General features: G+C 68.3%; 52 protein-coding genes and 1 pseudogene (1 of these 53 running past the window's edge). 18 read left to right on the forward strand and 35 right to left on the reverse strand.

The window, feature by feature from the left end; translation table 11 throughout:
- The 4 genes and pseudogenes from QZM35_RS31190 to QZM35_RS31205 all read left to right on the forward strand — a co-directional run.
- Nucleotides 1-127 (forward strand): annotated as a pseudogene (locus QZM35_RS31190) (putrescine ABC transporter permease PotI); the annotation flags it as partial.
- 116 nt (nt 128-243) lie between these two features.
- Nucleotides 244-1,839, forward strand: a complete 1,596-nt coding sequence (locus QZM35_RS31195) for a DUF3138 family protein (protein ID WP_089426500.1) — start codon at nt 244-246, stop codon at nt 1,837-1,839.
- A gap of 111 nt (nt 1,840-1,950) precedes the next feature.
- On the forward strand, nt 1,951-3,255 hold the full coding sequence (locus QZM35_RS31200; RefSeq protein ID WP_174975938.1) for an FAD-binding oxidoreductase: 1,305 nt from the start codon (nt 1,951-1,953) through the stop codon (nt 3,253-3,255).
- 25 nt (nt 3,256-3,280) lie between these two features.
- Entirely contained in the window at nt 3,281-4,582 is a 1,302-nt protein-coding gene (locus QZM35_RS31205; protein ID WP_301777434.1) for an FAD-binding oxidoreductase, read from the forward strand.
- Nucleotides 4,583-4,657: 75 nt separating this feature from the next.
- On the opposite strand, the gene gor is transcribed toward QZM35_RS31205, so the two are convergent.
- The 6 genes from gor to QZM35_RS31235 form a co-directional block, all read right to left on the reverse strand.
- Nucleotides 4,658-6,016 carry a glutathione-disulfide reductase gene (gene gor, locus QZM35_RS31210; RefSeq protein ID WP_089426503.1) on the reverse strand — a complete coding sequence of 453 codons (1,359 nt, stop codon included), beginning with the start codon at nt 6,014-6,016 and terminating at the stop codon, nt 4,658-4,660.
- A 244-nt stretch (nt 6,017-6,260) separates the two neighbouring features.
- Nucleotides 6,261-6,485, reverse strand: a complete 225-nt coding sequence (locus tag QZM35_RS31215) for a hypothetical protein (RefSeq protein WP_043185162.1) — start codon at nt 6,483-6,485, stop codon at nt 6,261-6,263.
- 375 nt (nt 6,486-6,860) lie between these two features.
- A complete protein-coding gene (locus QZM35_RS31220) occupies nt 6,861-7,982 on the reverse strand; it encodes a porin (protein ID WP_039369128.1) in 1,122 nt (373 codons plus the stop codon).
- Between the two features lie 352 nt (nt 7,983-8,334).
- Nucleotides 8,335-9,033: a YoaK family protein gene (locus QZM35_RS31225; protein WP_301777435.1), complete on the reverse strand. Its 699-nt coding sequence runs from the start codon at nt 9,031-9,033 to the stop codon at nt 8,335-8,337.
- A 57-nt stretch (nt 9,034-9,090) separates the two neighbouring features.
- The gene (locus QZM35_RS31230) at nt 9,091-9,618 is read right to left on the reverse strand and encodes a chromate transporter (RefSeq protein ID WP_043184629.1); all 528 of its coding nucleotides are present in this window, start codon (nt 9,616-9,618) and stop codon (nt 9,091-9,093) included.
- The gene (locus QZM35_RS31235; RefSeq protein ID WP_301777436.1) at nt 9,615-10,253 is read right to left on the reverse strand and encodes a chromate transporter; all 639 of its coding nucleotides are present in this window, start codon (nt 10,251-10,253) and stop codon (nt 9,615-9,617) included. The genes QZM35_RS31230 and QZM35_RS31235 overlap by 4 nt, the downstream gene beginning before the upstream one ends.
- Before the next feature lie 96 nt (nt 10,254-10,349).
- On the opposite strand from QZM35_RS31235, the gene QZM35_RS31240 reads away from it, so the two are divergent.
- Complete coding sequence (locus tag QZM35_RS31240) at nt 10,350-11,234, forward strand: transcriptional regulator GcvA (RefSeq protein WP_069249062.1); 885 nt, start codon at nt 10,350-10,352, stop codon at nt 11,232-11,234.
- 58 nt (nt 11,235-11,292) lie between these two features.
- On the opposite strand, the gene QZM35_RS31245 is transcribed toward QZM35_RS31240, so the two are convergent.
- On the reverse strand, nt 11,293-12,600 hold the full coding sequence (locus QZM35_RS31245) for a solute carrier family 23 protein (RefSeq protein ID WP_301777437.1): 1,308 nt from the start codon (nt 12,598-12,600) through the stop codon (nt 11,293-11,295).
- Between the two features lie 406 nt (nt 12,601-13,006).
- On the opposite strand from QZM35_RS31245, the gene QZM35_RS31250 reads away from it, so the two are divergent.
- Both QZM35_RS31250 and QZM35_RS31255 read left to right on the forward strand, forming a co-directional pair.
- The gene (locus QZM35_RS31250) at nt 13,007-14,233 is read left to right on the forward strand and encodes an ATP-grasp domain-containing protein (protein ID WP_089426508.1); all 1,227 of its coding nucleotides are present in this window, start codon (nt 13,007-13,009) and stop codon (nt 14,231-14,233) included.
- Nucleotides 14,230-15,399, forward strand: a complete 1,170-nt coding sequence (locus tag QZM35_RS31255) for an MFS transporter (protein ID WP_301777438.1) — start codon at nt 14,230-14,232, stop codon at nt 15,397-15,399. The genes QZM35_RS31250 and QZM35_RS31255 overlap by 4 nt, the downstream gene beginning before the upstream one ends.
- Before the next feature lie 94 nt (nt 15,400-15,493).
- Here the strand turns inward: QZM35_RS31255 and flgL are convergent, their stop codons facing one another.
- The 12 genes from flgL to flgB all read right to left on the reverse strand — a co-directional run bounded on the left by flgL (nt 15,494) and on the right by flgB (nt 27,437).
- Complete coding sequence (flgL, locus tag QZM35_RS31260) at nt 15,494-16,735, reverse strand: flagellar hook-associated protein FlgL (RefSeq protein WP_089426510.1); 1,242 nt, start codon at nt 16,733-16,735, stop codon at nt 15,494-15,496.
- A gap of 22 nt (nt 16,736-16,757) precedes the next feature.
- Complete coding sequence (gene flgK / locus QZM35_RS31265) at nt 16,758-18,740, reverse strand: flagellar hook-associated protein FlgK (RefSeq protein ID WP_089426511.1); 1,983 nt, start codon at nt 18,738-18,740, stop codon at nt 16,758-16,760.
- Nucleotides 18,741-18,937: 197 nt separating this feature from the next.
- The gene (locus tag QZM35_RS31270; protein ID WP_089431814.1) at nt 18,938-19,693 is read right to left on the reverse strand and encodes a flagellar brake protein; all 756 of its coding nucleotides are present in this window, start codon (nt 19,691-19,693) and stop codon (nt 18,938-18,940) included.
- Nucleotides 19,694-19,913: 220 nt separating this feature from the next.
- The gene (gene flgJ / locus QZM35_RS31275) at nt 19,914-20,897 is read right to left on the reverse strand and encodes a flagellar assembly peptidoglycan hydrolase FlgJ (protein WP_089431815.1); all 984 of its coding nucleotides are present in this window, start codon (nt 20,895-20,897) and stop codon (nt 19,914-19,916) included.
- A complete protein-coding gene (locus tag QZM35_RS31280) occupies nt 20,898-22,076 on the reverse strand; it encodes a flagellar basal body P-ring protein FlgI (RefSeq protein WP_089426671.1) in 1,179 nt (392 codons plus the stop codon).
- Nucleotides 22,077-22,081: 5 nt separating this feature from the next.
- A complete protein-coding gene (flgH, locus tag QZM35_RS31285) occupies nt 22,082-22,774 on the reverse strand; it encodes a flagellar basal body L-ring protein FlgH (protein WP_069249068.1) in 693 nt (230 codons plus the stop codon).
- A gap of 20 nt (nt 22,775-22,794) precedes the next feature.
- The gene (flgG, locus tag QZM35_RS31290; protein WP_089426514.1) at nt 22,795-23,583 is read right to left on the reverse strand and encodes a flagellar basal-body rod protein FlgG; all 789 of its coding nucleotides are present in this window, start codon (nt 23,581-23,583) and stop codon (nt 22,795-22,797) included.
- 34 nt (nt 23,584-23,617) lie between these two features.
- Nucleotides 23,618-24,376, reverse strand: coding sequence for a flagellar basal-body rod protein FlgF (flgF, locus tag QZM35_RS31295; RefSeq protein WP_089426515.1), 759 nt, complete (start codon nt 24,374-24,376; stop codon nt 23,618-23,620).
- 19 nt (nt 24,377-24,395) lie between these two features.
- Nucleotides 24,396-25,637, reverse strand: a complete 1,242-nt coding sequence (flgE, locus tag QZM35_RS31300) for a flagellar hook protein FlgE (RefSeq protein ID WP_089426516.1) — start codon at nt 25,635-25,637, stop codon at nt 24,396-24,398.
- A gap of 33 nt (nt 25,638-25,670) precedes the next feature.
- Entirely contained in the window at nt 25,671-26,420 is a 750-nt protein-coding gene (locus QZM35_RS31305) for a flagellar hook assembly protein FlgD (RefSeq protein WP_089431817.1), read from the reverse strand.
- Nucleotides 26,421-26,482: 62 nt separating this feature from the next.
- On the reverse strand, nt 26,483-26,908 hold the full coding sequence (flgC, locus tag QZM35_RS31310; protein WP_011353470.1) for a flagellar basal body rod protein FlgC: 426 nt from the start codon (nt 26,906-26,908) through the stop codon (nt 26,483-26,485).
- Nucleotides 26,909-26,948: 40 nt separating this feature from the next.
- On the reverse strand, nt 26,949-27,437 hold the full coding sequence (flgB, locus tag QZM35_RS31315; RefSeq protein WP_301777439.1) for a flagellar basal body rod protein FlgB: 489 nt from the start codon (nt 27,435-27,437) through the stop codon (nt 26,949-26,951).
- 204 nt (nt 27,438-27,641) lie between these two features.
- Between flgB and flgA the strand changes: the two genes are divergently transcribed.
- From flgA to QZM35_RS31335, 4 genes are all read left to right on the forward strand, one after another.
- The gene (gene flgA / locus QZM35_RS31320) at nt 27,642-28,943 is read left to right on the forward strand and encodes a flagellar basal body P-ring formation chaperone FlgA (RefSeq protein ID WP_301777440.1); all 1,302 of its coding nucleotides are present in this window, start codon (nt 27,642-27,644) and stop codon (nt 28,941-28,943) included.
- Nucleotides 28,944-29,061: 118 nt separating this feature from the next.
- Complete coding sequence (gene flgM, locus QZM35_RS31325; protein ID WP_089426519.1) at nt 29,062-29,391, forward strand: flagellar biosynthesis anti-sigma factor FlgM; 330 nt, start codon at nt 29,062-29,064, stop codon at nt 29,389-29,391.
- 69 nt (nt 29,392-29,460) lie between these two features.
- Complete coding sequence (locus tag QZM35_RS31330; RefSeq protein WP_089426520.1) at nt 29,461-29,901, forward strand: flagella synthesis protein FlgN; 441 nt, start codon at nt 29,461-29,463, stop codon at nt 29,899-29,901.
- Between the two features lie 165 nt (nt 29,902-30,066).
- On the forward strand, nt 30,067-31,422 hold the full coding sequence (locus tag QZM35_RS31335) for an SGNH/GDSL hydrolase family protein (protein WP_301777441.1): 1,356 nt from the start codon (nt 30,067-30,069) through the stop codon (nt 31,420-31,422).
- A gap of 19 nt (nt 31,423-31,441) precedes the next feature.
- On the opposite strand, the gene QZM35_RS31340 is transcribed toward QZM35_RS31335, so the two are convergent.
- Complete coding sequence (locus tag QZM35_RS31340) at nt 31,442-33,292, reverse strand: M24 family metallopeptidase (protein ID WP_301777442.1); 1,851 nt, start codon at nt 33,290-33,292, stop codon at nt 31,442-31,444.
- 435 nt (nt 33,293-33,727) lie between these two features.
- On the opposite strand from QZM35_RS31340, the gene QZM35_RS31345 reads away from it, so the two are divergent.
- On the forward strand, nt 33,728-34,513 hold the full coding sequence (locus QZM35_RS31345; protein WP_089431822.1) for a helix-turn-helix domain-containing protein: 786 nt from the start codon (nt 33,728-33,730) through the stop codon (nt 34,511-34,513).
- A gap of 203 nt (nt 34,514-34,716) precedes the next feature.
- On the opposite strand, the gene QZM35_RS31350 is transcribed toward QZM35_RS31345, so the two are convergent.
- The 4 genes from QZM35_RS31350 to QZM35_RS31365 are packed head-to-tail and all read right to left on the reverse strand — an operon-like array spanning nt 34,717 to nt 39,619.
- Entirely contained in the window at nt 34,717-35,958 is a 1,242-nt protein-coding gene (locus QZM35_RS31350; protein WP_089426524.1) for a multifunctional CCA addition/repair protein, read from the reverse strand.
- Nucleotides 35,955-36,602 (reverse strand): glutathione S-transferase family protein, encoded by a 648-nt coding sequence (locus QZM35_RS31355; RefSeq protein ID WP_089441217.1) that lies wholly within the window; start codon nt 36,600-36,602, stop codon nt 35,955-35,957. The genes QZM35_RS31350 and QZM35_RS31355 overlap by 4 nt, the downstream gene beginning before the upstream one ends.
- 47 nt (nt 36,603-36,649) lie before the next feature.
- Nucleotides 36,650-37,609 (reverse strand): complex I NDUFA9 subunit family protein, encoded by a 960-nt coding sequence (locus QZM35_RS31360; RefSeq protein WP_089431823.1) that lies wholly within the window; start codon nt 37,607-37,609, stop codon nt 36,650-36,652.
- A gap of 57 nt (nt 37,610-37,666) precedes the next feature.
- A complete protein-coding gene (locus QZM35_RS31365) occupies nt 37,667-39,619 on the reverse strand; it encodes a lytic transglycosylase domain-containing protein (RefSeq protein ID WP_301777443.1) in 1,953 nt (650 codons plus the stop codon).
- 8 nt (nt 39,620-39,627) lie between these two features.
- Here QZM35_RS31365 and QZM35_RS31370 point away from each other — a divergent pair, with 8 nt between their 5' ends.
- Nucleotides 39,628-40,236 (forward strand): 5-formyltetrahydrofolate cyclo-ligase, encoded by a 609-nt coding sequence (locus QZM35_RS31370; protein WP_301777444.1) that lies wholly within the window; start codon nt 39,628-39,630, stop codon nt 40,234-40,236.
- Between the two features lie 74 nt (nt 40,237-40,310).
- On the opposite strand, the gene QZM35_RS31375 is transcribed toward QZM35_RS31370, so the two are convergent.
- Nucleotides 40,311-40,823: a winged helix DNA-binding protein gene (locus QZM35_RS31375; protein ID WP_027788908.1), complete on the reverse strand. Its 513-nt coding sequence runs from the start codon at nt 40,821-40,823 to the stop codon at nt 40,311-40,313.
- Nucleotides 40,824-40,971: 148 nt separating this feature from the next.
- Here QZM35_RS31375 and pxpB point away from each other — a divergent pair, with 148 nt between their 5' ends.
- The 3 genes from pxpB to pxpA all read left to right on the forward strand — a co-directional run bounded on the left by pxpB (nt 40,972) and on the right by pxpA (nt 43,530).
- A complete protein-coding gene (gene pxpB, locus QZM35_RS31380) occupies nt 40,972-41,628 on the forward strand; it encodes a 5-oxoprolinase subunit PxpB (protein ID WP_089426529.1) in 657 nt (218 codons plus the stop codon).
- On the forward strand, nt 41,625-42,692 hold the full coding sequence (locus QZM35_RS31385; protein ID WP_301777445.1) for a biotin-dependent carboxyltransferase family protein: 1,068 nt from the start codon (nt 41,625-41,627) through the stop codon (nt 42,690-42,692). Before pxpB ends, QZM35_RS31385 begins: the two co-directional genes overlap by 4 nt.
- Nucleotides 42,693-42,765: 73 nt before the next feature.
- Entirely contained in the window at nt 42,766-43,530 is a 765-nt protein-coding gene (pxpA, locus tag QZM35_RS31390) for a 5-oxoprolinase subunit PxpA (RefSeq protein ID WP_089426531.1), read from the forward strand.
- Between the two features lie 560 nt (nt 43,531-44,090).
- On the opposite strand, the gene QZM35_RS31395 is transcribed toward pxpA, so the two are convergent.
- The 10 genes from QZM35_RS31395 to QZM35_RS31440 all read right to left on the reverse strand — a co-directional run bounded on the left by QZM35_RS31395 (nt 44,091) and on the right by QZM35_RS31440 (nt 55,503).
- Nucleotides 44,091-45,236, reverse strand: coding sequence for a TraB/GumN family protein (locus QZM35_RS31395; RefSeq protein WP_089431827.1), 1,146 nt, complete (start codon nt 45,234-45,236; stop codon nt 44,091-44,093).
- Nucleotides 45,229-46,245, reverse strand: a complete 1,017-nt coding sequence (locus QZM35_RS31400) for a peptide ABC transporter ATP-binding protein (protein WP_089431828.1) — start codon at nt 46,243-46,245, stop codon at nt 45,229-45,231. The genes QZM35_RS31395 and QZM35_RS31400 overlap by 8 nt, the downstream gene beginning before the upstream one ends.
- Nucleotides 46,242-47,240, reverse strand: a complete 999-nt coding sequence (locus tag QZM35_RS31405) for an ABC transporter ATP-binding protein (protein WP_089426533.1) — start codon at nt 47,238-47,240, stop codon at nt 46,242-46,244. The genes QZM35_RS31400 and QZM35_RS31405 overlap by 4 nt, the downstream gene beginning before the upstream one ends.
- Before the next feature lie 2 nt (nt 47,241-47,242).
- Nucleotides 47,243-48,160, reverse strand: a complete 918-nt coding sequence (locus QZM35_RS31410) for an ABC transporter permease subunit (RefSeq protein WP_089426534.1) — start codon at nt 48,158-48,160, stop codon at nt 47,243-47,245.
- A gap of 4 nt (nt 48,161-48,164) precedes the next feature.
- Complete coding sequence (locus QZM35_RS31415; RefSeq protein WP_089426535.1) at nt 48,165-49,175, reverse strand: ABC transporter permease subunit; 1,011 nt, start codon at nt 49,173-49,175, stop codon at nt 48,165-48,167.
- Between the two features lie 117 nt (nt 49,176-49,292).
- Nucleotides 49,293-50,921, reverse strand: a complete 1,629-nt coding sequence (locus QZM35_RS31420) for an ABC transporter substrate-binding protein (RefSeq protein ID WP_089426536.1) — start codon at nt 50,919-50,921, stop codon at nt 49,293-49,295.
- Between the two features lie 335 nt (nt 50,922-51,256).
- Nucleotides 51,257-52,564 carry an MFS transporter gene (locus QZM35_RS31425; protein WP_089495809.1) on the reverse strand — a complete coding sequence of 436 codons (1,308 nt, stop codon included), beginning with the start codon at nt 52,562-52,564 and terminating at the stop codon, nt 51,257-51,259.
- A 191-nt stretch (nt 52,565-52,755) separates the two neighbouring features.
- Nucleotides 52,756-53,067, reverse strand: coding sequence for a high-potential iron-sulfur protein (locus QZM35_RS31430; protein WP_039354792.1), 312 nt, complete (start codon nt 53,065-53,067; stop codon nt 52,756-52,758).
- Nucleotides 53,068-53,228: 161 nt separating this feature from the next.
- The gene (locus QZM35_RS31435) at nt 53,229-54,338 is read right to left on the reverse strand and encodes an NAD(P)/FAD-dependent oxidoreductase (RefSeq protein WP_089426538.1); all 1,110 of its coding nucleotides are present in this window, start codon (nt 54,336-54,338) and stop codon (nt 53,229-53,231) included.
- Nucleotides 54,339-54,522: 184 nt separating this feature from the next.
- The gene (locus QZM35_RS31440) at nt 54,523-55,503 is read right to left on the reverse strand and encodes an AAA family ATPase (protein WP_089426539.1); all 981 of its coding nucleotides are present in this window, start codon (nt 55,501-55,503) and stop codon (nt 54,523-54,525) included.
- 229 nt (nt 55,504-55,732) lie between these two features.
- Between QZM35_RS31440 and QZM35_RS31445 the strand changes: the two genes are divergently transcribed.
- The gene (locus QZM35_RS31445; protein WP_089426672.1) at nt 55,733-56,452 is read left to right on the forward strand and encodes a nitroreductase; all 720 of its coding nucleotides are present in this window, start codon (nt 55,733-55,735) and stop codon (nt 56,450-56,452) included.
- Between the two features lie 146 nt (nt 56,453-56,598).
- A protein-coding gene (locus QZM35_RS31450) for a hypothetical protein (protein WP_089426540.1) crosses the window boundary here: on the forward strand, nt 56,599-56,819 show its start. It continues 268 nt past the right edge of the window; 221 of the gene's 489 nt are visible here — the first part of the coding sequence; the start codon lies at nt 56,599-56,601; its stop codon lies beyond the right edge, outside the window.

A 56,819-nucleotide genomic window follows, 5' to 3' on the forward strand; every position in this document is an offset into this window, starting at 1 on the left:
GATGAACGCGCTGGCGACGCTGTTCATCACGGCGGTGACGATCGGCGTGATCGTCGTGAACCGGATGATGATCGCGCGTGAGCGGCGCCGCATCGCCGACATGAAGGCGGCGTTCGCGGTGGCGTGACGTATCGCCTCCTGTTCCAAAGATAACAAGCACTGCAGACAAGCAAGATGCGCCGCCCCAGGGGGGGCGCGCGATTCGATTCCGATTTGACAGGCACACGACAAGGAGAATCCGCAATGAAGAAGAAACTGATCTGCCTGCTGGTGGCCGGCGCGTTACCGGGCATCGCGCTGGCCGACTCGACATCCGCCGAGATCAAGGCGCTGCAGGCGCAGGTCGCGGCGCTGCAGAAACAGATGAAGGCGATGCAGGCGCAACTGTCGGCGAAGGGCGGCCCCGCGACCGCCCAGGCCGGCACGAAGGCAGGGGTGGGCGTCGCGCCGGCCGCGGTGGCCGTCGACCCGGGCTCGCCGGACTACGGCAAGGCGCAGGCCACGCTGACCAACGATGAGGTCGGCGAAATGAAGCAGCAGATCGCGAACCAGCAGCTGAAGGTCGACTCGCTGACGGACGCGGCCAACACGGGCCCGCTCGCCGGCCTGTCGGTGACGGGCTACATCGACCCGACCTACATGTACAACCGCGCGGCCGGCACGTCGTCGTTCCTGTTCGCGAACCACGAGAACGCGTACAACTACTTCAACAGCACGTTCGGCGATCTCTACCTCGACATCAAGAAGACGTTCGGCGTCGGCCCGATGGCGCCGTCGGCGGAAATCACGCTGATGCCGAACCGCGGCAACGGCATCACGCTGCTGCAGAACTCGCGCGGCTCGATCACCGACAACCTGCTGAACACCGCGGTCATCAACGTGCCGATCACCGCCGAAACGACGCTGGTCGCCGGCCTGATCCCGAGCTTCGGCGGCTACGAGGTGCAGCAGTCGAACCAGATGCTCACGCTCACGCACAACCTGCTGTACGATTTCTCGGATCCGGGCAGCTACGTCGGGATCGGCGCGAACTACACGAAGGGCAACTGGGCGTGGAAGTTCTTCCTCGGCAACGAGCAGTACCGCACGTACGGTTCGGTCACGCAGAAAGGCGTGAATGCGCTCGGCGACCCGATCACCACCAGCAACAAGGTGCCGACCTTCACCGCACGCGCGGACTACACGTGGTCGAGTGCGCTCGACATCGGCGGTTCGTTCAATATCGGTCGCCAGACGCTGTCGTCGGCAGCTGTGACAGATCCGGTTACCGGCCAACAAATCGGCGTCAACTACGGCCCGGGTGGTGCAGCACCGAGCGCGTACGGCTCGTTCTTCTTCGGTGAACTCGACGCGACCTACACGCTCGCCGACATTCAGTACAACGCGGAAGTCGACTACGGCCGTCAGCAGCATGCGGCGTTCAATGGCGGGCTCGCGCAGTGGTACGGCCTGTCGCTGCTCGCGCACCGCAAGTTCAACGCGCCGGTGGTCGGCCGCATGGGCGTGACGCTGCGCTACGACCTGCTCGCCAACTCGAAGAACGGCGGCGGCGGCGGCGGCATCGCGCTGAACGGCAACGGGATGGACCCGAGCAACGGCTTCGGCGTCGACGCGGACTGCCTCGCGCAGTCGAAGGCCGGCGGCGGCCTGGGCTTCGAGTGCAAGGGGGCCGTGCGGCAGGATGTCGCGCTCGACCTGCTGTTCTATCCGACCCAGCAGATCACCGTGAAGGTCGAATACCGCCACGACTGGGCGAACAACAAGGTGTTCCTGCGCAACGACGGATCGTATGGCAAGTCCAACGACCTGCTCGCGACGCAGTTCATCTATTCGTTCTGACGCAGCCCGCGCGGGACGCCGTGCCGCACGCACGGCGTCCCGCGCCGTTTTTACCGGCCGGACGACGGTGCGCGATGCACCGCCGCCGGCTGCAACGAGGGAGCCGGATTCATGACGCAGTCTTTCACCCGCCGCGCCGATGCGCTCGCGCGCGACTCGTACTACGAAGCGACGGCCGTGCGCCCCGCCGTGGACGACCCGGCGCTCGACGGGACGATCGACGTCGACGTCTGCGTGATCGGCGCCGGCTTCGCGGGCCTGTCGACGGCGCTCGACTGCCGTGCGCGCGGGCTGTCCGTCGCGGTGATCGACGCGCACCGGCCCGGCTGGGGTGCGTCGGGCCGCAACGGCGGCCAGGCGATCACCGGCTTCGCGAAGGACGAGGAAGTCGAGCGGCAGCTCGGCGCCGACGGCGCGCGCGCCGCGTGGTCGCTGTCGCTCGACGGCGTCGCGCTGATCGCCGAGCGGATCGCGCGCTACGGGATCGACTGCGACTTCACGCGCGGCTACCTGACGGTCGCGACGAAACCGCGCCGCATCGACGACCTGCACGCGTGGATGGACGCAGCGACCCAGCGCTGGGGCCATCCGTCGCTGTCATGGCTCGACACCGGCGAGATCCGCGCGCGCATCGCATCGACACGCTATCTCGCGGGCGTCTACGATCCGCTGTCGGGCCACCTGCATCCGCTCAAGTACTGCCTCGGCCTGGCCGATGCCGCGCGCCGCGAAGGCGTCGCGCTGTACGCGCATACGCCCGCGCTCGACGTCGTGCGCGGCGAGCGGCCCATCGTGCGCACGCCAACCGGCGACGTGCGCTGCCGCTTCGTCGTGTCGTGCTGCAACGCGGGCCCCGGCGGCGTGCTGCCGGCCGCGACGGCCGCCCGCATCGCGCCGATCGCGTCGTACATCATCGCGACCGAGCCGCTCGGCCTGGCGCGCGCCGACGCGCTGATCGCGCAGCGCGAAGCCGTATGCGACAACAACTTCTTCCTCGACTATTTCCGGCTGTCGGCCGACCACCGGATGCTGTTCGGCGGCCGCGCGAATTCGGCCGGCGCGTCGCCCGCCACGCTCGCCGAAACGATCCGGCGCCGCATGGTCGGCGTGTTCCCGCAGCTCGGTGACGTGCGCGTCGACCACGCTTGGGGCGGCTTCGTCGACGTCACGCGCAACCGTGCGCCGGATTTCGGCGCGCTCGATCCGAACTTCTTCTACGTCCAGGGCTTCAGCGGCCATGGCGTCGCGCTCACCGGCATCGCCGGACGCGCGGTCGCCGGCGCGATCGCGGGCGACACACGCGCGTTCGACCTGTTCGCGCGCATGCGTCACCGGCGCTTCCCCGGCGGCGACGCATGGCGGCAACCCGCGCTCGAACTCGGGATGCTGTACCACCGCGTGCGCGAGCTATTCTGAGTCAAACTCCTCCGTTATCCTGACCATGCAGACATTCGCCAACCAGCCGCACGTCGCGTCCTACTACGCGGCGACCGCCAACGATACGACCCGCCACGCGCCGCTCGCCGGCACGATCGATGCCGACGTGTGCGTGATCGGCGCGGGCCTCACGGGCCTGTCCGCCGCGCTCAATCTCGCCGAGCGCGGCCATTCGGTGACCGTGCTCGAGGCGTCGCGGGTCGGATGGGCAGCGAGCGGCCGCAACGGCGGCCAGCTGATCGGCGGGTTCGCGTGCGACATCGACACGTTCGGGCAGTTCATGCCGGAAGGCGACGTGAAGCGCATCTGGGACATGGGGCTCGAAACGCTGTCGCTCGTGAAGTCGCGCATCGCGCAGCACGACATCGACTGCGCGCTGGTGCCCGGCTACCTGACCGCCGCGAACACCGAGCGCGACGCCGACGGCCTGAAACGCTGGCGCGACGAAGCCGCGAAGCGCTTCGGCTACGACCGCTTCCACTTCGTCGAAGCCGACGAACTCGGCGACTACGTGCAGTCCGAGCGCTATTGCGGCGGCCTGTACGACCCGGACAGCGGCCACCTCCATCCGCTCAACTACACGCTCGGCCTCGCCCGCGCGGCGACCGGCGCGGGCGTGCGCATCCACGAGGACAGCTGCGTGACGCGCGTGCGCGACGTCGCGGGCGGCCATGTCGTCGAGACGAGCGGCGGCAACGTGCGCGCGCGTTTCGTCGTGCTCGCGTGCAATACCTTCGTCGGCACGCTCGCGCCCGCGCTGTCGAGGAAGATCATGCCGGTCGGCACCTACGTGATCGCGACCGAGCCGCTCGGCGACGCGCGCGCCGCCGCGCTGATGCCCGCGCGCGCGGCGATCTGCGACAGCCGCTTCGTGCTCGACTATTTCCGGCCGGCGCCCGACACGCGGCTCGTGTGGGGCGGCAAGGTCAGCTATTCGACGCGGGAGCCGCGCGATCTCGCGGCGGCGATGCGCGCGGACATGCTGAAGACGTTCCCGCAGTTGGCGGACGTGAAGGTCGACTACGCGTGGGGCGGCTTCGTCGACATCACGATGAACCGCGCGCCGCACTTCGGCCGCATCGCGCCGACGATGTATTTCGCGCAGGGGTTCTCGGGGCACGGCGTGAACACGACCGCGCTTGCGGGCAAGCTGATCGCCGAGGCGATCAACGGACAGGCGAGCCGCTTCGACCTGTTCGACAAGATCCGCCATCGCGACTTCCCCGGCGGCGAGGCGCTGCGCACGCCGGCGCTGGTGCTCGCGATGAGCTGGTACCGGCTGCTCGACGCATTCGGCGTGCATTGACCGGGTCACATCAACGAGAAACGGCCGCGTCGAAGCGCAGCCGTTCCGTTGTTGCCGTGCGCCGACGCGCCCCCGCTAATCCGCCACCTTCTGCCGCATCGTCACGAACTCCTCGGCCGCGGTCGGGTGAATGCCGATCGTGTCGTCGAACTGCGCCTTCGTCGCACCCGCGCGAATCGCGATCGCGATGCCCTGGATGATCTCGCCCGCATCGCGGCCGACCATGTGCGCGCCGACCACGCGCTGGCTGTCGCGCGCAACGACGAGCTTCATCAGCGTGCGCTCGTCGCGGCCCGACAGCGTGTGACGCAGCGCCTTGAACGACGTGCGGTAGATATCGACGTCGCCGTCGTACAGGTCGCGCGCGGTCGACTCGGTGAGCCCGACCGTCGCGACCTCGGGCTGGCTGAACACCGCCGACGGCACCCATTCGTGATCGGCCGCGACGCGCGACCCGCCGAACAGCGTGCGGGCGAGCAACCCGCCGTCGCGCGTCGCGACCGGCGTGAGCTGCGGCCGCGACGTGACGTCGCCGATCGCGTGGATCGACGGCACCGACGTCGCCGAATACGCATCGACGGCGATCGCGCCACGCGCGTCGAGCATCACGCCCGCCTGCTCGAGCCCGAGGCCGTCGACGTTCGGCACGCGGCCGGTCGCATACAGCACCTGGTCGTACGGCCCGTGCCGTGCCGCGCCGACGCGCACGCTCAGCGTGCCGTCGTCCGCGCGCTCGATCGACTCGACCACCGAGCGTGCATGGATCGTGACACCCTGTTTCGTCATCTCGTCGGTCAGGAACTGGCGCACGTCGTCGTCGAAGCCGCGCAGGATCTTCTCGCCGCGATAGAACAGGTCGACGTGGCTGCCGAAGCCGTTGAAGATGCCCGCGAACTCGACCGCGATATAGCCGCCGCCGACCACCGCGATGCGCTTGGGGCACGCGGCAAGCGACAGCGCCTCGCGCGACGTGATCGCATGCCCGATGCCGGGCCGCGCCGGCATCGACGGGCGCGAGCCGGTCGCGATCGCGATGTGGCGCGCACGGATCGTGCGTTCGCCGATCGCGACCGTATGCGCATCGACGAGCGTCGCGCGCCCCGCGTGCATCTCGACGCCCGATTGCCGCAGCAGGTTGATGTAGATGTCGCTGAGCCGGTTGATCTCGCGATCCTTCGCGGCGATCAGCGCGGGCCAGTCGAGCGTGCCGGCGCCGAAGCTCCAGCCGAAGCCCTTCGCGTCCTCGACTTCATGCGGGTAGTGCGATGCGTAGACGAGCAGCTTCTTCGGAATGCAGCCGCGCAGCACGCAGGTGCCGCCGATCTGCTCTTCTTCCGCAATGCCGACGTGCGCGCCGTATGACGCGGACATGCGTGCGAGCCGCACGCCGCCCGAGCCGGCGCCGATGACGAACAGGTCGTAGTCGAAATCCATCGCATTCCCTCATCGCAGTTCGGATGACGGCACGATAGCAAGATTCCGGCATTCTTGCGGCGCACGGTGCAGCCCGGCGCCCGCCCAATAAAAAACGGCGAGAGACGTTGCCTCTCGCCGGTCAAACCAGCTGCCGGGTGTGTCATGCGTCACCGATCGACCGCATGCCCGACCTGCCGGCTGCGCGGCACCGATCCGCCCAGGCGCGCGAAGGGCGCGCCCACGGCCGGACCAGCCGCCATGCTCATGCCTGCGACGTGTCGCTGCCGTCCGTCGCCTGCGTGTCGTCTGCCTGCTGCGGCTGCTCTTCCTTCTTCTCGAGCATGCCTTCGATCGCTTCCGCACCCTTGAAGCCGGCGACGGCGGCGGCCGCCTTGGTCAGCAGGCCCGCATCCGGATCCAGCTTTTCCGCGCCTTCGACAGCAGCGACTGCGCCAGCGATTTCACCCACGGTGTTCAGGATACCCATCGTCATCCCCTTTCAAGAAAATCGTGAGCGCATCGTCCCACGAAAAAAACCGGCGGACCGCGATTGTCATCACCGGATACACAAGTTACGCACCAGGCCGGCCGCACTCGCCGAGCGCAACCGGAACGACGCACGCGCGCGCCAGGCGGCACGCAACGGGCGATGCACGCAGCGTAGCGGAAAGCCTTCGCGCGCACTGTAAAAGTATGTTCTGGATTGCCGACGAAACCCTTACGGCGCGGGGGTCTCGTGATGAAGCATTCGCCGAATAGTCGTGCGCGCGTATGAAGGTCGCGTGACGAAAAAAAAGAGGCGCCTCGCGGCGCCCCTTCGATGCAGGCCGGACGACTGCCGGCCGATGCGTTCCGACGTTCGTCAGAAGATATTGCGCAGGCCGATCGCGATGCCGGTCTGGTTGCTGCGACCCGGCAGCTCGACGTTCGCCGCGCCGTTCGTCTTGTTGAAGTCGACGGTGCCGTAGACTTCCGTGCGCTTGCTGAGCGCGTACTCGGCGATGCCGACGATCGCGTAGCGGTTGCCGCTCGCGAGCGTGCCGTTGGTGGTCATCGCGTTGCGCATGTGGTCGTAGTAGAACGCGCCCGTCAGCGTCAGCGGCGCGCTGACCTGCCAGCTCACGCCCGCGAACGGACCGTCGTCGATCCGGCCGGTGCCCTTCGCGACCGGAATCGTCTGCTGTGCGAGCAGGCTGTCGACGAAGCCCGTGTCGTCCTTCGAGCGCAGGTAGCCCGCGTAGATCTTCGCCTTGCTGAACGCATACACGACGTTCGCGTGGTAGATCGTCTGCTTGCGCGCCGAGTTGTCGCTGTTCTGCTGCGCGCCGGCCGCGATGCTGAGCGGGCCCATCACGTACGACAGCGACACGCCCCACGCATTGCCCTTGCCCAGCGAACCCGGGATCTGGCCCGAGAAGCCGCCCGCGCCGGTCGATTCGTAGTTGGTGCCGGTCGAGTACATCGCCTTCGCGGTCAGGCCTTCGAACTTGCCGGTGTACTTGATCTGGTTGTCCGCATACAGGCCGCCGCCGAGTGCGACCGGCAGCCATGCGTTTTCGAGGTAGTTGCCGACCGTCAGCGGATCGTAGGTATCCGACAGCAGGTCGAACAGGGGCGTCTTCTGGCGGCCGAGGGTCACCGTGCCGTACGGGCTCTGCAGGCCGACGTACGCTGCGCGGTTGAACAGGCGGCCGCTGTCGGCGAAGGCGCCGTTCTGCAGGTTCACGCCGCTCTCGAGGTTGAACACGGCCTTCAGGCCGCCGCCGAGGTCTTCCGTGCCGTAGATGCCGAAGCGGCTGTTCGTGATCGCGCCGTTGGTCATCGACAGCAGGCCGTCGTTCTTGGCGTTGGCGTTGGTCAGGTAACGGATGCTGGCGTCGGCGACGCCCCAGAGCGTGACCGAGCTTTGTGCGGCCGCGTACTGGCTGGCAAATGCGAGCGCGGCGCCCCCTGCGATGGCTGCGAGTCGGGTGGTCTGCTTCATGAGCTTTCCTTTTTGTAGGTGTCTCCATTCATGGCCGGCCGCGTGCGCAGCCGGGTGGCGATCGCTCACGTTCTTGGCGCGCGCGATGTGGGCTGAATCATATGACGAGTGCCATCGCTGAAAGAAATTGAAATGCGCGGTAACGGCGGAACTGTCGCCCGCGCACAACGCTGCGCGCGGCAACGCGCATCCGGCGGGCATCGGGCGCCGCACGGCAGCGGCCGCGAGCGCGGCTGACGGTGCGTCGGGTCGGTCAGGATCGCGCGGCAGGTGCCGCGGAACGGGCGCGCGCGGGCACGCCCGGGGGCGCACGCTGGGGGCACACGCAGGGGTGCGCCCGCGGGAGGCGCGGTCACACCGCCGCCGGCCCGCCGTCGGCCGTGTGCCGGCGCCACGCGCGCCGCACGATTTCCGCGAACGCGCCGACGAGCAGCAGCACGGCGCCCCACAGCGCGACCTCCGGCACGAGTCGCGTGACGAGGCCGCCGACCACCGCGCCGGCCAGGAAGCAGAAGCTGATCGTCGCGAGCAGCGCCGAGTCGTGCAGCGCACCCGCGTCGTAGCGCGGGATCAACCCGACGAACAGCTTCTGCGCGGCGCGCCGCAGGTTGCCGGTGGTCATCACCGACGTGTACGACAGTTCCTCGAGATGGGTGAACGACAGCGTCTGCAGCGTCGCGACGAACGAGATGCCCGGAATCAGCCACGCGCTCGACGCGCCGACGAGGCCGCTCGCGGCGACGCCGAGAAAGACGATCTCGACGAGCAGGCTCGCGAACGCCGTGTGCTTCATCCAGCCGCGCTGCGCGGCAAGCCCGAGCAGGTGCGCGACGAACACCGCGATCGTGAAGCCGACGAGCGGCGGCACGTGATGCAGCGCGGCGGCCCATTCGCCGGCCGACAGGTTGATGCCGAGCAGCGCGACGTTGCCGGTCATCGTGTTCGCGAACACGTGGCCGTGGCCGACATACGTGTACGCGTCGAGGTAGCCGCCGGACAGCGTCAGCAACGCGGCGACAGTGAGATTGCGGCTGGCGCCGTCGAGATCCATCGAGCCTCCCGTGAAGATTCGCGCCAGTATGGCGCACGGGCGGTCAAAGTGCGCCGGTCATTGCCCGATGCCCGTGAGCCCGATCAGCGCGCCGCCCGCGAGCAGCCACAGCGGATGGATGCGCGTGCGCCACGCGAGCACCGCGCACGCGGCCGTGATGCCCCACTGGATCGCGGTGCGGTTCGACGCCTCGGAGATCAGCACCGCGCTGGCCGCGACGAGCCCGGCGGTGACCGGCATCATCCCCTGCTGCACGTAGCGGCGCCACGGCCGGTCGCGAAAGCGCTCCCACGCATGCAGCGCGAGCACGGTGACGATCGACGACGGCCCGAACTTCGCAAGCGACGCGACCAAGAGCCCGCTCCAGCCGGCCACGTGCCAGCCCACCAGCGACACGATCATCATGTTCGGCCCGGGCGCGGCCTGGGCCAGCGCGAACAGCGCGGTGAACTCGTGCGCGCTCATCCAGTGATGGACGTCGACGACCTGCCGCTGCATCTCCGGCAGGATCGTGTTGCCGCCGCCGAACGCGAGCAGCGACAACTGGCTGAAGATCGTCGCGATGGCGATCAGCGTGTCGTTCATGGCCGCTCTCCTCGCTGCGCGTCGCGCGCCGCGGCCTGCGCCGGCCGCGGCGTGCCCGCGTCGCGGCGCCGCGACGCGAGCCAGATGCTGACCGGCGTCAGCACGAGCATCGCGGTCAGCAGCGGAATGCGCAGCACCGCGATCGCGACGAACGCGAGCGCCGCGATGCCGGCCGCCGCACGCGCATGCAGCAGCGGCTTCAAGACCTTCACGGCCATCGCGACGAGCAGCCCGGCCGCCGCCGCGGCGAGCCCCGCGAACAGGTGCTGCACGCGCGGATCGTTCTGCGTCTTCGCGTACAGCACGCCGAGCGCGACGACGACGAGCGTCGGGCCCGCGATCAACCCGAGAATGCCGGCGAACGCGCCGGCGACGCCGCGAAAGCGCATGCCGACGGCCACCGACAGGTTGATCACGTTGCCACCCGGCAGGAACTGGCACAGCCCGAGCAGATCGGTGAATTCGTCGGCGGAGAGCCACTTGCGCTCTTCGACGATGGTGCGCCGCGCGAACGGCAGCGCACCGCCGAACGACATGAGGCCAAGCGACAGGAAACCGGTGAACAGCTCGGCGAGGCCGACGCCGCGGGGTGAGGCGGCCGGCGGCGGGGCGGCCGGCGGAGAAGCGGATTGCATGGGGTTCCTTATCAAACGGTGACCCGAGGTTACCGCCGTTCGGCATGCCGGCAAAACGATTTTATCGGCGCGCCCTTGTGATCTAGAATCACAAGCATGGCACGCGATCTCCCGCCCTTTTCCGCGCTTCGGGCCTTTGAAGCCGCGGCACGACATGAAAGCTTCAGCGCTGCCGGCGACGAGCTGCATGTGACTCACGGTGCCATCAGCCGGCAGATCGCCGGGTTCGAGGCCTGGCTCGGCAAGCCGGTGTTCCACCGCTACGGCAAGCGCGTGAAGCTCACCGACGAAGGCCGCCGCTACCTCGACACCGTGCGCGCGGCGTTCGACAGCATCGCGCTCGCGACCGAGCAGTTGCGCAACACGGGCGCGGCACGCGTGCTGCGCATCAATGCGCTGCCGACCTTCGCGATGAAATGGCTGCTGCCGCGCCTGTCGCGGTTCCAGCGCGACGTGCCGAACGTCGAGCTGAAGCTGTCGACGTCGAATGCGCCCCTCGATACGCTCGACGGCTTCGATGTCGCGATCCGCCGCGGCCCCGGCCACTGGCCGAACTGCACGAGCGGCCACTTCCTCGACGAAAGCGTGATACCCGTCTGCAGCCCGGCGCTGCTCAAGCGCGCGCCGATCGCGCGCGCGGACGATCTCGCGCGCCACGTGCTGCTGCATTCGGATACGCGGCCGGAAGGCTGGCGCGACTGGTTCGCGGCGGCCGGCGTGGCGATGAAGGGGCGCAAGCGGCAGTCGTTCGACCACTTCTACCTGGCGCTGCAGGCGGCCGTCGACGGCCTGGGCGTCGCGCTCGGCCCGTTGCCGCTGATCGACGACGAGCTCGCGAGCGGCCGGCTGGTGATGCCGCTGGAGGGGCCGCGCATCGCGACGCGCAGCTACTGGTGGATCGCGCCGCGCGCGCCGGCGGACGATCCGCTCGTCGCGCAGTTCTGCGCGTGGCTGCAGACGCAGTCGAACGTCGGCGCGTAGCGCGTCGACGGTCGACGCAAAAGATGGCGCGGGCGGCAGGACGCCGCCCGCCGGACGCTCAGACCACCGGGCCCGGTTCCTTTTCCTTGCGCAGGATCGCGTACAGGATGATCGCGCCGAACGTCGCGGTGCCGATCCCGCCGAGCCCGAAGCCGCCGATCTTCAGCGAGAAGTCGCCGGCGCCGAGCACCAGCGTGACGGCCGCGACGATCAGGTTGCGGTTGTCGGAGAAGTCGACCTTGTTGACGACCCAGATCCGCGCGCCCGTCACCGCGATCAGCCCGAACACGACGATCGACACGCCGCCGAGCACCGGGCCCGGAATCGTCTGGATCACCGCGCCGAACTTCGGCGAGAAGCCGAGCACGATCGCGATCACCGCGGCGACCGCGAACACGAGCGTCGAGTAGATCCGCGTGACGGCCATCACGCCGATGTTCTCCGCGTAGGTCGTCACGCCCGTGCCGCCGACGCTGCCCGACACGATCGTCGCGAGCCCGTCGCCGATGAACGCGCGGCCCACGTAGCGATCGAGCTTGGTGCCCGTCATCGCGCTGACGGCCTTGATGTGGCCGAGGTTCTCGGCGACCAGGATCACCGCGATCGGCGCGAGCATCAGCATCGCGTGCGGATCGAACACCGGCGCGCGAAAGCTCGGCACCCCGAACCAGGCCGCCTGCCCGACGATCGAGAAATCGATCGGCTTGCCGAGTCCCATCCCGTTGGTCGCGACCGCGTAGATCGCGTAGGCGATCACCAGCCCGACCAGGATCAGCAGGCGCTGCACCATGCCGCGCGAGAACACCGCGACGCCGCCGACGCACAGCACGGTCACGAGCGCCATCACCGATTCGAAGGTCGACCCGGACACGCCCTTGACCGCGATCGGCGCGAGGTTCAGCCCGATCACCGCGACCACCGCGCCGGTCACGACGGGCGGCATCAGCGTCTCGATCCAGCGCGTGCCGATCGCCTGCACCAGCAGGCCGAGCGCGACGTACACGACGCCGCACGCGACGATCCCGCCGAGCGCGACCGGGATGTTCGGGTTCGGGCCGCTGCCGCCGTAGCCGGTCACCGCGATCACGAGGCCGATGAACGCGAAGCTCGAGCCGAGGTAGCTCGGCACGCGGCCGCCGACCAGCACGAAGAACAGCAGCGTGCCGATGCCCGACATGAAGATGCACAGGTTCGGGTCGAAGCCCATCAGCAGCGGCGCGAGCACGGTCGAGCCGAACATCGCGACGACGTGCTGCACGCCCATCGCGACCATCTGCGGCCACGCGAGGCGCTCGTCGGGGCCGACCACGCGCGAGGCCGCGCCGGTCGATTGCACCCGCCAGCGCGGGAAGTAGGAATCGGACATGGGGAAAAGGGCTCCTGTCGGTCGCCGGCTGCGGAGGATGCGCCGGTCTGGAATCTGGCGCGAGTTTACGGAGCGGAAATGGGGCTGGCAAGCGGCGGACGCGCATGCGGCTGCCGAACGGCAGCCATGCAGATTCGAACTCGTCCAATTCACGGCCGGGGCCGCCCACCCTAAAGTAGCTGGACTGCCCCGCTGCGAGCGTGGCGGCACGGATCCATCGAGTTCAAACAGTAGTTCAACACGAGAAAGCCTGCATCAGCGCGTGCAGTCCGCTTATTCCGGAACAGCGGAGAGCGGACGCATCCGAATGCCAATAAAAACTGGAGAGACAGGAACGCCTGACCGCCGGTAATCCAGAGCGTGCGTGAACGGCAAAGGGCGCGCGCGCCACGAGAGGAGCAAACCCATGAAGGTTCTCATCATCGAGCCGTGCTTCTTCGGCCTCGGTTACATTCAGGCGGCCCGTGCGCTAGGCCTGGAATGCTGGGCGGTAACCAGCGACGCGACGCATCCGGATCAGTACAACTATCGCGATCAGGTGCGTGGTGTGCTGGTGTGCCCGGTAAACGACGCGCAAGCCGTCAAGCACGCGCTGGACGAAGCAGACCTGCTGCCGACCATCGCAGCCGTGGTCGCCGGCAATCAGTTCGTCACCGTGACAGCCGCGAAACTGGTCGCCTTGCTGGGACTGCGCGGCGTCCCCGCGCTCGCGGCCGAATGCGGCGTCCACAAGGATCTCGCAAGGCACGCGTATCGGCAGGCGGGGGCGCCGTCGCTCGACTACGCACTGGTCGCGACCCTGGACGACGCGCAAGCCGCGGCAGCCCGAATCGGTTACCCGCTCGTGATCAAGCCGACCAGCAGCGCGTCGAGCAAGGGGGTCACGCTGCTGCAAGACGAGAGCGCGCTCGAACCTGCATATCGGCAGTTGCAGCAAACGGACTTCGGCATGTTCGGCCTGGCACGCCGTACGGAGTACCTGCTCGAGGCGTTCGCGGACGGTCGCGAGTTCAGCGTCGAGCTGGCGCTAGTCGACGGAACCGTTCGGTTTGCCGGCGTAACGGAGAAATGGGTGACGTCACCGCCGTCTTTTGTCGAGATCGGTCACGTATTCCCCGCGCGCCTGCCCGCGCGGCAACGCCAGGCACTGCTCGACGCGGCCCGCTCCGCGACGCAGGCGCTCGGCCTGGATACCGGCGTATTTCACATCGAGTTGCGCTGGACTTCGACTGGCCCGCGCATTATCGAGACCAACCCGCGCCCCGGCGGCGATCACATCACAACGCACCTGGTCCCGCTCGCGACCGGCATCGATCTGTTCAAGCTCCACCTGCGAGCGCTGCTGGGTGATGCCGAAACAACGCCCCCCGCTCGAAACGCGGCGGCGGCCGTGGGGTTCGTCGTTGCCCCGCGCGAAGGCGTGCTGGAAGCGCTCGACGGTTGGGACGACGTCACTCGGCGCGACTACGTCGTCCATTGCGGGCTGGAAAAGAAACCGGGGGACCGCATTCGTCCACCCGAAAGCTCCGCTGACCGGATCGCATTCGTTATCGTGACCGGTGACACGGCCGATATCGCGGCCGACCGGGTACAGGCGGTGCTGGGCGATGTCGTCGTCAGGATCGCGCGATGAATCGACCGCTGCTTACGCTGCTCGCCTTTCACGCGCTCGACAAGCTCCTGTTCTTCTCGATTGCGCCGAACCAACCCATTTCCGCCTGGCAGGCAGGCTGGCTGGATGATTCGGGGCTCGCGCTGTTCTTCGTGATCCAGATCTTCTGCTACCGGCTCTTCCCGTTACTGGGTGGATTCCTCGCGGACCGGTATTCGAAACGCTCGACGCTCGCCTTCGGCTCGCTGCTACAGGCGCTCGGGCTGGCGGCACTGTGTCAGGCCACCTCGTCGCAAGCGCTGTTCTTCGCGGGCGGACTGGTCGGAATCGGTGGAGGGCTCCTGAATCCGGTCATTTATTCGATGCTGAGCCAGGTATCAGGCCCGGCCGGCAGCCGCGCTTTTTCCACGCACTATTTGTTGATCAACGTCGGGGCGCTGGCCGGCCCGCTTGTCCTGTGGCCTGCTTTCGGCAACGCATGCCTGTGGCTCCTGCTCCCGGCTGGCGTCGCACTGGTGACCGTACTCGCGTCCTCGGCAGAATCGCGCGCGATACCGGCACCGCATCGATCCGCGTCCTGGTTCGCACCGCTGCACGACCCGATCTTCCTGAGGGTGTTCATCCTGTTCAGCGCGATCTGGGCGTGCTACACGATGATCTTTTCCAGCGCCCCCCTGATTGCAGCCGAACTCGGGTTACGCACGCAAGGCAACGTCTGGCTGGGCGTGAATTCGGCCACGGTCCTACTCGCTTACCTGTGGACGCTGCGCCGCCCGGCAAGGACCGGTATCTCCTGGCCCAGTGTGACGGCCGGACTCGCGCTGACCACCGTCGGCGTCGCGCTGGTGGGAGCGGCACCCGCCGGCTGGATGGTCGGCGCCGGCATAGTCGTGTTGAGCATCGGCGAACTCCTGTCGATCCCGGTGCTCTACCACCTGGTTTCCGAACACGCACCCGCGCATGCGCGCAGCCGCTACTTTGGCTTCATCTGGGTCGCAGGCGCGTTCGGGGAGGCCGGCGCGCAAGCGCTGCTTTGGGCGTGTCCGCAGCCGCGCGCCGTCTGCATCGTGGCGGCCGCGATGCTGGCGATCGCCACCGTGACGACAACGCGCAAGGTCAAGGTCCGTGCGGCCGAAATCAACGCCACTGAAAGTTGCGAGCTGTCGACGTCCCAGCGCGCGACCTGATACAGCAGCCGCCCGAGCAGACACTCGACCGGGCGGCGACCGACGCCGGCTGCGACGCAAGCGGGCGCTCACATCGCGGCCGGCGCGGCTGACATCAGGGGTTGATGTACTGGAACAGCGACAGGTTCTGCAACTGCGCGTACGCCTTCTGCGAGCCCGTCAGCGCGTTCTGCATCTGCAGGAACTGGCTGATCGTGGTCACCATGTTGGTGCTCGTCAGGTCGGACAGGTTGCTGGTGACCTGCAGCGACGCGGTCTGGTTGACGGCCTGCATCGCCTTGACTTCCTGCTCGCGGCCACCGACCGACGCCTGGATCGTCGTGACGTTGCGCATCGTGTTGCCCAGCTTGGTCGAGCCCGTCATCAGCGCGTTCTTCAGCGCCGCGCCCGCCACCGCGTTGCCCGTCACGGGCGTCTTCAGCGCCGCGATCATCGCGTCGAGCGTCGAGAACACGTCCGAACCACCGCTCGCCTGCGGCGCCGGCGCAACGGCAAACGTGTCGCCGGCGGCCGGCGTGCCCGACACCGCCACCGTCATTCCGCCGCCGAGCGAGATCGCCGAGCCCGACGAATAAGCCTGCGCCGGCGTGGTGGTGGGCGGGCTGACCGAGTTGTCGGTCACGGTGTAGGTCGGCGCAGCGGCCGTGCCGCCAAATTTGATCGAGAACTGATGGCCGTTCGTCGCGATCGACGGGTTCGTCACCGTGACCGCGCCGATCGTGCCGGTGCCCGTGTTGCCCGCGCCGGCCGACGGCACCGGCGAGCTGCCGATCGCCGGCACCGACATGAAGACGGCCGCGCCCGTGTCGCCCTGCGACACGGTGCTCGAATCGGCGATCTGCACCTGGCGCGTGCCGGTGTCGCCGACATAGGTGACGCTGCCGCTCGCCGTCGTCGAAAACGGCGCCGCCGAATTCTTCGTGCCGGCGAACAGGTAGTTGCCCGCGCCGTCGTTGGTATTCGCGAGCGTCATCAACTGGTCGCGGTAACCCTGCAGCTGCGTGGCGAGTGCCGAGCGGTCGCTGTCGGACATCGAACCGTCGCCGGCGCGCACGAGCAGCGACTGCGTGTTCGTCAGCACGGTGCTCACGTTCTGCAGCGTCTGGTCCTCGGCCTGCAGTGACGCGAGCGCCGCGTTCTGGTTGGTCGCGTACTGCGACAGCGTCGCCGACGTCATCGACAGCTGCACGGCCTGCGCCGCGCCGGCCGGATTGTCCGCCGCCGTCTGCAGGCTCACACCGCTCGAGATCTGCTGATACAGCTGCGCAAGCTGGGTCTGCTGATCGTTCATTTGTGAAACGTTCAGCTGGAAGAACTGGGCGCTGGAAATCCGCATCGCTTCTATCCTTCGAATCCGGTCAATTGAACAGGCCGAGCACGGTCTGGAACAGCGTCGCCGCCGTCTGGATCACCTTCGCGTTCGCCTGGTAGAACTGCTGGTACTGCATCAGGTTGGCCGCTTCCTCGTTCGTGTTCACGCCCGACACCGACTGCTGCGCCTGGGTGATCTGGCCGATCAGCCCGGTCTGCGCGGCGCTCGACGATTTCAGCTGGGTCGTCGTGTTGCCGATGCCGTTCACGTAGCTCGCATACGCGCCCGTGAGCGTCGTCGTGCCGTTGCCGAACGCCTTCGAGTTGACCAGCTTCGACAGCGCGAGCGCGTTGGAGCCGTCGCTGGTGCCGCCCGCATACGGCCCGATCGTGAACGAGTCGCCGGTCGCCGGTGCGCCGGACAGCGTGACGCTCACGCCGTTGAGTGCGCCCGCGGCCGTTCCCGACATCGTCATCGTCGCGCCGGCTGCCGGGTCGTACGGGACGGTGTCCGTCGGGTTGTTGATCGTGACCGACGTCGGCGGCGTGGTGCCGATCGTCACCGTGGTGCCGACCGGGAAACCCGTCAGCGTCTTCGCCGTCGCGTCATAGGTCAGCTTGGTCGTCGGCACTTGATAGCCCGCGGTGACGCCGCCCAGCGTGATCTTGCCCGTGCCGGTGTTGGTGCTCGCCGCCGACGTGACGGCCGGCGAGGCTGCCGCGATCGCCAACGCGCTCGTCGTGGCAAGGCCGAAGCCGTTCAGCGCGCCGCGCGTCGGCAGCACGGTGAACTTGTCACCGGCACTCATCGAGCCCGACGGGACCGAGAAATTCAGCCCGCCGAGCGAAACCGGCATCGGCCCCGCCTTCTGGTCGACCACCGCGCCGCTCGCGCGGTCGGTCAGCGTGTAGTTCGCGCCGTCGAAGGACAGCGTGTAGTCGCTCGTCGTCGGCTGCGACGCGTTCGCGAACGACACGGACAGCGACGCGTTGCCGGTATTGCCCTGGTTCGCGTACACGGTCGGCGACGGTGTCGAGAACAGGTTGCCGCCCTTGTTGCCCGACAGGTCGATGCCGAGCGCGTTCTGCGCGTTGACCTGCGCGGCGAAGCTGGTCGCGATCGCGCCGAGCTGGGCCTGGGCGGGGTCGAGCGTCTGGCTGCGGAACGCGAGCAGGCCGCCGAGCGTGCCGCCCGACAGCGACGAATCGGGCAACGGCTGGTTCGGCCCCTGCGGCTTCGCGCCGGCGATCCCCTGCGACACGACGGTCAGTTCGCTCGGATCCGACGGCGACGTGACGGCCGCCAGCTGGTAGCTCTTATCGGCGACGACGAGCGGTTGGCCACCCGACATGAACACGCTGTAACCGCTGTCGTTGCGCACGACCTGGATACCGGCCAGGCCCGACAGGTTCGACACCGCGAGGTCGCGCTGGTCCAGCAGCTGGTTCGGCGGCTGCCCCTGGCTGCTCGCCGCCGCGATCTGCTGGTTCAGCTGCGCGATCTGCGCGGTGTACGTGTTGATCTGCGACACGGTGCTGGTGAGCTGCGTGTTCACGCTCTGGCGCAGCGCGTCGTACTGCTGGCCGGCCGCGTTGAGCTGGTTGGCCAGCGTCTGCGCGTTGCTGATCGCGGTCTGCCGCACCGACGGGTCGGACGCGTTGTTCGCGACGTTCTGCAGCCCGGTGAAGTAGTTCGTGATCCCGGTCGAGACCCCCGCCGTCGGGCTGCCGATGTAATTGTTCAGTTGCGCGACGAGCGTGTACCACGTCGACAGCGCGCCGCCCTGCGTCTGCGCGGTGTTCAGCTGGTCGCTCAGGTACTGGCTGTACTGCCGCTGCACGGTGACGGTGTTCACGCCTTGCGGCATGTAACCGCTGCCCGAGTATTGGCTGCTCGCTTCCGCATACACGGGCCGCTGGACCGAATAGCCGGGCGTCGCCGCGTTGCTGATGTTGTTGCTGGTCGTCGTGAGGCCCCAGAGCGCGGCATTCAGGCCGCTGACGCCGAGGTTCATGAGTGTGTTGGACATGCGCGATCCTGATGAGCCGGCCGCGCGTCGCGGCCGCCGGGTTGCGTGACTCCCGGTATAACGGCCGCCGATCGAAAAAATTGAGGAAAAAATGCACGCGCGACGCGCACGTGCGCGTCGCCGGTTCAGGCGTGCGGCCGAGGGTGCCGCAAACGCCGTGCGGGCCGCCCCGGGCGGGGCCGGCCGCCGCTTGCGCGTCAGGCCCGCGCGAGCGAGCGGCGCTTCATCTCGAGCTGCGTGATCAGCCGCTGCAGCGTGTTCTCCGCGCTGCCCGGCAGCGACATGTAGCGGAAGCCGAGCTGGTAGCGCCGCGACCCGTTCGGCATCTGCGTCGAACGCTGCGACACGAGCTGCAGGTCGAGCGACAGCTTGCCGTGGCCGGTCAGCTCGAGCTCGACGTCGGGCAGCAGCGTGCCGACCTCGAGCGCCTCGACGCGTTCGTCGGCCGTGCGCAGCCCCACGCCGCCGAGCGACAGGTTATGCACCTCGAACAGGAAGCTTTCGCCGTCCGGCAGCTTGCCGCGGCACAGGAACGGATCGACGATCGGCGCATCGACGCGGAAATATTCGCGGCGCTGGATGCACATCAGGACGTCGGGGAAATCGGCGACGAACGCGGGCAGCCCCTCGTAGCGCGTCTCGCGCGGCGTGCCCGTGGAGAATTCGACGCGCACGCCCTCCGGCGCGGCCGCGAACGTACAGTGCGACGCGCCGAGGATGCTGGCGTTCTGCTCCGCCAGCGCACCCCAGTCGAACGTAAACGTCCGCGCGCCGACATCCACCTCGAGCAGGCGCGTGACGAGCTGGCCGCCCGGGTACTGGACGGTCAGGAAATCGCCGCGATTGACGAGGTTGCGCAGCTGCACGCCGATTTCCAGCGGATTGCGGCGGGCATAGTCGGGCCCGGAGTGGCCTGCATCCAGGCTGGGGTCCGTCGACGTTTCGATATTCATGGCTAGCCGGTCATTCTTGTCATGGGCGCCCGGGCAACCGGTGCGCAATAAAACCGGGCCAGAACGGGGGCCCGGTCGCAGGTCTCTCACACTTAGCGGCAGTGCTGACCGAAAGTTTAGATCGAATTGGGGATTTTTTTCGCGCAAACGTTGAAACCGCGCGCGGCGGGCTGCCGGGCGCGGTCCAGAGGGTGCAACAGGCGGGAGCCGACGGGGGCCGTCAGCCGATCTGCTGCATGATCGAGATCAGCTTTTTCGCGTAGTTCGGGTCGGTCGCGTAGCCGGCCTTCTGCATCCCGTGCGCGAAGCCTTCGACGCTGCGGCTCGCGCTCAGCACGCCCGAGTAGCGCGGGTTGTTCTTCAGCAGGTTCGCGTAATCGGTCATCGCGTGCTCGTACGAATCGTACGCGCGGAATTTCGCGACCACGCGGCGCGGCGTGCCGTTCACGTATTCCGTGGTCAGCGCCGACACCGTGCGGCCGGTCCAGCCCTTGGTCGCCTTGATGCCGAACACGTTGTAGCTCGTCGAGCCGTCGGTCGCGCGGATCTCGCGCTTGCCCCAGCCCGATTCGAGCGCGGCCTGGCCGACGATGAAGCGCGCCGGGATGCCGGTCGACGCGCTGGCCGCCTGCGCGGGGGCCGCGAGCCGGTCGACGAACGCGTCGGCGTCCTGCACGCCGCTCGCGCCCTTCAGCGGCGGCGTCAGCGCGCTGCCGGCCGAATAGCCGCGCGTGCCGGCGAGCCCGCCGTTGTTGGCCGAGTTCGCGTAGGCCTTCGCCATCGCGTTCATCGCGGCGAGGCCACCTTCGTTGCCGGACGCGCCGAAGCCGGCCGCGCCCAGCCCGGCCGCGCCGACGTCGGCCGCCGAATCGCTGCCCGCGCCCTGCCCCGCATTGCGCAGCAGCTGCTTCATCAGCGCGTCGGCCACGCCGATCCCGCGCGTCGACATCTGCTGCGCGAGCTGCTGGTCGAGCATCGACGTGTACATCTTCGACGTATGCGAATCGAACAGCCCGCCGTCGGGCGATGCGTCGCGCATGCTCTTGAGCATCATCTGCGTGAACATCGCGTCGAACTGGCCGGCGACCGCCTTCGCGCCGGCCCGCGGCGATTGCTTCGCCTGCTCGCGCAGGGCGTCGAAACCCTGCACGTCGAGCGCAAAGCGCTGCGTGAGGTCGTTCGCGTTCGGGAGACTGGCTGCCATTTAGATGATCTCCAGGTCGGCGCGCAGCGCGCCGGCGGCCTTCATCGCCTGCAGGATCGACATCAGGTCCGCGGGCGTCGCGCCGAGCGTGTTCAGCGCCTTCACGACGTCGGCGAGATTCGCACCGGCCGTCACCATTTTCAGCGCGCCGTTGTCCTGCTTCAGCTGGATCTGCGACTGCTGCGCCACCACCGTCTGCCCGTTCGAGAACGGCCCCGGCTGCGACACGACCGGCTGCGTGTTGACCACGACCGACAGGTTGCCGTGCGCGACTGCGCAGCTCTGCAGCGTGACCATCTGGTTCATCACGATCGAGCCGGTGCGCGCGTTCAGGATCACCTTCGCCGCGGCCTTGTCCGGGCTGACGTCGAGGTTCTGCAGCCGCGCCATGAACGCGACCTGCTGCGCCGAATCGGCCGGCGCGGCGAGCTGGATCGTGCGGCCGTCGAGCGCCGTCGCGGTGCCCGGGCCGAAGCTCGAGTTGACCGCGGACACGATCCGCTGCGCGGTGCCGTAGTCCATGTCGTTCAGTTGCAGCTGCAGCACGCCGTTCATCTGCGCGATCGCGTTCGGCACCGAACGCTCGACGATCGCGCCGCCGACGATCCGGCCGGCCGCGAGCTGGTTCACCTGCACGCGGCTGCCGTTCGCGCTGGCGCCGGCGCCGCCGACCGCCATGTTGCCCTGCGCGAGCGCGTAGACCTGGCCGTCCGCGCCTTTCAGCGGCGTCAGCAGCAGCGTGCCGCCGCGCAGGCTCTTCGCGTTGCCGAGCGACGACACGGTGACGTCGAGCGCCTCGCCCGGCCGCGCGAACGGCGGCAGCGTGGCGGTCACCATCACGGCCGCGACGTTCTTCAGCTGCATGTTGCTCAGCTGCGACGCGCCGCCGTTGGCCGACCCGTTGTTGATCGAGATGCCGAGGTTCGCGAGCATGTTCGCGAGCGTCTGCGTGGTGAACGGCGTCTGCATCGTCTGGTCGCCCGTGCCGTCGAGGCCGACGACGAGGCCATAGCCGATCAGCGGGTTGTCGCGCACGCCCTGGATCTGCGCGAGATCCTTCAGGCGCTCCGCGTGCGCGGGCGCCGCGCCGAATGCGCAGGCCATCGCCACGAGCGCGACGGCGAGCCGCGCGGCGGCATGCGCGCGGGCCGAGAGGCGGTCGAGAAGCGTCTTCTGCATCGTCATCACCACGGCGCGATGTTGAGGAAGAAACGCTGCAGCCAGCCCATCGTCTCGGCTTCGTTGATGTAGCCCTTCGACGAGTATTCGATCTTCGCGTCGGCGACCTGCGTCGAGTAGACGGAGTTCGCGCCCGAGATCGTGTTCGGGTTCACGACACCCGAGAAGCGCACGAATTCGTTGCCCTGGTTGATCAGCATCTGCTTCTCGCCGCTGACCACGAGGTTGCCGTTCGGCAGCACGTTGGTGACGGTCACCGTGATCGTGCCGTTGAACGTGTTCGCCGCGCTGGCGCCGCCGGTCGCCGCGAACTTGTTGTTGCCGGCCGCCGACAGGTTCGCCTTCGCGAACAGCCCGCCGAGGAAGCCGGCCGTCGGCACGTTGAAGTCGGTGTTGCCCTGCCGGTTCGTGTTCGCGCCCGACGACTTAGTCGCGTTGATGTTCTCCGCGATCATGATCGTCAGGATGTCGCCGACGTTGCGCGGACGCTGATCCTCGAAGAGCGGCCGCCCCGCGTAGCCGGGGTTGTAGATCGAGCCGGGCGCCTGCATCGACATCGGCGTCGGCGGCTGCGCCGTCATCGGCTGCTGGATGATCGGATCGCGCGGAATCTGCGCGCAACCGGCGGCGAACGCCGCCACCGCGACCGCGCATGCGGCGCGGACGGTGGCTGACGGGAGGAGGCGAACCTGCTTCATGGCGACGGCGGGTGTTCCGGTTAGCTCTTCATCTGCGTGACGGTCTGCAGCATCTGGTCGGACGTCGTCACGGCCTTGCTGTTGATCTCGTAGGCACGCTGCGTCTGGATCATGTTGACGAGCTCCTGCACGACGTTCACGTTCGACGCTTCGACGTAGTTCTGGTTGAGCGTGCCCGCGCCGTTCAGCCCCGGTTGCGATACGTTCGGCGCGCCCGACGACGTCGTCTCGGAGAACAGGTTCTCGCCGCGCGCCTCGAGGCCGGCCGGGTTGATGAAGGTCGCGACCTGCAGCGAGCCGATCTGCACCGAATTGGTCGAGCCCGCCTGCGTGACCGTCACGACGCCGTCCTTGCCGATGGTCAGCGACGTCGCGTTCTGCGGGATCGTGATCGCCGGCAGGACCTGGTAGCCGCTCGACGTGACGAGCTGGCCCTGCGCGTTGGTCTGGAACGCGCCGTCGCGTGTGTAGGCGTTCGTGCCGTCCGGCATCACCACCTGGAAGAAGCCGGCGCCGTTGATCGCGACGTCCTTCGCGTTGCCGGTCTGCGTGAGGCCGCCCTGCGTGTACCGGCGCTCGGTCGCGACCTGCTGCACGCCGGTGCCGAGCTGCAGGCCCGACGGCAATTCCGTCTGCTGCGTCGAGTTCGCGCCCGGCTGGCGGATGGTCTGGTACAGCAGATCCTCGAACACCGCGCGCGACGCCTTGAAGCCGTTCGTGCTGGTGTTCGCGAGGTTGTTCGAAATCACGTCCATCTGCGCTTGCTGCGCATTCATGCCGGTGGCGGCAATGTAGAGCGAACGGTTCACTTGTCAGTTCTCCTGCGTAGGCTGGCGCGGGCGCTCAGCTGAAATTGAGCAGCTGGTTCGCCGTCTGCTCGTTCTGGTCGGCCGTCTGGATCAGCTTCGACTGAAGCTGGAACGCGCGCGCGTTGTCGATCATCGCGACCATCGCGGTCACCGGGTTGACGTTGCTGCCTTCGAGCGAATTCGGCGTGACGACCACGTTCGGGTCGGCGTCGGCCGGATTGCCGTCGGCGGTGCGGAACAGCCCGTCGTTGCCGCGCGTGAGCGTGGCCGGGTCGGGGTTCACGAGCTTCATCTGGTCGACGATCGCGACCGCCGTCGGCGGGTCGCCCGGCATCAGCGCGGAAATCGTGCCGTCCTTGCCGATCGTCACTTCCGCGTTCGGCGGCACCGAAATCGGGCCGCCATTGCCGACCACCGGCAGGTTGCTCGCGTTGACGAGCTGGCCGTTCTCGTCGACGTGCAGGTTGCCGGCGCGCGTGTACGCCTCGCTGCCGTCGGCCGCCTGCACCGCCAGCCAGCCCGCGCCCTGCACGGCGACGTCGAGCGGGTTGCCGGTGCGCGTGATCGGACCGGGCGTGTAGTCGGCGCCGGGCGTCGACGCGAGCACGTAGGTGCGCGTCGTCGTCGGGTCGCTCGTGCTGCCGTCGCCGAAATTCATCGGCACCGCGCGATACGTCGCGAGCTGCGCGCGAAAGCCCGTCGTCGACGCGTTCGCGAGGTTGTTCGCGACCACCGCCTGCTGGTCGAGCGACTGCGACGCACCCGTCATCGCCGTGTAGATCAGTCGGTCCATGGCTGCCCGTTGTCCGCGCTTACAGGTTGATGATCGTCTGGTCGACGGCCTGCTGCGTCTTGATCGTCTGCGCGTTCGCCTGGTAGTTGCGCTGCGCGGTGATCAGGTTGACGAGCTGCGACGTGAGGTCGACGTTCGAGTTTTCCAGCGCGCTGCCCTGCAGCTTGCCGTGGTTCGTGCTGCCCGGCGCCGAGATCTGCGGCACGCCCGACGCGGAGCTTTCCGCGTACTGGTTGCCGCCGAGGCTCACCAGCCCGTTCGGGTTGTTGAAGTTCGCGAGCGCGATCTGGCCGAGCACGGCGGTCTGGCCGTTCGAGTAGTTGCCGGTCAGCTTGCCGTCGGCGCCGATCGTGTAGGTCGTCAGCGTGCCGCTCGCGTAGCCGTCCTGCGCGAGGTTGTTCACGCCGTTCTTGCCTCCGTACTGCGTCGTGCCGGTCAGGTCGAGCGTGAGGCTCTGCGGCGTCGCCGAGCCGTCGGTGTTCGGCACCGTGAACTGGAACTGGCCGACCGACGTGGTCGGCGCGGGCGGCGTGCCCGTGGTCGTGCTCTTGATCGCGCCCGACGCGTCGAACGTGACCGTGCCGAGATCCGACGTGGCGCCGCCCTGCACGCCCGCGTACGCTTCCCACGTGCCGGCCGCGGACTTCACGAAGTACATGTTGACCGCCTGCGAACCGCCGAGCGAGTCGTACACCTGGATCGACGTCGAGTAGTTGTAGGTCGTGTTGTCGGTCGCGCTGAACGGCGTCTTGGCCGGCACCGTGTCCTGCGAGTTCAGGTTGAACTGCGCGGCGATCTTGGTCGTCGCGGTCGGCGCGATGTTGGTCGTCGGCGCCTGCAGCGGCACGGTCTGCGCGGTGTTGATCACGCCACCCCCGTTGGCTGCGTAGCCCATCAGGTTACGGCCCTGCGAGTCGACGATGAAGCCGTTCTTGTCGCGCTGGAACGTGCCGTCGCGCGAGTAGGTCGTCACGCCGTTGTTCGACATCTGGAAGAAGCCGTTGCCGTTGATCGCGACGTCGAGCGACGAGCTCGTCGTGTTGATCGTGCCCTGGCCGAAGTTCTGCTGCACCGCGTTCAGCGACGTGCCGATACCGATCTGCGTGTTGGTCGACGTCGCGACCGAGTTCGCATACATGTCGGCGAACTGTGCGGTGCTCGACTTGAAGCCGACCGTGTTCGCGTTCGCGATGTTGTTGCCGATCACGTCGAGCGCGTTCGATGCACCCGCGAGGCCGCTCAGACCCTGTTGATAACCCATTTCGGTCTCCGTTTCGAGATTGCTCGATCAGTATCAGTTGGAGGTGGTGCCGCTGCCGGATGGCGACGACGCGGTGTTCGGGAAAATCGACGCGACCTGGGTCAGCCCCACGGTCGTGCCGTTCGACAGCACGAGCCCCGCCGTGCCGTCCGCCTGCTTGATCACGCTCTGCACGGTCGACGCCGCGAGCGTCGTGGCCGGCTGCGGCGTACCGTTGCTGTCGGTGTACGACGCGCTGACGGTGTACTTGCCGTCCGGCAGGGCGTTGCCCGCCGCGTCGGTCGGCGTCCAGTTGAACGGCACGGTGCCGGCCGACTGCGCGCCCGCGTTGATCGTGTTCACCACGGTGCCCGCCGCGTTCTTCACGGTGATCGTCAGGTTCGACACCGAATTCGCGAGCGACACGCCGAACGGCGACGCCGCGCCGCTCTTCACCGCGACCGCGTTGCCCGGCGCGAGCACGTTCGTGCCGATCAGCAGCGCGGCCTGCGTCTGCTGGCCGGCCGTGAGCTGCGAAGACAGCGACGTGAGCGACGTGTTCAACTGCGCGATGCCGCTCACCGTGTTGATCTGCGCGAGCTGCGACGTCATCTGCGAGCTGTCGACCGGGCTGGTCGGATCCTGGTTCTGCAGCTGCGTGACGAGCAGCTTCAGGAACGTCGCCTGCAGGTCGCTCGCCGACGTGCCGTTGGTCGACGACACTTTGTTGGTGTTCATCGTGTCGGTCGGCAGGTTCGACACGTTGGTGCCGTTGCTGCCGATCGTCGTGTTGGAGGAAGTCATCCTGGGTGGCCTTCTGTCGGAACTGTCGGAACTGTCGGGTCGGTAAGGTCGGTCGGCGCGGCTTACGAGCCGATCGTCAGCGTCTTGAGCATCAGCGTCTTCGCGGTGTTCAGCGTCTCGACGTTGGCCTGGTACGAGCGCGATGCCGAGATCATGTTCACCATCTCCTGCACCGGATCGACGTTCGGCATCTGCACGTAGCCGTTCGAATCGGCGGCCGGGTTCGACGGGTCGTAGGTCGACTTCATCGGCGACGGGTCGTCCATCACCTTCGTCACGCGCACGCCGCCCACGCCCTGGCCGGACGCGGTGCGCGCGCCGCCGATCGGGTCGGTCGCGAACACGACCTGCTTGGCCTTGTACGGCTTGCCGTCGGGGCCGGTCGCGCTGTCGGCGTTCGCGAGGTTCGACGCGGTGACGTTCAGGCGCTGCGACTGCGCGGACAGCGCCGAGCCGGCGACGCCGAAGATGTTCATCAACGAAGGCATGGAAGCTCCTTTTGCTCGGATTCGGCGGCGGTGCGCGCCATCACTGGTTCGACGTGATCGCGGCGATCATCGCCTTGATCTGCTGGGTCATCACGGTCATCCCGGTCTGGTAGTGCAGCGCGTTGTTCGCGAACTGCACGCGCTCGACGTCGAGATCGACCGTGTTGCCGTCGAGCGCCGGCTGCAGCGGCATCCGGTACTGCGCACGGCCGTAGTCGTCCGACGGGCCGCCCGTCGGGATCAGCTTCGCGGAGCCGGCCATGTGGCCCGCCGCCGTCGACACCATCGACATCCCGTTCGTCACGCCGGCCGGCTGCGCCATCGGCAGTTGCGCCGCGTTGCTCGGCGCGAGGCCGCCGCCCGCCTGCTTCAGCGAGCGTGCGAGCGTCGACGCGAAATCGACGTCGCGGGCCTGGTAGCCGGGCGTGTCGGAGTTCGCGATGTTCGACGACAGCAGTTCCTGCCGGTAGGCGCGCACGTCCAGCGCCTGTCGGCCGAACGCGAATTCCGCATCGAGTTTGTCCAGCATGTGTGCGTCTCTCCGTATGAAGCGCTGCACGCCCCTCGCGCCGGATGGCGACTCGAGAGGCTTTTTTCCATGACAGCGATGGTAGGCGTCGGACGCAACCGGCAATCGGGCGAATAACGCGGCAAAGGCCCCCTCTATTCATCGTTTGCGCGACCGCCCCGCTCCCTAGAATGCGAAGCGGAGCAACGGATCGGGGATACGGCGATGACTGGCAGCGAACTTCGCGGAAGGAACGGGCGGCTCACGCACGTCCGGCGTGCGTTTGCGCTCGCCGCGGCGCTGTGGATCGCCGCCCCGGCCGCGCACGCGGACGACGCGATGATCGTGATTCCGGGGCGCGGCGAGACGGCCGAAACCGCGCTCGCGCACGCCAATGCGGCGAGCGGCGGGCAGTTCGGCGGGAATGCGGCGAACGGCGGGAATGCGGCGAACGGCGCGAATGCGGCGACGGCGCCGGGTTCGGGCCTGGCGCCGGACACGGGTCGTGCCGCGAGCGGCGCGGGTGCGGGTGCCGCCGGCGGCGCGTCCGGCGCCGGCTACGCGGCGCAACCGGCTGGCATGATGGTCGTGACGACCGTCCCGGCGCAGGCTCCTGCGCCAGCCCCGGCGCCGCGCCCTGTCTATGCAGCCGCCCGCATGAATGCCGGAACCGGATATGGCGCGCCGCGCGCCGCCGATCCGAACGCGATCGCGACGGTCGTCGCCGGCACGGCCGAGCCCGCATCGAATCCCGTACGGCCGGCCCCGCAGCCGGCGATGACCGCGCGCCTGGCGGCGGCTCGCGCCGCGTCCGCCGCACCGGCGCCGCGCGCCGTCCCGGTTTCCGCGAACCCCACCCCGGCGGCCAATGCCGCCACCGCGGCCCAGCCCGCGACACCGCCCGGCCAGCAGGATCCCGAGTCGATCCGCCGCACGGCCCTCGCGTTCCTGCAGCAGCAGGTCGCGGGCCTGCCCGGCAAGACCACCACGACGGTCACGACCGCGTTTCCGCGCGGGCTCGCCGCGTGCACGACGCTCGAGCCGTTCATGCCGACCGGCGCGCGCCTGTGGGGCCGCACGACGGTCGGCGTGCGCTGCGCGGGTGAGCGGCCGTGGACCGTCTACCTGCAGGCGAAAGTCACCGTGCAGGCCACCTACTACGTCGCCGCGCGCCAGATCGCGCCCGGCGAGCCGCTTTCCGCGGCCGACCTGGTCGCCCGCGACGGCGATCTGACGGTGCTGCCGCTCGCGGTGATCACCGATCCGGCGCAGCCGATCGGCGCGACCGCGCTCGCGCGCATTTCGGCCGGGCTGCCGTTGCGGCAGGACCTGCTGAAGAGCGCGGCGTCGGTGTCGGCCGGCCAGACGGTGCGGGTGGTCGCGGCCGGGCCCGGTTTCACGATTTCGGCCGAGGGCAGCGCGCTGGCGAATGCGGCGCCCGGCCAGTCGGTGCGGGTGCGGATGGCGGCGGGCCAGATCGTCACGGCGATCGTCAAGGACGCCGGCACCGTGGAAATTCCGCTATAGGGACGGATCTCACGGCAAGAATGTAAAGAATTGTTTATTCGGGGCATTTCGGGCTCGCGATGCTAAAGTTCGGGCCGACCCGGCCGTTATCTGGGTCAAACCGAACAGGAAACCCATCGTGAAGATCGATTCCACTCCGAACCCGAGCCCCCTGGCGCCGACCGGCAACGGCGCGACCCGTGCGCAATCCGGCACGGCCTCGTCTTCGTCCGCGCAGGCGGCCGATGCGGGGTCGACCGGCGGCGACCGGAGCGTGAACCTGTCGGGTCTGTCCGGCCAGTTGCGCTCGGTATCCGCGTCCGGCAACGGCGATATCGACACGGGCCTGGTCCAGTCGATCAAGGACGCGCTGAACAACGGCACGCTGACGATCGACGCGAACAAGATCGCCGACGGCGTATTGAATACCGCCCGAGAGCTGCTGCAGCAGCAGCGCCCGGGCAACTGAAGCGGGCCTCGCGAGGCCCGCCCCCCGGTTTGCCGGCGCTACCCGCGCCGGCGCGACGAGCATGACGCGATGAGAGAAGAGCTGCTGGCCACGGTCAACGACGAACACGCGACGGTCGAAGCGTTCGCGTCCCTGCTTGCGTACGAGGAAAAGGCGCTGACGACGGCGCAGCCGCTCGAGATGCTGCCCGGGATCGTCGAGAAGAAAAGCGAGCTGATCGACCGGCTCGCGCAGCTCGAACGCACGCGCGACACCCAGCTTTCCGCACTCGGCTTTCCGGCCGGCAAGAAGGGGATGGACCAGGCCGCCGAGCGCGATGCCCGCCTCGCCGGCCGCTGGCAGTTGCTGCAGCAGTCCGCCGAACGCGCGCGCCAGGCCAATGCGAACAACGGGATGCTGATCCGGATCCGGATGGACTACAACGAGCGCGCGCTCGCGGTACTGCGCTCGGCGCCCGCGCCGGCCGGCATCTACGGCGCCGACGGCCGTGTGTCGGCCCTCACGCGCTGAAGCACTGACTGACTGATCGGCGGCCGCGCCGCCACCGTACTCCCCCGCCGTTCGCGGCACGCCACGTTTCGACAGACCGGGCCCGAGCCCGGCACCCACGGTCCCTTCCGATACACGGTCGCGCAGCCGCGCGCCGTCCCGTCACAACAATCAGAAGAGGGCCGCATGCCATATTTCCGCATTCCGTTTTCATCCCGCGTCGCCGCCGTGTCCGCTGTCGCCACGCTGGGCGCCGCCTTGACGCTCCCCGTCGCACAGGCCGCCGGCCCCGCGCCGCTGGCCACGCCGACGGGCGACATGTCGCTGTCGCCGGCCGGCCCCGACGTCGTGCCGCCGTCCGCATCGAGCCCGCCAGGCGCCACGCCGCGCGCGTCCCGCCGCGGCTCCGACACCTACACGTACCTGCGCTGCTGGTACCGGATCGACGCGGACCCGCTGAAGCCGGCCGCGACCTACGAATGGGCGCGCAACCCGGCCGGCGGCGACTGGTATCGCGTGTCCGGCTACTGGTGGGCGGACGGCATCACGCAGTGGAAGAACATGTTCTACAGCACGACGCCGCAGGACACGCTCGCCGACGTGTGCCGCAAGACGCTGGCCGCGAAAGGCATCAAGACCGACCTCGTGCAGGCGGTCGCGGCGAACAACGCGCTGTCGTTCAACTACACGGTGTGGACCATCGACGCCGCGCAGCAGGACGCGCGCGTCAACAAGCTGATCGTGTTCGGCGACAGCCTGTCCGACACGCAGAACATGTTCAACGCGAGCCAGTGGAAGCTGCCGAACGGCACGAGCTGGCAGGCGGGGCGCTTCAGCAACGGCCCGGTGTGGGCCGAATATCTCGCGAACGCGTTGCGGCTGCCGTTCTACAACTGGGCGATCGGCGGCGCGGCGACCGACCAGTACCTCGTCGTGCCGGGCCTCGTGCAGCAGATCGATTCGTGGCGCGAATACATGGATCGCGCGCCGGAGTACCGGCCCGCCAACACGCTGTTCGCGGTGTTCGCGGGCGGCAACGACCTGGTGAACTACGGGCGCTCGCCCGAACAGGCGGCGAATGCGGTGCGCGACAGCCTCGAGCGGCTCGCCGCGGCCGGCGCGACGCGGATCATGCTCGTCACGCTGCCGGACGTGTCGCGCGCGCCGGTGTTCGCGACCCGCACCGACACCGCGAGCGTCGCCGCGCAGGTGAAGGACTACAACCAGCGCCTCGCGGACGCGGCCGCCGCGCTGCGCGCCCGCTACGGCGCGACGTTGCGGCTCGAGGTGTTCGATGCGTATGCGTTGTTCGACGACCTGCTGAGCCACCCGGCCCAGTATGGCTTCGACGATGCGAAGCGTTCGTGCCTCGACATCCCGAAACCGTCGTCGCTCACCTACCTGGGCGCGCAGACGCCGCGCGCGGACTGCCGCGACCCGGCGCGCTTCGTGTTCTGGGACACGCTGCACCCGACCACGCGCACGCACGCGTGGCTCGCCGAGCGGATCGCGCCGTTCGTGCGGGCACGCCTGCTGAACTGACCGGCGCGGGCGGCCGTGCCTACAGCAGCGGACACGCGGTGACCTGCGTGCCGCGCTCCACGCACAGCCGCTCGTAGTCGCGCAGGTACGCGCGCTCGTCGTCGTCCAGCAGGTCGAGATCGATCAGGTCCCAGTCGTAGCCGACCGTCACGATGTTCTCGAACGTGACGGTGTCCGGCTGCGCGTCGTCCCGGTGGATGATCACGATGTTCTCGATCCGCACGCCGCCCTTGCCCGGCACATAGATGCCCGGCTCGACCGAGATCACCGCATTCGGCACGAGCCCGTACTTGGCGCCCGGCGCGAACCGCACGCCGCCCTCGTGCACGTGGATCCCGACGCCGTGCCCGGTGCCGTGGCCGAAATCGTGGCCGTGGTCGCGGCACACCTGCCGCACGAGCGCATCGACGTCGCCGCCCGTCGCGGTGCTCGGAAAGCGCGTGACGAGCCCCTTGATGCAGGCCTTCAGCGCGACCGTGTAGATCTCGCGCTGCCACGGCTGCGCGACCGTTTCCGGCCGGGTCCGGCGCAGCACCACACGGGTGCAGTCCGTCGCGAAGCCGGCTTCGTAGTACGCGCCGCTGTCGAGCAGCACGAGTTCGCCTTCCGTCAGCTCGACGTCGGCGCTCGCCGCCGTGTAATGCGCGAACGCGCTGTTCGCGCCGTTCGCCGCGATCGACGGAAACGTCAGCGCCACCGCCGAGCGTGCGCCGTACGCGTCGTTGATCGTGCGCGCCAGGTCGTATTCGGTATGGCGCGCGCCCGGCTCGCCGGCCTTCGCCCAGCGCATCGTCTCGGCGATCGCCGCGGAGCTGCGCGCGAACGCGTCGCGGAACTGGTCGAGCACCGCCGGCGTCTTGCTGGCCCGCATCGCCTCGACCGGGTTGAAGTCGGCCTGCCGCGCGTGCGGCCACACCCGCTTCACCGCGTCGACGAGCGCGCAGTTCACCGACTCGAAGCCGTAGCACACGTGCTCGACGTCGAACTGCGCGAGAAAGCGCTCGAGCGCCGCGACATCGCGCCGGATCACGTGCAGCGCCGGATACGACGCGAGCGTGACCTCGCAGCGGTCGCAGCCTTCCGGCAGGAACAACGCCACCTGGCCGCCGACCGCGAACAGGAAGCCGAGGTGCGACGACGCATTCGGGATGTGATAGCCGCGGCTGTTCAGCAGGTACGCGAGATCGTCCGACGCGCAGGTGAAGAACGCGGTCTTGCCGTCCGGCGCGCCGGTATGCGCGGCGAGCCGGCGGTTCAGCGTGTCGAGGTTCTGCGCAACGCTCAGGCCGGTCGCCGATTCCGGCACTTCGAAGATCGGCCGCTCGACGCCCCAGCCCGGCAGCGCGATCGCGCGATCGATCTCCCGGTCGACGAGGCTCGTCCAGTCGAGCGACGCGGCCTGCGTCTGTTCGAACAGACGATCGCGCTGCGCGACGCTGACCCGCCGCGCGTCGTAGCCGACCCGCGCGAGCCGGCTGCCGTGCGCGACCAGCCAGTCGGCCATCGCCTGCCAGATCGTCACGTTCATCCCGAGCTTCTCGATGCGCACGCGCGCCGGATCGCACTGCTGCTCGGCCTGCAGGTGATAGCGGCCGTCGACGAACAGCACGAACGGGGGCAGATCGAGTGCCTGCGCGGTCGCCGCGCTCAGGAAGATCCCGCAGCCGGCCGAGCCGTCGAAACCCGACACCGCATAGCGCGGATTGTTGGCGAGCGGCAGGTACTCGGTCACGTATTCGTCCTGCGACGTGACCAGCACCGCGTCGAGCCGCGCCGCATCGAGCAGGCGCGACAGGCCCGCCTGCGTGTCGACGACGGATGCGTCGTACGGGGGAAGGCCGGAGAAGCTGTATTTCAGTCGATCGATCATCGGAAGCCCGTTATGCATTGTTGTCGGCGGCCGGCGGTGACGCGGCGGGGTGCAGGCCCGAGGCAGGCCTGATGCGGCACGGCGCCGCTGCAGGTGGACGTTCGGCCCGGCGCGGCACGGCGCCGGACCGCCGTGCCGTTCCGGCAGCAGTCCTTGAAAAAATTTTCGTCCCACTTAACTTTTTTTGATACGCGCAACAGAATCTAGAGCACGCCGAAATTGAGGTCAAGCTAAAATTTTCGTAGGGCTAAAATCGGCGCGGCGCCTGCGCATCCCGGCACAACGCCACATGAATTCGCCCGGCGACACGGCGCGGTACAATGCGCCGGCATCGCCGTCCCGACGGCCGTGCTTCGTGCGAGGCGCGGAAATCACCGTCCGGCGACTGCACCGCCCGTCCGCTCGCCTCCCGACTCGTTGTCACGAAAGAGATTCATGGATTCAGACATCATGCGTATCGGCCAGCGCATTCGCCGCCTGCGCCGGGAAGCGAAGAAGACGCTGCTGGAAGTCGCGACCGAGGCGAAGCTGTCGGTCGGGTTCCTGTCCCAGGTCGAGCGCCACCTCACGGGCATCTCGCTGTCGTCGCTCGTCAACGTCGCGAAGGCACTCGGCGTGCCGCTCGGCGCGCTGATCGACCAGCCGCGTCAGGCCCAGCCCGATTCGTACGAGGGTCGCCGCAAGCCGTACGCGCTCGACGCCAGGTCGCAGTGGTACGAACGCCTCTCCACCACGTTCGACGGCAGCCAGATCAACGCGCTCAAGGTGCAGATGATGGAAGGCTACCGCTCGGAATGGGTCGCGCACGGCGGCGACGAATTCGTGTACGTGCTGGCCGGCCGGATCTGCTACACGGTCGGCAAGAAGGATTACCCGCTGTCGCCCGGCGACTCGCTGCACTTCGACGCGCGCAAGCGGCATCGGGTCGCCAACGTGGGCGACGGGCCGGCCGAGGTGATCGCGGTCGGCACGCTGCCGCTGTTCGACGACCGTGGCGCCGGGTTCGTGTCGGCGACGATGGACGTCGGTAAGCCGGCGCCCGCCGCAAGTGCGACGCCGGGCGAGCCGCGCGTGAGCCGCCGTGGGCCGGCGCCCAAGCGGGCGGAACGCGAGCGCGACGCCGGCGCGGCGGGAAAGGAAAAGAAGGCCGTGGCCAAGCCGCGCGCATCCGCCGGCAAACGCCCGGCGGCCGCGAAGCCGGCGCGCAAGAAGAAGTCGTAACGGTTGCCGGGGAGGCAGACGCAAGGCGCGCGCCCTTCCCGCCGGCCCTATTCGCCGCCCCTATTCGCCGACCCTATTCGCCGCCCCTATTCGCCGACCCTATTCGCCGCCCCTATTCGCCGCCCCTATTCGCCGCCCCTATTCGCCGCCCCTATTCGCCGCCCCTATTCGCCGACCCTATTCGCCGGCCCTATTCGCCGGCCCTATTCGCCGATCTCGAGCGCGTGCGCGACGGCCTCGATCCGTGCGCGATGCACGGCGTCCTTGATCTTCTCCGTATCGTTGCCGATGCCGCGCGCGATTGCGCCGGCGTCGACGCTGCGCGCGGCCGCGAGCGCAACGCGCAGCCGCTCGGCCTGCGGATACGGCTGGGTGTCGAGCCCGAGCCGCCCGCGCGCATCCGATTCGCACGCCTGCAGCATCTCGGCGAACCGCGCCGGCTTGCGCAGCGCGTCGCTGCGCTCGAACAGCCGCACCAGCGCGGCCGCGCCCATCTCCATCACGCGATGCAGGTTGCCGTGCTCGCGCGCGACGACCAGCGCGAGATCGCGGCATTCGTTCGGCACGCGCAGCCGCTCGCACAACGGCTTGAGCAGGTCGACGCTGCGCCCCTCGTGGCCGACGTGGCGCGGCAGCACGTCGGCGGGCGTCGTCGCCTTGCCGAGATCGTGCGTGAGCGCCGCGAAGCGCACCGGCAGCGAATAACCCTGCTTCGCCGCATAGTCGACGACCATCATCACGTGCACGCCCGTGTCGACTTCCGGGTGGTAGTCGGCGCGCTGCGGCACGCCCCACAACGCATCGACTTCGGGCAGGATGCGCGCGAGCGCGCCGCACTCGCGCAGCACCGCGAACATCCGCGACGGCTTCGCCTCCATCAGCCCGCGCGCGATTTCCTGCCACACGCGCTCGGGCACGAGCGCGTCGACCTCGCCCGCCTCGACCATCCGCCGCATCAGCGCGAGCGTTTCGTCCGCGACCGTGAAATCCGCGAACCGCGCGGCGAAGCGCGCGATCCGCAGGATCCGCACCGGATCCTCGACGAACGCGTCGCTCACGTGCCGGAACACGCGCGCGCGCAGGTCGGCCTGACCGTCGAACGGATCGATCACGGGCCCGACGAGCTCGCCCTCCGGGCTCACCTCGCGCGCCATCGCGTTGATCGTCAGGTCACGCCGCGCGAGATCCTCGTCGAGCGTCACGTCCGGCGCGTAATGGAACTGGAAGCCGTGATAGCCGGCCGCCGTCTTGCGCTCGGTGCGCGCGAGCGCGTACTCCTCCTGCGTGCGCGGATGCAGGAATACCGGGAAATCCTTGCCGACCGGCCGGAACCCCTGCGCGGCCATCTGCTCGGGGGTCGCGCCCACCACCACGTAGTCGCGGTCCTGCACGGGCACGCCGAGCAGTTCGTCGCGGATGGCGCCGCCTACTGCGTAGATGTTCATGGCTGAGGCTCGTATTCGGCGATCACGTTCGTTTCGCGGCGCGCGGCATCGATCCAGCGCTGCACGGCCGGCAGCGCCGTCACGCGCGCCGCATAGCCTGCCGCTTCCGGCGACAGGCCGGGCGCGTACGTATTGAAGCGCATCACGACGGGCGCATACATCGCATCGGCAATGCCGAATTCGCCGAACAGGAACGGCCCGCCCGACGCCTCGAGACACGCGCTCCACAGCGCATCGATGCGCGCGACATCGGCGAGCGCGTCGGGGGTCGCGCCGCGCCCCGGCATCGACGCGCGCACGTTCATGCCCATCTGCGTGCGCAGCGCCGCGAAGCCCGAATGCATCTCGGCCGCGACGCAGCGCGCATGCGCGCGCTCGAGCGGATCGGCCGGCCACATCGGAAACTGCGGATAGCGTTCGGCGAGCGTCTCGGCGATCGCGAGCGAATCCCAGATCGCGACGCCGTGGTCGTCGATCAGGCACGGCACCTTGCCGGACGGCGAATACTCGCGGATGCGCGCGGCCGTGTCATCGTGGCGCAGCTCGATCGCGATCTCGTCGAACGGGATGCCGAAATGCGCGAGCAGCAGCCACGGGCGCATCGACCACGACGAGTAGTTCTTGTCTCCAATGACGAGTTTCATGACGGTGTTCCGGAAAACGCGAAGGTGGAAGGGAGGACGTTGCCGGGCTAGCGGCGCGAGCGGAACCAGTCGAACCGGGAGCGCTGCGCGGCCTGGCCGAGATACGCGGGCGCGATGCTTTCGAGACTCGCGGGCGAGATCCCGAGCTCCGGCGCGAGCGGCCCCGACAGCACGTTCGGCACCGACATCGTCGCGAGATTGTCGCGCGTGAGCACGGGCTCGCCGGGCAGGCATTCGAACACGCTCGCCTGCAGCCGCGCAAGCGCGTCGGGCAGCCGCACGATGCGTGCCTGGCGGCCGACCAGCGTGCCGCAATAGCGCACCAGCTGCTCGAGCGTGTAGACGGTCGGGCCGCCGAGTTCGTAGGTCTTGCCGTGTGCGGCCGCGAGATCGAGCGTGTTGACGAACGCGCGCACGACATCGCCGACGAACACCGGCTGGAAGCGCGCGTCGGGCATCGCGAGCGGCAGCACGGGCACCGAGCGCTGCAGGTTCGCGAACGTGTTGAGGAACGCATCGCCGGGGCCGAACACGACCGACGGGCGGAAGATCGTCAGCGCGAGCGAATCGGTCGCCGCGATCGCATGCAACGCGGCCTCGCCGTCGCCCTTCGAGCGCTGGTACATGCTCGCGCCCTGCGAATCGGCGCCGAGCGCGCTCATGTGCAGCACGCGCTGCACGCCCACCTCGGTGCAGGCGGTCGCGAGCGCGGCCGGCAGCGTGACGTGCGCGCGCTCGAAGCCGGGCCCGTACGGCGTGCCGCGGCCGCCATGCAGCACGCCGACCAGGTTGATCGCCGCGTGCGCACCGGCGACGAAGCGCGCGAGCGTGCGCGTGTCGAGCGCGTCGAGCTCGACGATTTCGACCGGCAGCATCTGCAGGTGGCGCGCGTGGTCGCGCCGGCGCGTGCCGATCCGCACCTGCTTGCCGGATTCGATCAGCGCATTGACGAGCCGGCTGCCGATGAAGCCGGTGCCGCCCAGCAGCGCGACGGTCTGGCGATCCATGTCGTGAGCCTCAAAAGAACACTGCCGCGTCTCGCGCGGCAGTGTGAAGATTGCGTATCAGGGCGAGATCATGCCTAGACGTTTCTTCAACGACTGCGGTTTGCCCTCGAAGAGCGCCGCGTAGTAGACGGTGTTCGACAGCACGTTCTTCACGTAGTCGCGCGTCTCGTTGAACGGAATCGTTTCTGCGAAGATCGCGCCTTCGACCGGCTGCGTCAACACCTGGCGCCACTGGCGCGGCCGGCCCGGGCCCGCGTTGTAGCCGGCCGTGGCGAGCACCGGCGAGCTGTCGAAGTTGTTGTAGATGTCCGCCAGATACCAGGTGCCGAGCTGGATGTTGGTATCGATGTCGTGCATCTGCGCGCGCGAGATCGTGCCCATGCCGAGCTTCTTCGCGACCATCTGCGCGGTGGCCGGCATCAGCTGCATCAGGCCGCCCGCGCCCACCGACGAACGCGCGCTGATGATGAAGCGCGATTCCTGGCGGATCAGCCCGTACGCCCATTCGGTGTCGAGGCCCGTCGATTGCGCATAGCGCTCGACGATGTTGCGGTACGGCGACGGGTAGCGCAGCGTGAAGTCGTGCTCGGCCTTCGTGCGGTCGGCCGTATTGACCGTGCGGTCGAGCAGCTCGACGCGCTTGCCGTATTCGGCCGCGGCCAGCAGCTGGCGATCGGTCATCCCGCGCAGCGGCCAGTTCCATTCGCGGTTGCCTTCGAGGCGCAGGTTCAGCGCATAGAAACGCTGCGCAAGCGCGAAGCCCGGAATCTTGCTCATCGCGTCGATCTCGGCGTCGCTCACCTTCGTGCGCGGCGGGATCGTCGTGCGCTGGCCGAGCTCTTCGCCGGCGAGCTGCCCGTAGAAGTTGAACTGGCCCGCGACCTGCTCGAATTCCTGGTTCGCCTGCAGCGTGTCGCCGCTCTGCTTGAGCGCGCGTGCATGCCAGTAGATCCACGCCGGATCGTCGCGCAGCGACGGCGGCATCTGCTCGATCGACCAGCGCACCATCGGCCAGTTGCCGGCGAGCAGCGCAGCGCGCGTGCGCCATTCGTAGCCCGGGTTCGACAGCGGCGCATTCGTCGATTTCGCGTACCAGACCGACGCGAGCGGCGAGCGCTTGATCGCGCCCTGGTAGCCGATCGCGCCCCACACGATCGCCTGCTCCTGCTTGGTCAGCGACGGCGCGACCGTGGTCAGCATCCCGGCGGCGGCGTCCGGATCGTTGCGCGCCATGCGGCCGAGCGCGATCAGTGCGATCTGGTGCGACGTCGCGTCGGGGCCGACGCCGCGCGCGAGGTACAGCGGCGGCGCGCTCGTCGCCTGGTCGAAGCCGACCGGGCGCGGGCCGAGCGCGTCGACGATCTTGCCGCCGAGCGTCGTGTAGTTCTGCTCGTACGCGAGGCGCGCCTGCTGCCACACGTCGTCGCTCGTGAACTGCTGGTTGACCGTGAGCGCGGTGATCAGGTCGACGCACGCGTCGCCGTAATTCTTCGGCTCGACGAGCAGCGCACGCGCCGCTTCGGCGACGTTCTCGCCGCGCGCCGCGCGCGATTCGAGCGCATAGCACTTGACCTGCGTGTCGTCGTCGAGCACGAAGCGCTTGTATTGCTCGTCGAAGTTGCGCCAGTCGTGGCGCGCGCCGAGCACGAGCAGGTAGTCGTTGCGCAGGCGGTCGGCGATCGCCTGGCCGTCGTAGCGCTGCAGGAACGACTGCACGGGCGCGTCCGGCGCGTCCACGCGCGCGCGGCCCGTCGAATCGAACAACTGCGGCTTGATCTGGAAATACTCGACGTAGGACGGTACCGGATAGTTCGGGATCATCGACGCGAGCTGCGCGGCTTTCGCGGCGTCGTTGCGACGCGCGGCTTCACGAAGCTGCACGAAGGTCTGGTCATCCCCGGCGACCGTATCGTCGTTCGGTGCGGCGCACGCAGCCGTACCCGCGACGAGCGCGGCGGCCGAAAGTGTGAGCGCGACCGCGCGATATACTCGGAAAAGGCTGTTCGACATCGTTTTGAATGGAGCACGAAGTGAGCGAAAGCATAGCACGCAACCCTGTGCCGAACCCGAAGGTTGCGCTACGCAAAACGCTGTCCGGCGCGCGTCGCGACGCCGCGTCGCAACCCGCCGTGAACGCCGCGCTCGATGCGCGGCTGCGCACGCTGCTCGACCGGCTCGCGCCGCGCACGGTCGGGTTCTACTGGCCGCTGCCGGGTGAATTCGATGCGCGCGAGGCCGTGCTCGCGTGGTGCGCGGCCGGCGCCGGCAGGCAGGCTGCGCTACCCGTGATCGACGAGCGGCACACGCCGCTCGAGTTCCATGCGTGGGACACGCACACGCCGATGCGCGAAGGTCATCACCGGATTCCGGAGCCGGCGTCGGGAATCGTCGTCGTGCCCGACCTGTTGCTGATTCCCTGTGTGGGATTCGATCTGCAGCGCTACCGGCTCGGCTACGGCGGCGGCTACTACGACCGTACGCTCGCCGCATGGCCGGGCAGCGAACTGCCCGTGACGGTCGGCATCGCGTACGAAGCGTGCCGCGTCGATGCGCTGCCGGCCGAAGCGCACGATCTCGCGCTGCACTGGATCGTGACCGACGGCGCGCTGTACCCGGCCGCCGGATGAGGCGGCGGGCGGCGCCGCATCCGTCGTCGCACGCCCGTCAGCGCACCGCGGCGCGCCAGCCGCGGCGCAACCGTTTACAGCGACGCCGCCGCGCGCGCGGCCGTGTCGTACAGGCCCGATGCGTTGCGCAGCAACTGCGCCGCGTCGCCGATCTGCTCGTTGGTGAGCCCGCTGTCCTTCAGCGTCTCGATCAGGCAGTGCTCGCGCACCTCGCGGTACTTCAGGCACAGGTCGCGGCCCGCGTCGGTCGCGAAGAAGAACACTTCCTTGCCGTTCTTCTCGCTCTTCACATAGCCGCGGGCGATCAGTTTTTTCAGCGCATAGGTCGCGACGTGCGTATCCTCGATATTGAGCACGAAGCAGATGTCGGCGAGCTTCTTCTTGCGTTCGCGATGGCTGACGTGATGCAGCAGCGACACCTCGACCGCCGTCATGTCCTTCGCGCCGGCCGCCGACATGCAGCGCACCATCCACCGATTGAAAGCATTGCCTGCCATGATGAGGCCGTATTCGAGTTCCGACAGCTCCGCGCTCGAATCGGAAACGAGGTGTTCGGATGACACGATCTTGGTCGCAGGACGCTTCATGGAAAGGCGGAGCAAGCCGGATGACAGGGTGTGCCGAGTGTACGCCAGAAGCCCCGACATACGGGCTAGGCGAAAACGCTTATTGGGAAGTTGTCGATATTTTATTGACAATGTGCGCTAACATTGCCGTCCGAACCGTGCCAGTCCGATGACGCAACCCCGCTTTTATCCGCTCGGCGATGCCGCCCTCGTCTGCGAGGTGCCGCCGCCCGCCACGCTCGATTGCCAGCGCCGCGTCTGGGCCGTTGCCGAGGCCGCGCGCGCGTGGCCCGACGTGATCGACGTCGTGCCCGGCATGAACAACCTGACGATCGTATTCGACGCGCTCGCCACGACGGCCGAGTCGCTCACGCCCGCGCTGCGCGACGCGTGGGAGACGGCCGACGTCGAGCACGCGGACGGCCGCGAGGTCGAGATCCCGGTCGAATACGGCGGCGCCGCCGGCCCCGATCTGCCGGCCGTCGCCGCGCATACCGGCCTGTCGGCCGACGAAGTCGTCGCGCGCCACGCGGCCGGCGCCTACGTCGTGTTCTTCGTCGGCTTCCAGCCGGGTTTCGCGTATCTCGGCGGGCTCGACGCCGCGCTGCACATGCCGCGCCGCGCGGCGCCGCGCCTCGAGGTGCCGGCCGGCTCGGTCGGCATCGGCGGCGCGCAGACGGGCATCTACCCGGCCACGTCGCCCGGCGGCTGGCAACTGATCGGCCGTACGTCGCACGTGCTGTTCGACCCGGCGCGGCCGCAGCCGACGCTGCTGCTGCCCGGCGACCGCGTGCGCTTCACCATTGCCGGAGTCGACGCACGATGACCCAGAGCACCGTACCGGGCACCATCGAAGTGGTGCGGGCCGGCCCGCTGTCCACCGTGCAGGATCTCGGGCGCCGCGGCGCACGCCATCTCGGCGTCGCGCAGGGCGGCGCGCTCGACGGCCTCGCGCTCGAAGTCGGCAACCGGCTGGTCGGCAACCGCGCCGATGCGGCGGCCGTCGAGATCACGATCGGCCCGGCCGCGTTCCGCTTCACGCGCGCGACCCGCATCGCGATCACCGGCACCGAGTTCGGTGCGACGCTCGACGGCCAGCGCGTATATTCATGGTGGAGCCTGCCGGTCGAGGCCGGGCAGACGCTCGTGCTGCCCGCCGCGAAACGCGGGATGCGCGGCTACCTGTGCATCGCCGGCGGCATCGACGTGCTGCCGATGCTCGGCTCGCGCAGCACCGATCTCGCGTCGCGCTTCGGCGGCCTCGGCGGCCGCGCGCTGCGCGACGGCGATCGCCTCCCGATCGGCGTGCTTCCGGCCGGGATGGGTTGCCTCGCGGCCGACGCGCCCGAATTCGGCGTCAAGGCGCCGGCGTGGTGCGCGTTCGTGCGCGTCGACGAGCCGCCGCGCCGTCACCGCCCCGCGCATGCGCCGTGGGCGATGCCCGTGCGCGTGCTGCCGGGCCCCGACTACGCGTCGTTCGCCGCCGATTCGCAGCAGGCGTTCTGGGATGAGGAATGGCTGGTCACGGCGAACAGCAACCGCATGGGCTACCGGCTGGCCGGTGTCGAACTCGTGCGCGAGCGGCCGGCCGAGCTGCTGTCGCACGCGGTGCTGCCCGGCACGATCCAGGTGCCGCCGAACGGCCAGCCGATCGTGCTGATGCACGACGCGCAGACCACCGGCGGCTACCCGAAGATCGGCACGGTGATCCGGGCGGACCTGTGGAAACTCGCGCAGGCGCGGCTCAACCTGCCGATCCGCTTCGTGCGCACGACACCCGACGCCGCGCGCGCCGCGCTGGCCGCGGAACGTGCGTATCTGCGGCAGATCGACGTGGCGATCGACATGCGCGAGGAAGCGCGCCGCCGCGCCGAGTCGCGCGCGGCGTGACAATGGCGGTAGCGGTACCGAAGGCAGTCGCAGTAGAGAAAACGGGCCACGCAATCAGTGGACGAGGAACATCATGCAAATCGATCTGAATGCCGATCTCGGCGAAGGATGCGGTTCGGACGAGGCGCTGCTCGACCTCGTGACGTCCGCGAACATCGCATGCGGGTGGCATGCGGGCGGTGCGAACGCGATGCGCGACTGCGTACGCTGGGCCGTGCAGAAAGGCGTGGCGATCGGCGCGCACCCGAGCTTTCACGATCCGGAGAATTTCGGCCGCAAGGAAATGCAGCTACCGGCCAGCGACATCTACGCGGGCGTGCTGTACCAGCTCGGCGCGCTGTCGGCGATCGCGCAGGCCGAGGGCGGGCGCATCGCGCACGTGAAACCGCACGGCGCGCTGTACAACCAGGCCGCGCGCGACCCGCTGATCGCCGATGCGGTGGTGTCCGCGATCCGCGATTTCGACCCGTCGCTCGCGGTGTTCGGGCTCGCGAACAGCGTGTTCGTCGCGGCCGCGCGGCACGCGGGGCTCGCCGCGGTGGAGGAAGTGTTCGCCGATCGCGGCTACCGCGCGGACGGCTCGCTCGTGCCGCGCAACCAGCCCGGCGCGCTGATCGACGACGAGGACACGATGATCGCGCGCACGCTGGACATGGTGCGCAGCCGGCAGGTGCGGGCGATCGGCGGCGAATGGGTGATGCTCAATGCGCAGACCGTCTGCCTGCACGGCGACGGGCCGCACGCGCTGGCATTCGCGAAACGGATTCGCGCCGCGCTCGAGGCGGTGGGCGTCGACGTGGTCGCGCCCGGGATGCTGCAGGCCGACGAACGCGCCTGATCCGGCCGATCGCGCCAGCGGACGCACGATCCGTCGCACAAAAGAAAAAAGCGCCCTCGTGGCGCTTTTCCGTTGGCACAATCGCTGCGGCTTCGCCGTCTGTCGATTCGCCCCCCGAAACCGTCTTGCGACGGTGACCGGAAAACTATTCCGGATTAAAAAACGTCCGCCGCCGCCCGATTACTGCCTTTCCCCGGTGGGACGACGGAACGTCGCTTATCCCGCAAGTCGGCCTGCATGCATTGTTGTTGTCCGACGATGATTGGCCCCGCCGTACATGCAGACACTACCGCGGCCGGCACGTGCACCACGTGCCGGCAACGCGCTAACCCCGCGCTTTATTTTCTGCTACCCCGTAGAACTTTTTCTATTCTTTTCATTTTTTCAACTTGTGGATCGAAGAATAGATATTGGCAGATCGGGATGTCAATCGTTTGAAACGCTATTTTCTGATGATTCGAGGGTTTTCCTTATCGAATCGCGTGCCCAACCAGGCGTTTGAGCCGCTCGCACGGCGTCGATCAAACAGGGGAGGATCGGTTCGGGCGCGGTGACGGCGATCAGTTCGCGTCGACGCTGTAACCTTGTTGACGCAACAATTCGAGCACGCCGCGCGGGCCGCCCAGGTGCAGCGCGCCGATCGCGACGAACAGCGGCCGGTTCGGTGCGGCGATTGCCGTCATCCGTGCAACGAAGCGCCGGTTGCGCTCGTACACGATCTTGTTGTCGATCGCGTCCGACAACGCCTTCGAACGCGCGAGCCGTTCGCTCTTCGCGACCGCCCATGCCGAGATCGCATCGGCGTCGCCAATTCGCCACAGTCGATGCAGCGCCTTGATGTCGTCGGCGTTCTGCGCGGGCGTCTGCACCATGTCCTGCGCGAGCATCTCGCGCTGCTCGGCGAGCGTCAGCCCGGTGAACGCGCGCATTTGTTCGGCGAGCGTCTCGAGCCCGATCACGCGGCCGCCCTTCTTCTTCAGGAACACGTTCTGCAGCTGCGCCTCGGTGCCGTATTCCGTCTGCAGGCCGGCCGACAGCGAATCGTAGGTCTCGACGACGAGCGCCGCGAGCCACGGCCGCATCTTGCGGATCTCGACGAGCGCGGCCGGGTTGCCGCGCAGGCGCGCCGCGAGCCGCTGCCACAGCGGCTCGGGCAGCAGGCGCTGCAGGCACGGGTAGCGGCAGACGCCGTACTTCGACACGTCGTCCTGCGATTCGAGCAGGTCGTCGGGCGACAGCTCGAGCGCCAGGGTGGGCGACGCGGCGAGCGCCGCGAGGATGCGCGGCCGGAACGGCTGCACGCTCGGGTAGTCGGACGGGTCGCCGGTGTGCAGCGTGCCGAGCACGTAGAGCGTGACCTTGCCCTTGGTTGCAACGTAGAACGGCATGCGGGCGGGCTGCACGCGCACGGAGCCGCTTGAAACCGTGCCGTTCGACACGGCAGGCGCGTGGAAGCCCGGCAGGCTCATGCCGGGCGGCGGGACTTGCGATGGATGGATCGGTGAAGTGGCCGGCGCGCGCCCTTCGGCGCGCGCGGATTCGACGGGAACCACGAGGCTGGCCGCCACGCACGCGCCGGCCAGCGCCGCGCCCGTGACGGTACGCACGCTCCAGCGCCGCGCGTAGCGGCACGCGCGCATCACGCGCGCGCTGCTTGCCCCCGCACGGCGCACGCCGGACGCGCGCGCCGCCAACACCTCAGGCATTCTCCTCCCCGACTTCCTCGGCGCGATGGCAGGCCACGCGCCGGCCGTCGACCTCGCGCAGCTGCGGCTCCTCCAGCCGGCAGCGCTCGACCGCATACGGGCAGCGCTGATGGAACGCGCAGCCCGACGGCGGATTGAGCGGCGACGGCAGTTCGCCCTGCAGCTTGATCTGCACGCGGCGGTCTTCCTCGAAGATCGCCGGCGTCGCCGACATCAGCGCGCGCGTGTACGGATGGCGCGGCCGTGCGTAGATCGTCGCCTTGTCGCCCAGCTCCGCGACGCTGCCGAAGTACATCACCATTACGTCGTCCGCGACGTGCTCGACCACCGACAGGTTGTGCGAGATGAACACGTAGCTGGTCTTGAACTGCTCCTGCAGATCCATGAACAGGTTCAGGATCTGCGCCTGGATCGACACGTCGAGCGCGGACACCGGCTCGTCGGCGACGACGATGCGCGGATCGAGAATCATCGCGCGCGCGATCGCGACACGCTGGCGCTGGCCGCCCGAGAACATGTGCGGATAACGCTTCGCGTGCTCGGGCCGCAGGCCGACCGTGCGCATGATCTGCGCGATGCGCTGCGCGCGTTCGGCGGCGGTCAGGTTCGCGTTGATCTCGAGCGGCTCGGAAAGCGTCTGCTCGACGGTCTTGCGCGGATTCAGCGACGCGAACGGGTTCTGGAACACCATCTGCACGCGGCGGCGCAGGTCGGCCACCGTCTCGCGGCTGGCGCCGGCGACGTTCTTGCCGTCGATCGTCAGGCTGCCCGAGGTGGGCGTCTCGATCATCGTCAGCTGGCGGGCGAGCGTCGACTTCCCGCAGCCCGATTCGCCGACGACGGCGAGCGTCTTGCCGCGCTTCAGCGAGAACGACACGCCGTTCAGTGCCTTCACCGTGCCCTGCCCGAACATCCCGCGCTTCACCGAATAGTGTTTCGCGAGGCCGTCGGCCACCAGCACGGCTTCCTCGTCGTGCGACACGCGAGGCGTTTGATTGACTGCATTCATCGTGCACCTCCCGTCAGGTCGAGGTTGGAAACGTTGAGCGGCTTGATGCAGCGCGCGCGCATCGCATCGTTGGCCGGCACCAGCGTGTCGAGCGCCGGCCGCGCCTTGCGGCAGTCGTCGACGACGTACTTGCAGCGCGGCGCGAACAGGCACCCGGACGGGCGATCATCGCGGCCCGGCACCATGCCGGGCAATGCGGCAAGGCGACGCGCCCCCTGATTGTGCTCGGGAATCGCCGCGAGCAGCGCTTCGGTGTACGGATGATGCGGCGCACGGAAGATGTCGGGCACGCGATTGGTCTCGATCACCTCGCCCGCGTACATCACCGCCACGCGCTGCGCGACTTCCGACACCACGGCCAGGTCGTGCGAGATCAGCACGAGCGCCATCCCGCGCTCCTTCTGCAGCTTCACGAGCAGGTCCATGATCTGCGCCTGGATCGTCACGTCGAGCGCGGTGGTCGGCTCGTCGGCGATCAGCAGCTTCGGGTTGCACGCCACCGCCATCGCGATCATCACGCGCTGGTTCATCCCGCCCGACATCTGGTGCGGGAACGACGCGATGCGGTTCTTCGCATCGGGAATGCCGACCTGGTCGAGCAGTTCGAGCGCGCGCCGGTGCAGCGCGTCGCCGCGCAAGCCCTCGTGCAGCTTCAGCACTTCCTTGATCTGGTAGCCGACCGTATAGCTCGGGTTCAGGCTCGTCAGCGCGTCCTGGAACACCATCGCGATGTCCTTGCCGACGATCTTGCGGCGCGCCTTCGGCGACGCCTTCAGCAGGTCGACGCCGTTGAACGTGACTTCGTCCGCCGTCACCTTGCCCGGCGCGTCGATCAGGCCCATCAGCGCCATCATCGTCACGCTCTTGCCCGAGCCCGATTCGCCGACGACGCCCACCACCTCGCCCGGCGCGATCGACAGGTTGATCCGGTCGACCGCAGGCAGGCCGTTGAAGTTCACCGCGAGATTGCGGATGGTCAGAAGATCTTGGCTCATGTTCACGCCATCCGTTTCAGTTTGGGATCGAGCGCGTCGCGCAGCCCGTCGCCGAGCAGGTTGATCGCGAGCACCGAAATCAGGATCGACAGGCCCGGCATCGTCACGATCCACCACGCATTGTCGATGTAGTCGCGCGCGGAGGCCAGCATCGCGCCCCACTCGGCGGTCGGCGGTTGCACGCCGAGGCCGAGGAAGCCGAGCGCGGCCGCGTCGAGGATGGCCGACGAGAAGCCGAGCGTCGCCTGCACGATCAGCGGCGCCGTACAGTTCGGCAGCACCTGCGAGAACATCAGGCGCAGCGTGCCGGCACCGGCCACGCGCGACGCCGTCACGTACTCCTTCTGCAGCTCGCCGAGCGCCGAGGCGCGCGTGAGGCGCACATAGGCCGGCAGCGCGACGATCGCGATCGCGAACATCGTGTTGGTGAGGCCCGGGCCGATGATCGCGACGACCGCGACCGCGAGCAGCAGCGACGGCAGCGCGAGCAGCACGTCCATGATGCGCATCACGGGCGTGTCCGCCCACTTCTGGAAGAACGCGGCGACGAGCCCGAGCACGATGCCGGGGATCAGCGCGAGCACGACCGACACGAAGCCGATCCAGAACGACATCCGTGCGCCGAACATCAGCCGCGAAAGAATGTCGCGGCCTGCTTCGTCGGTGCCGAGGATGAATTTCCAGTTGCCGCCTTCGAGCCATGCGGGCGGGATCTTCACGAAGTCGCGGTATTGCTCGACCGGGCTGTGCGGCGCGAGCAGCGGCGCGAGCAGCGCGACTAGGATCAGCACGATCACGACGATGCCGGCGCCGACGGCGCCCCGGTTGCGCGAGAAGTTGGCCCAGAACTCGCGCAGCGCGAGCGCACGGCCGCCGGCCGGCGCGGATTCGGTCGGCAGGGTATTTTGCAGATTGCTCATGGGATTACCTCGTGTGGCGGATGCGCGGATTCAGCACGCCGTACAGCAGGTCGACGACCAGGTTCACGACGATCACGAGCGTCGCGATCAGCAGGATGCCGCCCTGGACGACCGGATAGTCGCGGCGGCCGATCGCATCGATCAGCCACTTGCCGACACCGGGCCACGAAAAGAGCGTCTCGGTCAGCACGGCGCCCGCGAGCAGCGTGCCGATCTGTAGGCCGATCACGGTGACGACCGGGATCAGCGCATTGCGCAGCGCATGCACGACGACCACGCGCGCGGGCGACAGCCCCTTCGCGCGGGCGGTGCGGATGTAGTCCTCGCGCAGCACTTCGAGCATCGACGAGCGCGTCATCCGCGCGATCACCGCGAGCGGGATCGTGCCGAGCACGATCGCGGGCAGGATCAGGTGGCTGACCGCCGACTTGAACGCGCCTTCATCCGGCGCGAGCAGCGCGTCGATCAGCATGAAGCCCGTCGGGTGCGGGAAATCGTATTCGACGGCGATGCGCCCCGACACCGGCGTCCAGCCGAGATATGACGAAAACACCATGATGAGGATCAGCCCCCACCAGAAGATCGGCATCGAGTAGCCGGTGAGCGCGGTGCCCATCACGCCATGGTCGACGACCGAGCCGCGCCGCAATGCGGCGATCACGCCGGCCGGCAGCCCGACCGCGAGCGCGAACACGAGTGCGCACAGCGACAGCTCGACGGTCGCCGGGAAGCGCGCGAAGAACTCGCCCGCGACGCTCGTGTTGGTGATGATCGACATGCCCAGGTCGCCATGCAGCGCCCGGCCGATGTAGTGGATGTACTGCATGGGCAGCGGCTGGTCGAGCCCGAGGCGTTTCATCGCCTCCGCATGCATCGCGGGATCGACGCCGCGCTCGCCCATCATCACTTCGATGGGGTCGCCCGGTATCAGGTGAATCAGCGCAAACGCCAGGATGGTGATGCCGATGAAAGTCGGGATCACCATGCCCACGCGGCGCAACACGAATGTGAACATGATGCGTCTCGTATTTTCTTGTGGGAAATGTGCGACCGGCGACGGGAAGCTTTTGGCCTCCCGCCGCCGGATGAATTAGCCGGTCTCGGTCTTCGTAGACAGCTTACGCCGGGTGCGTTACTTCACGCTCACACCGTCGAAGCGGGCATAGCCGAGCGGCTCGATACGCATGTCGACCACGGTCTTGCGCACCGGCTGGTAGACCGTCGAGTTCGCGATCGGCGAGAACGGCAGCTGTTGCGCGAAGATCTGCTGAGCCTGCATGTAGAGCTTGGTCCGCGCGTCCTGGCCCGTCGTCGTGCGGCCCTTCTGGACCAGCTCGTCGAACGGCTTGTAGCACCAGTGCGAGAAGTTGTTGCCCTTGATCGCTTCGCAGCCGAGCAGCGTGCCGAGCCAGTTGTCCGGATCGCCGTTGTCGCCCGTCCAGCCGATCAGCATCGTGTCCTGCTCACCCGAGTGCGCGCGCTTGATGTACTCGCCCCACTCGTACGTGACGATCTTCGCCTTCACGCCGATCTTCGCCCAGTCGGCCTGGATCATCTCGGCCATCAGGCGGGCGTTCGGGTTGTACGCGCGCTGCACCGGCATCGCCCACAGCGTGATCTCGAAACCGTTCGGGAAGCCGGCCTTCGCGAGCAGCGCCTTCGCCTTCGCGGTGTCGTTCGGCGCCATCTTCAGGTTCTTGTCGTACGACCATTGGGTCGGCGGCATCGGCGCGGTCGCCGCCTGGCCTGCGCCCTGGTAGACGGACTCGAGGATCGCCTTCTTGTTGATCGCCATGTCGAGTGCCTGACGCACCTCGAGCTTGTCGACCGGCTTGTGCTCGACGTTGTACGCGAGATAGCCGAGGTTGAAGCCTGCCTGCGACGGCATGTCGACGCCCGAATCGGCCTTCAGCGTCGCGATGTCGGCCGGACGCGGATAGCTCATCACCTGGCATTCGTTGCGCTTGATCTTCTGCACGCGCACGCCCGGATCCGGCGTGATCGAGAAGATCAGCTTCGAGATCTTCACTTCGCCCTTCTTCCAGTAATCAGGATTGCCGTCGAATCGGATCGTCGCGTCCTTCGTGTAGCTGCGGAAGATGAACGGGCCCGTGCCGACCGGCTTCTGGTTGATGTCGGCGGCCTTGCCTGCCTTCATCAGCTGGTCGCCGTATTCGGCCGACAGGATCGACGCGAATTCCATCGCCATGTTCTGGATGAACGGCGCATTCGGCTCGGCGAGCGTGAACTTCACGGTGTACGGATCGACCTTCTCGACCTTCGTGATCAGCTTGTCGAGACCCATGTCGGTGAAGTACGGGAACGACACCGGGTACGCCTTGCGGAACGCCTGGTTCGGGTCGAGCATGCGCTGGAACGTGAACAGCACGTCGTCCGCGTTGAATTCACGCGTCGGCTTGAAGAAGTCCGTCGTGTGGAACTTCACGCCGTGGCGCAGATGGAACGTGTACACCTTGCCGTCCGGCGACACGTCCCACTTCTCTGCGAGGCCCGGCTCGACCTTCGTGCCGCCGCGCTCGAATTCGACGAGGCGGTTGTAGACGGTGAACGTGGCGGCGGTGAAATCGACGCCGGTCGTAAATTGCGCGGAATCGAAACCCGCCGGGCTGCCTTCTGAGCAGTAGACGAGCGTTTTGTTCGGAATCTGTGCGAATGCAGAGCCCGCGACGCCGAGCGATGCCGCTGCCACGCCTGCAATGGCGGTAACACGCAGGGTGTGCAACAGACGGTTGTATTCCATGTTTCCTCCAGGTCTCCAGATCGGAACCGGCCCGCCAGGGGCCGGCGTACGCGGATATTACTTGAGCTAACGATGTGGCAACAAGCTGGAGAAAAAACTCTTCTAGATGTCCCGCCGGGTTTTTGCCGATGTTTAGTGGGAGTAAAAAATGCGACAACGCGCGCGAGCGCCCATTTCGTTCATTTCGCGCAAGTTTCGTTCGACGACTAAACAATTCGGGCGCGAACACGAAGGCCCGGCGCACCGCTTTCCCGTGTTCCGCAGCACATCATTGCGTTTTGCGAAACGATCCGGTGATCGTCGTCAAATCGTCATGTTGTCGCGTCGCCGCGTCGTCACGCCGGCGCGTCGAGGTCGGCGCTGCGCGCGGGCACGAACGCGACCGCGACGATCGACAGCGCGATCCCGGCCATCACGTAGTAGGTCGGCGCGAGCGGCGTGCCCGTGACCTTGATCAGCCATGTGACGATGAACTGCCCGAAGCCGCCGAACAGCATCACCGCGACGTTGTACGCGATCGACAGCCCGGTCGAGCGCACGTTGGCCGGGAACAGCTCGGCGATCATCGCGCCGAACGGCCCGTAGTAGCCCGCGAGCGTGACCGACAGCACGGCCTGCACCGCGATCAGCCGCGCGATGCTCGGCGCCGCGTCGAGCCACGCGAACAGCGGATACATCAGCACGAGCGTGAGCGCGAGCGACCATAGCGACAGCCCCTTGCGGCCGATGCGGTCCGACCACGCGCCCGCGATCGGCGACAGCACCATCAGCAGCAGGTTGCCGACGATCACCGCATAGAAGGATTCCGCGTAGGGCAGCTTCAGCTGCTTCACCGCGAAGGTCGGCAGATAGCTGATCAGCACGTAGATCGTCACCGTCAGCGCGATCACCGAGCCGAGCCCGCACAGCACCTCGCGCGGGTAGCGCGTGAACACTTCGCCGAGCGTCACGCGGCGCGCGCTTTGCTGCGCATGCAGGAACGCCTCGGAATCGGCGAGATGGCGGCGGATGTAGAAGCCGATCGGGCCGATCACGAGCCCGAGGATGAACGGCACGCGCCAGCCCCAGCTGCGCAGCGCCTCGTGCGACAGCCCGCGCGTGACGGCCGCGCCGACGAGCGCGCCGATCAGCAGCGCGGCCGCCTGGCTCGCCATCTGCCAGCTGCCGTAGAAGCCGCGTTTCGAGAATGGCGCGGCTTCGATCAGCAGCGCCGTCGCGCTGCCGAATTCGCCGCCCGCGGAGAAGCCCTGCAGCAGACGGCCGAGCACGATCAGGAGCGGGCCGCCGATGCCGATCGCCGCATACGGCGGCGCGACCGCGAGCAGGAAGATGCCGGCCGTCATCAGGAGGATCACGAGCGACAGCGCGGCCTTGCGGCCCGCGCGATCCGCGTACAGCCCGAACACGATGCCGCCGATCGGACGCATGAAGAACGCGACGCCGAACGTCGCGGTGGTCAGCAGCAGCGACGAGTATTCGCTGGAGGTCGGGAAGAACAGCTCGGCGATCACGACCGTCATGAAGCCGAACACCGTGAAGTCGTACCACTCGAGCGCATTGCCGATCACGGCGGCCGCGACCGCACGCCGGTTCAGTGCACGCTCGGGCCGGCTCGTTTTCGTTGAATTCGCAATCGTCGCCATGCGTGCCTCGTCCTCGTCGGTTCGCCGTGTCGGGCTGCGCGGCGCGCGGGGTGCCCGCGGCGCGCCGATGTGCAGCGAGTGTAGAAAGCGACGGAACCGTTTTCAAGCAATAAAAAACGCCCGCCATCTTTCGACGGCGGGCGTTGTGCGGTTTTCACCACAATGCGGCATCGCACGATGCCGCACGGGCCTCAACCCATCTTCGAGAAGGCGCTGCACCAGCCCTTCGCCGACACCTGCTTGCCGGGGAAGGCGCCGCACGGGCCCGAGGCCGAGCCCTTCTTGCCCTGGTACAGCATGCAGGCCGCGCAATCCTGGCCCGCTGCGTATTTCGGGTACTTCGTCTTGTCGACCTTCGTCGCATCGGCCTTGTAGCCGAGTGCCGTCGCGGTCGGGTCGCTTTCCGCGAGCATCGGCGCATCGGCCAGCGCTTCACGCGACAGCGCCAGCGCGGACACGGCACCAATGCTCGTAATCAGGAAACTCCGACGGGATGTTTTCATGGGGGACTCGCTCCAACGTTATCGGTTTGAAAGCTGTTCTGGCGACAGCCGTTCGACAGAATAACGCTCAAGCGAATAAATGTGCGCGCCGAAATTCCAGAGATAAGGAATTTCACACGGCCGATACGCATTCGCGACCTCCCCGCCACACACGCGCCGCGTCAGCGGTAAGCCGTCATGTCGCCCACCCGCTGCGCGAGCGCGAGCGACGCGGTGAGCCCCGGCGACTCGATGCCGAACAGGTTCACGAGCCCGCGCACGCCATGCTGCGCGGCGCCCTGCACGATGAAATCGGCCGGCGGCTCGCCGGGGCCCGCGAGCTTCGGCCGGATGCCCGCATACGCCGGCTGCAGCGCGTCGTCGGGCAAGCCCGGCCAGAACGCGCGGATCGACGCGTAGAACGCGGTCGCGCGCGCGGGATCGACTTCGTAGCGCAGCGCATCGATCCATTCGACGTCCGGGCCGAAGCGCGCCTGCCCGCCGAGGTCGAGCGTCAGGTGCACGCCGAGCCCCGCGCGGTCGGGCATCGGATAGATCAGGTGGGAAAACGGTGCGCGCCCCGACAGGCTGAAATAGTTGCCGCGCGCGAGATAGAGCGGCGGCACCCAGCGCGGGTCGAGGCCGCGCGTGCGGCGCGCCAGCGCCTGGGCGCCGAGGCCCGCGCTGTTGATCACGCAGGCGGCCTCGATCTCGGTCGGCGCGTCGCCGCCCGTGCGCACGACGAAGCGCCCGCCGCGCAGCACGTCGATCGATTCGACCGGGGATTTAAGCGCGCACACGGCGCCGTCGCGCTCCGCGTCGCCGAGCAGCGCGAGCATCAGCTGGTGGCTGTCGACGATGCCGGTGGACGGCGAGAACAGCGCCTCGACGCATTCGAGCGCGGGCTCGAGCGTCTGCGCCTCGGCGCGCGTGAGCGGCATCAGGTCGAGCACGCCGTTTTCGGTCGCGCGCGCGGCGATCGCCCTCAACTGCTTCACCTGCGCGGCGCTCGTGGCGACGAGCAGCTTGCCGGCGCGCCGGTGCGGCACGTGATGGGTCTCGCAGAATTCGTACAGCAGGTCGCGCCCGTGCACGCACGACGTCGCCTTCAGCGACCCGCGCGGATAGTAGAGCCCCGCGTGGATCACTTCGCTGTTGCGCGAACTCGTACCCGTGCCGATCGCATCGGCGGCCTCGAGCACGAGCGTTTCACGCCCGCGCGCGGCCAGTTCGCGCGCAATCGCCAGACCGACGACGCCCGCGCCGATCACGACACAATCCATCTGCTCCATGACGTTTCGCGCCGCTAGCGCGTCGAGGGGAGAGAAGAGAATTGTACGTCCCGGTTCATTCGCTTGCCGAAGGTCGTGCAGCGTCTCGCGACGCCGCCGTGCATGATGCGCGCCGCACGGCACGACTCGCGGCACTGCGCGGCGCGCACGCCGCCAGGGCCGGGGCCGTGCGCGCGCCGCGCGTTCAGAAGCCGATCGGCCGGCGCTTTGCCGCGCCTTCGTCGGCCCGGATGTCGCGCGGCCCGATCGCGTCGCGCCCGTCGAGCCGTGCGGCGCCGAACGCGTGCAGCAGCGCACGGCGCATCGTGCGCGGCGGGGTCGCGGCCAGCACATCGAGCGCGTCGTCGCCGAGGGTGTCCGGGAAGCGCCGCCCCCACGCATGCGACGTGCGGATCTCGTCGTAGATCGTCTGCGCGATCCGGCGCGCGCCCGCCGCGTCGGGCGGCTCGATCTCGTACACGTTCATCCGGTTGAGCAGCGGCTCCGGAATCGCGTGCGCCTCGTTCGCGGTCGCGATCCAGATCACGTTGCCCGCATCGATCGGCACTTCCGCGAATTCGTCGATGAATGCGCGCGCGGTGTCGTGCTCGAGCAACGCATACAGCGCGCCGAGCGGATCGTATTGCGCATCGCTGCCGGCCTTGTCGATCTCGTCGACCGCGATCACCGGGTTCGCGTAGCTGCCGTTCACGAGCGCATCGAACACCTTGCCGGGCTTCGCGTTCTTCCATTGCGACGACGCACCCGACAGGATCCAGCCGGCCGTCAGCGAGCTCATCGGCACGTAGTGGTAAGCGGTGCCGAGCAGTTGCGCGAGCGCCTTCGCGAAGTGCGTCTTGCCGATGCCCGGGGGCCCGAGCAGCAGGATCGGCATCAGTTCGAGCCGGTCCTCCGTTTCGAGGCACAGCGCGACCTGCTTGCGCACGTCTTCGAGCGGCTCGGCGAAATTCGGCAATGCCTCGCCGAGCGCGTCGAACGACGGCATCCGGTTCGGCTTCACGCAGAAGCGCAGATTGCCCGTCTTGAGCATCCTCTCGTAGGTGGCGCGCAGTGCGTCGCTCGCGCTCTCGTTCAGGTCACTCAGCGCCGTCTCGACCTGCTCGAGGTCGTACACCGTGCTGAAGGATGCCACCGCCAGTTCCTGTTTCACCATCGCCGTCGTCATACCAACCTCGCTGCCGCTTGCCGTTACACGATCATCAGACCCTTACGATTTCAGTGTAGCGATCCCGCATCCCCGCGCAAGCAAGCAGCCGCGCGAGTCTGCTGCTAACACCCGCGCGCGCTGCACGCCGGCGCGCCGCGGCGTATGATCGTCGATTCACCCACCTGCCGCACCGGCCCGTCCGACCGCGCCCGCGCGGCGCGTCGGCCCCCGCCCCAAAGGTATGCCGATGTCCGTCCCCCCTGCTTTTCCGCGCGTCGATGCCGATACGATCGGTGCCGTCGACGCGGCGCTCACGTCGCGCCGTGCGGTCCGCGCGTTCCTGCCGACGCCGGTGCCGCGCGACACGCTCGAGGCGATCCTCGAAGCCGCGAGCCGTGCGCCGTCGGGCACCAACATCCAGCCGTGGCGCGTGTACGTCGCGACGGGCGCCACGCGCGATGCGCTCGCCGCCGCGCTCACCGCGGCCCACGACGATCCCGCGCGCGACGAGAAATACGTCGCCGAGTACGACTACTACCCGCGCGAATGGGTGTCGCCGTATATCGACCGACGCCGCAAGGTCGGCTGGGATCTGTACGGCCTGTTGAACATCGGCCGCGACGAGAAGGCGCGCATGCATGCGCAGCACGCCCGCAACTTCCGTTTCTTCGATGCGCCGGTCGCATTGTTCTTCACGCTCGACCGCGTGATGACCTACGGCGCCTGGCTCGACTGCGGGATGTTCCTGCAGGGCGTGATGACGGCCGCGCGTGCACGCGGGCTCGATACCTGCCCGCAGGCCGCGTTCGTGCCGTTTCACCGGATCGTCACCGAACACCTCGGCATTCCCGCCAACGAACAGCTGGTGTGCGGGATGTCGCTCGGCCATGCGGACCCCGACGCGATCGAGAACCGCCTCGTCACCGAGCGCGCGCCGGTCGCCGAGTTCACGCGCTTTTTCGCTTGAAAACGCATGACGCGGCCCTACCTTTCGATCAGGCATGCATCGTGCGGCGAACCTGCCGCGACGCATCCTGTCACATCGCGATCGAAATCGATCGGGCGTAAGATGTGCGTCCGTTCCCCGCTATTCCGCGTTTCCGGAGACGTTTCATGCTGAAACACGGCCTGGCCGTCCTGCTCGCGAGCATCGCGCTCGCCGCCCATGCGCAGAGCCCCGCACCGGCCTCCGTCGCGTGGGAGATCCAGGTGGTACGCGACGGTCAGACCATCGACACGTTCCAGCAGCGCACCACCGTGGGTCAGACCCGTACCGATACCCATCGCTATCCGTCCGCCGTGCCGGTCGGCTGCGGCAATGCCGCGCGCGTCGT

Origin of the sequence: Burkholderia sp. AU45274 (assembly GCF_030482505.1) — a bacterium.
Classification (GTDB): Bacteria; Pseudomonadota; Gammaproteobacteria; order Burkholderiales; family Burkholderiaceae; genus Burkholderia.

Coding starts and splice junctions, on each gene's coding strand:
- QZM35_RS31195 (WP_089426500.1), top strand. CDS start 244: ATGAAGAAGAAACTGATCTGCCTGCTGGTGGCCGGCGCGTTACCGGGC.
- flgH (WP_069249068.1), bottom strand. CDS start 22,774: ATGAAGCAGGTTCGCCTCCTCCCGTCAGCCACCGTCCGCGCCGCATGC.
- QZM35_RS31200 (WP_174975938.1), top strand. CDS start 1,951: ATGACGCAGTCTTTCACCCGCCGCGCCGATGCGCTCGCGCGCGACTCG.
- QZM35_RS31395 (WP_089431827.1), bottom strand. CDS start 45,236: ATGCCTGAGGTGTTGGCGGCGCGCGCGTCCGGCGTGCGCCGTGCGGGG.
- QZM35_RS31215 (WP_043185162.1), bottom strand. CDS start 6,485: ATGGGTATCCTGAACACCGTGGGTGAAATCGCTGGCGCAGTCGCTGCT.
- flgC (WP_011353470.1), bottom strand. CDS start 26,908: ATGCCTTCGTTGATGAACATCTTCGGCGTCGCCGGCTCGGCGCTGTCC.
- QZM35_RS31430 (WP_039354792.1), bottom strand. CDS start 53,067: ATGAAAACATCCCGTCGGAGTTTCCTGATTACGAGCATTGGTGCCGTG.
- QZM35_RS31305 (WP_089431817.1), bottom strand. CDS start 26,420: ATGACTTCCTCCAACACGACGATCGGCAGCAACGGCACCAACGTGTCG.
- QZM35_RS31245 (WP_301777437.1), bottom strand. CDS start 12,600: ATGTCCGATTCCTACTTCCCGCGCTGGCGGGTGCAATCGACCGGCGCG.
- QZM35_RS31370 (WP_301777444.1), top strand. CDS start 39,628: ATGGAGCACGAAGTGAGCGAAAGCATAGCACGCAACCCTGTGCCGAAC.
- flgK (WP_089426511.1), bottom strand. CDS start 18,740: ATGTCCAACACACTCATGAACCTCGGCGTCAGCGGCCTGAATGCCGCG.
- QZM35_RS31255 (WP_301777438.1), top strand. CDS start 14,230: ATGAATCGACCGCTGCTTACGCTGCTCGCCTTTCACGCGCTCGACAAG.
- QZM35_RS31355 (WP_089441217.1), bottom strand. CDS start 36,602: ATGAAACTCGTCATTGGAGACAAGAACTACTCGTCGTGGTCGATGCGC.
- QZM35_RS31385 (WP_301777445.1), top strand. CDS start 41,625: ATGACCCAGAGCACCGTACCGGGCACCATCGAAGTGGTGCGGGCCGGC.
- QZM35_RS31270 (WP_089431814.1), bottom strand. CDS start 19,693: ATGAATATCGAAACGTCGACGGACCCCAGCCTGGATGCAGGCCACTCC.
- flgB (WP_301777439.1), bottom strand. CDS start 27,437: ATGCTGGACAAACTCGATGCGGAATTCGCGTTCGGCCGACAGGCGCTG.
- QZM35_RS31440 (WP_089426539.1), bottom strand. CDS start 55,503: ATGACGACGGCGATGGTGAAACAGGAACTGGCGGTGGCATCCTTCAGC.
- QZM35_RS31415 (WP_089426535.1), bottom strand. CDS start 49,175: ATGTTCACATTCGTGTTGCGCCGCGTGGGCATGGTGATCCCGACTTTC.
- QZM35_RS31220 (WP_039369128.1), bottom strand. CDS start 7,982: ATGAAGCAGACCACCCGACTCGCAGCCATCGCAGGGGGCGCCGCGCTC.
- flgE (WP_089426516.1), bottom strand. CDS start 25,637: ATGGGTTATCAACAGGGTCTGAGCGGCCTCGCGGGTGCATCGAACGCG.
- QZM35_RS31330 (WP_089426520.1), top strand. CDS start 29,461: ATGAGAGAAGAGCTGCTGGCCACGGTCAACGACGAACACGCGACGGTC.
- flgL (WP_089426510.1), bottom strand. CDS start 16,735: ATGCGGATTTCCAGCGCCCAGTTCTTCCAGCTGAACGTTTCACAAATG.
- QZM35_RS31445 (WP_089426672.1), top strand. CDS start 55,733: ATGTCCGTCCCCCCTGCTTTTCCGCGCGTCGATGCCGATACGATCGGT.
- QZM35_RS31280 (WP_089426671.1), bottom strand. CDS start 22,076: ATGCAGAAGACGCTTCTCGACCGCCTCTCGGCCCGCGCGCATGCCGCC.
- QZM35_RS31375 (WP_027788908.1), bottom strand. CDS start 40,823: ATGAAGCGTCCTGCGACCAAGATCGTGTCATCCGAACACCTCGTTTCC.
- QZM35_RS31350 (WP_089426524.1), bottom strand. CDS start 35,958: ATGAACATCTACGCAGTAGGCGGCGCCATCCGCGACGAACTGCTCGGC.
- QZM35_RS31240 (WP_069249062.1), top strand. CDS start 10,350: ATGGCACGCGATCTCCCGCCCTTTTCCGCGCTTCGGGCCTTTGAAGCC.
- QZM35_RS31360 (WP_089431823.1), bottom strand. CDS start 37,609: ATGGATCGCCAGACCGTCGCGCTGCTGGGCGGCACCGGCTTCATCGGC.
- QZM35_RS31400 (WP_089431828.1), bottom strand. CDS start 46,245: ATGAATGCAGTCAATCAAACGCCTCGCGTGTCGCACGACGAGGAAGCC.
- QZM35_RS31365 (WP_301777443.1), bottom strand. CDS start 39,619: ATGTCGAACAGCCTTTTCCGAGTATATCGCGCGGTCGCGCTCACACTT.
- QZM35_RS31235 (WP_301777436.1), bottom strand. CDS start 10,253: ATGCAATCCGCTTCTCCGCCGGCCGCCCCGCCGCCGGCCGCCTCACCC.
- flgF (WP_089426515.1), bottom strand. CDS start 24,376: ATGGACCGACTGATCTACACGGCGATGACGGGTGCGTCGCAGTCGCTC.
- flgJ (WP_089431815.1), bottom strand. CDS start 20,897: ATGGCAGCCAGTCTCCCGAACGCGAACGACCTCACGCAGCGCTTTGCG.
- flgA (WP_301777440.1), top strand. CDS start 27,642: ATGACTGGCAGCGAACTTCGCGGAAGGAACGGGCGGCTCACGCACGTC.
- pxpA (WP_089426531.1), top strand. CDS start 42,766: ATGCAAATCGATCTGAATGCCGATCTCGGCGAAGGATGCGGTTCGGAC.
- QZM35_RS31435 (WP_089426538.1), bottom strand. CDS start 54,338: ATGGAGCAGATGGATTGTGTCGTGATCGGCGCGGGCGTCGTCGGTCTG.
- QZM35_RS31230 (WP_043184629.1), bottom strand. CDS start 9,618: ATGAACGACACGCTGATCGCCATCGCGACGATCTTCAGCCAGTTGTCG.
- QZM35_RS31225 (WP_301777435.1), bottom strand. CDS start 9,033: ATGGATCTCGACGGCGCCAGCCGCAATCTCACTGTCGCCGCGTTGCTG.
- gor (WP_089426503.1), bottom strand. CDS start 6,016: ATGGATTTCGACTACGACCTGTTCGTCATCGGCGCCGGCTCGGGCGGC.
- pxpB (WP_089426529.1), top strand. CDS start 40,972: ATGACGCAACCCCGCTTTTATCCGCTCGGCGATGCCGCCCTCGTCTGC.
- QZM35_RS31250 (WP_089426508.1), top strand. CDS start 13,007: ATGAAGGTTCTCATCATCGAGCCGTGCTTCTTCGGCCTCGGTTACATT.
- QZM35_RS31425 (WP_089495809.1), bottom strand. CDS start 52,564: ATGGCGACGATTGCGAATTCAACGAAAACGAGCCGGCCCGAGCGTGCA.
- QZM35_RS31420 (WP_089426536.1), bottom strand. CDS start 50,921: ATGGAATACAACCGTCTGTTGCACACCCTGCGTGTTACCGCCATTGCA.
- QZM35_RS31345 (WP_089431822.1), top strand. CDS start 33,728: ATGGATTCAGACATCATGCGTATCGGCCAGCGCATTCGCCGCCTGCGC.
- QZM35_RS31335 (WP_301777441.1), top strand. CDS start 30,067: ATGCCATATTTCCGCATTCCGTTTTCATCCCGCGTCGCCGCCGTGTCC.
- QZM35_RS31405 (WP_089426533.1), bottom strand. CDS start 47,240: ATGAGCCAAGATCTTCTGACCATCCGCAATCTCGCGGTGAACTTCAAC.
- QZM35_RS31205 (WP_301777434.1), top strand. CDS start 3,281: ATGCAGACATTCGCCAACCAGCCGCACGTCGCGTCCTACTACGCGGCG.
- QZM35_RS31340 (WP_301777442.1), bottom strand. CDS start 33,292: ATGATCGATCGACTGAAATACAGCTTCTCCGGCCTTCCCCCGTACGAC.
- QZM35_RS31410 (WP_089426534.1), bottom strand. CDS start 48,160: ATGAGCAATCTGCAAAATACCCTGCCGACCGAATCCGCGCCGGCCGGC.